Origin of the sequence: Kitasatospora sp. NPDC059648 (assembly GCF_042734825.1) — a bacterium.
Taxonomy (GTDB): domain Bacteria; phylum Actinomycetota; class Actinomycetes; order Streptomycetales; family Streptomycetaceae; genus Kitasatospora.
Map to the genome: position 1 here is coordinate 1 of NZ_JBHWDU010000046.1, position 57,671 is coordinate 57,671.

Genomic DNA, 57,671 nt, shown 5'->3' on the forward strand with positions numbered 1-57,671 from the left:
AGCCCGGGGACGGGGTCGATCACCTCGACGGTGTGGCCGAGCGAGAGGTACACCTCGCGCAGCCGCTCCCACTGGAGCAGCGCCAGTTCGCGGTCGACCGGCTTCTCGGGGTGCATCCAGGGGTTGATGGAGTACGTCACGTCGAAGTGCTGCGGCCGGCACATCAGAAGCCGGCGCGGGGTGGCCGTCCGGGTCTTCGGGCCGACCGGCTCGGGCTGACTACCGCCTACGGACACAGGGGGCTCCTCTGCGATGGTGGGTTTCGGGGAGGGCGGGGGTCAACCGCCCGGCGGTCAACTAGGCTCTGACGGATGCGTCCACTTGCCGAGAACGAGATTCGTGAATCCTTCGTCAACTGCTCGAAGGGAGAGGCGCGCAGGCTCAGCATCCCCCGCAACCTGTCCGAACTCCCCTGGGACGACCTGGACTTCCTGGGATGGCGGGATCCGGGCGCGCCCGACCGCGGCTACCTGGTCGCCGCCCGGGGCGAGGGCCTGGTGGGGATCACGCTGCGCGCGCCGAACGTCCGGCGCAGCCTGACCAAGACCAACGTCTGCTCGCTGTGCATCACCATCCACGGCGGCAGCGGGGTGGCGCTGCTCTCCGCCCGGCGGGCCGGTGCGGCCGGGCGCGAGGGCAACACCGTGGGCACCTACATCTGCGCGGACCTCGGCTGCTCGCTGTACGTGCGCGGCAAGCGCCGGTCGGCCTCGGTGAGCCGGCCGGAGGAGTCCCTGACGCTGGAGGAGCAGGTCTCCCGTACGGTCGCCAACCTGGACGCGTTCGTGGAGCAGGTGCTGCGGACGGCGTGATCCGCCGTCCGCGGCACCTCGGCGGCCGGTTCAGCCGGCCGCCGGGCCCTCCTTGAGCACCCGGGCCACGATGCCGACGGCGGCATCCACGTCCTCGGCGCTCACCCCGTTGTGGACGACCGCGCGGATCCGGCCGTGGCCGAACTCGGTGACCGCCAGGCCGTGCCGCTTCACCGAGGCCAGGAAGCTGCGCCAGGTGAAGCGCTCGTCGGTGACCCGGAAGATCACGATGTTGGTCTTGACGGTGTCGAGGTCCATCTCCACGCCGGGGACCAGCGCCAGTCCCTCGGCCAGCCGCCGGGCGTTGGCGTGGTCCTCGGCGAGCCGGTCCCGGGTGTCCAGGGCGACCAGGGCGGCGGCCGCCAGCAGTCCGGCCTGGCGCATCCCGCCGCCGAGCATCTTGCGCAGTCGGCGGACCTTCTCGACGAACTCCGTGCTGCCGGCCACCATCGAGCCGACCGGCGCGCCCAGCCCCTTGGAGAGGCAGAACTGCACCGAGTCGACGTGCGCGGTGATCTCCGCGACCTCGACCCCGGCGGCGATCGCCGCGTTGACCACCCGGGCGCCGTCCAGGTGCACCGCGACTCCGCGTTCGTCCGCGAAGCGGCGCACCTCGGCCAGGTAGTCGAGCGGCAGCACCACCCCACCGCACCGGTTGTGGGTGTTCTCCAGGCAGATCAGCGAGGGCAGCGCGAACTGCGGGTCGTCCGGGTCGGCGGGGAAGGCCGCGGCGAGGTCGGCCAGCGCGATCGTGCCGTCCGGCCGGTTCGGCACCGGCTCGTAGACGACCCCGCCGCAGACCGAGGCGCCGCCCGCCTCGTACAGCCAGATGTCGCTCTCGGCACCGACCACGGCCTTGGTGCCGCGCGGCGCGTGGGCCATGATCGAGGCCAGGTTGGCCATGGTGCCGCTGGGGAAGAAGCAGGCCGCCTCCTTGCCGGTCAGTTCGGCGGAGCGGCGTTCGAGCTCGTTGACCGTCGGGTCCTCGCCGTAGACGTCGTCGCCGAGCTCCGCCTCGGTCATCGCGGTCAGCATCTCGGGCGTCGGCAGTGTGAAGGTGTCACTGCGCATCTCGATCACGGCAGGAGGGTCCTCTCGTTGCGTGGTGCGTTGTTTCGCGGGTGCCCGGGTCACGGGCGGGGGACGAAGCGGTCAGCGCAGCCGGGCCGTCACCGGGAGGTGCTTGATCCCGGCGATGAAGTTGGAGGCCAGGTGCTCGACCGGGCCGGCCGGTTCGAACCGCTCCACCAGCTCGGTGACCTCGGTGAAGAACTCGGCCAGGGCGATCCGGGCGAGCGGGGCGCCGACGCAGTAGTGCGGCCCGAACCCGAAGGCGACGTGCCGGTTGGGGGTCCGGGCGACGTCGAAGCGGTACGGCTCGTCGAAGACCTTCTCGTCGCGGTTCGCCGATCCCAGCCAGGCGACCACCGCCTCGCCGGCCCGCACCGGCTCGCCGCCGAGGCGGGTGTCCTCGGTGGCGTAGCGCATGGCGTGGGTGGCCGGGGAGGCCCAGCGCAGGCCCTCCTCGACGGCGGACGCGACGGTGGCCCCGCCGTCGAGCACCTTCCGGTACTGCTCCGGGTGCTCCAGGAAGGCGTTCACCGTGGTCGCGATGACGTGCGGGGCGGTGACGTTGGCGCCGAGCAGCACGTTGTAGCAGTTGTAGATGACCTCGTCGAGCCGGATCGTCCGGTCCCCGACGGTGAGCTGCTGGAGCAGGCCGATCAGGTCCTCGCGCGGGGTGCGCGCGGCCGCCACGTCGGCGAAGTAGTCGAAGAGTTCGTGGTGGGCGGAGACCAGCTGGTGGCCGCCGGAGTCGTCCCGGGAGGACGGGTCGGCGGGAGCGATCGCGATCGTGGTGAGCCTGGTCAGTTCGGGCCAGTCGGCCTCGGGCAGGCCCATCAGGGCGCCGGTGAACGTCATCGGGAAGGCGGTCACCGCCGCCGCGAGGTCCCAGGCTTCACCGCCGGTCAGCGGTTCCAGCAGCAGCCGGGCCGTCCGGCGTATGGCCGGGCGGCGGGCGGCGAGTCCGCGTGCGGAGAGCGCCTGGGCGACGGGCCGGCGCAGGTAGCCGTGGACGGGCGGGTCGCTGGCGACCATCATCCGGTCGGCCGCCGGGTCCTGTTCGCCGAGGACGGACAGCATGTTGCCGCGCCGGGAGGTGTACAGCGCGTGGTCGCGCAGGACGGCGCTGGTCTCGGCGTGCGCGGTGACGGAGACGTAGGTGCGGCCGCTGGGCACGGCGAGCCTGGTCACCGGGGCCTTGTGCCGGTAGTGCCGCCAGACGGCGTGCGGGTCCCCGGTGGCGTAGAAGTGGGGGTCGCTCAGGTCGACGTGCTCGGGGTCGACCTGGTCGGCCTCGTGCTCCGGCGCGCCGCCGGGAACGGTGATCCTCACCGCGCGGCCTCGGTGACGGCCGGCTCCGGCCGCTGGGCCCTGATGTGTTCCGCCAGGCCGGCCACGGTGGGGTTGAGGTAGAAGGCCCGGGCCCGGATCACCGCCTCGAACTCGGCGGCGATCTCCCGGGTGATGCGGCTGGCGGTCAGCGAGTGCCCGCCGAGGTCGAAGAAGTCGTCGTCGACGCCGACCGGTTCGACGTCCAGGATCTCCTGCCAGAGCACCGTGAGCCGGCGCTCGACCTCGTCGCCGGGCCCGCGGTAGGGCACCTCGCTGTCCGGGCGGCTCCGGCCGCGCCGGGCGGCGAGGGCGGCCCGGTCGACCTTGCCGTTGGCCTTGAGCGGCAGCCGGTCGACCCAGACCAGGGCGGAGGGGATCATCGTGGCCGGGAGGTCCTCGGCCAGCCCCCGGCGCAGCTCGACCGAGGAGACGGCGTACGGGCCGCTGTAGAAGGCGACCAGCCGGCGGTCGCCGGGGCCGTGGTCCTGGAGGACGACGGCGGCGTCCTGGACGTCCGGGTGGCGGCGCAGTCGGGCCTCGATGTCGTCGGACTCGATCCGCACGCCGTTGACCTTGAGCTGGCCGTCGGCGCGCCCGACGAACTCGAAGAGGCCGTCGGCGGCCCGCAGGGCGAGGTCACCGGTGTCGTACATCCTGGCCCCGGGGGTGCTCGCGTACGGATCGGGGAGGAAGCGGTCGGCGGTCAGGCCGGGCAGACCGAGGTAGCCGTGGGCGAGGCCGGCGCCGTTGACGAAGAGCCGGCCGACAGTGCCGTCGGGCACCGGCTCCAACCGCTCGTCGAGGACGACCATGCCGGTGCCGTCGATCGGCCCGCCGATCGGGACGCCGCGGGCGCCGAGCGGCTCGCGGACGGGGTGGGTGCTGGTGAAGGTGGTGTTCTCGGTGGGGCCGTAGGCCGCCGACAACAGGGTGCCGGGCAGGGCGGCGGCGGCGCGGTCGACCAGTTCGGCGGAGAGCACCTCGCCGCCGGTGTACAGCGCGCGCAGGGCGGGCAGGTCGGTCAGTCCGGCCTCCACGGCCTGGTGGAACAGGGCCGTGGTGAGGAACAGCACGGTGGTGCCGGTGTCGCGGACGGTCTTGACGATCTCCGCCGGGCCGAGTCGGCCGGCCGGGGCGAGGGCCAGGCAGCCGCCGTTCAGCAGGGCGCCCCAGATCTCCAGGGTGGAGGCGTCGAAGGCGACGGGGGCGAGCTGGAGGAAGACGTCGTCGGCGCGGGCGCCCAGGAAGGCGGCGTCCAGCACCAGGCGCAGCACGGCCCGGTGCGGCACGCAGACGCCCTTGGGGCGGCCGGTGGAGCCGGAGGTGTAGGCGACGTAGGCGAGGTCCTCGGGGATCTGCTCGACCGGGGGCCCCGAGGCCTCGGCGACCGGGGCCTCCCGGACGTCCAGGTACGGGAACTCCCCTTCCACCCCGGCGCGTCGGGCCTCGTCGGTGACGACCAGCACGACCTCGGCGTCGCCCAGGACGGTGCGCAGTCGGGCCACCGGGTCTCCCGGGTCGACGGCGACGTACGCGGCGCCCGCCTTGAGGATGCCGAGCAGGGCGACGATCAGTCGGGGCGAGCGCTCCAGCAGGACGCCGACCCGGTCGCCTCGGCGCACGCCGCGCCCGCGCAGCCGGGCGGCGAGGGCGTCGGCCGCCGCCTCCAGTTCGCCGTAGCGGAGGTCGCCCGTCTCGCTGCGGACGGCGGTCGCCTCCGGGGAGGCCGCTGCGACGGCGGAGAAGCGGCTCGCAAGGGACCACCCCCGCCGGGGATCCGACTCGGTCGTGCTCGGTGATTCCAACATGGTGCGGTCGCGGATCCCTTCGCGCGAAACCTTGCCCTTGTCAGTTCTTGACGAGAAGTCAGTGAATGGAGTTCGGATTGCCGGTAACGAACTCTTTTGCCGAGCCGTCGACTTGGGGTACGGCTATGCCCACCTTCGAACGCTTCGGATGCTATTCAGCGTGACGATGCGCCGTCAAGAGTGAACCCGATCGATGTCCGACCGGAAGGCCAACTACTGAACCGCGATCGGGATTTCCTCCAATTGCTTGCACAGCCGGTGGGGCAGCTCCTACTGTCATGGAGTGATCAGGAGCCGCGGCAACGTGCTGCCCTGGCCACCGCCATCGGTCGACCGGACTGATCGTCGACCCAGACAGGCCATCCCCAAAAGGGAGAGAGCAGGGAAGTCCGTGGGTGAGCGGCAACGTTCCGGCGTGGTCGCCGGGACCGGCATCGTCGACGTGGCCGGAATCGGCTTCGGCCCCTCGAATCTGGCCCTCGCGGCCGCCATCGCGGAGATCGCCGGCGAGGCACCCGTGAGCGCGCGCTTCTTCGAGGCCCAGCCGCGCTTCGGCTGGCACCGGGGCATGCTGATCGAGGGCGCGACCATGCAGGTCTCGTACCTCAAGGACCTGGTGACCATGCGGAATCCGACCAGTCCGTACTCGTTCCTGTGCTACCTGCAGGCCAGGGGCCGGCTGGCGGACTTCATCAACACCAAGTCCTTCTACCCGCTGCGGGTGGAGTTCCACGACTACCTGGAGTGGGTCGCGGAGAGCTTCGCGGACCTCGTCTCCTACGGGTCGCGGGTGGTGTCGGTCGAGCCGGTCACCGGCGAGCAGGGGGTCGAGTTCCTCGACGTACGCTTCGTCGCCCCCGACGGCACCCGGCAGGTCCAGCGCGCCCGCAACCTGGTGATAGCTGCCGGCATCGAGCCGCGGCTGCCCGCCGACCTGCCCGCTTCGCCGCGGATCTGGCACACCGCCAAGTTCCTGCCGGAGGTGGAGCGGATCGCCCCGCAGGACCCGCGCTCCCTCGTGGTACTGGGCTCGGGCCAGAGCGCCGCGGAGGCCATCGAGCACCTGCACACGCGCTTCCCGCGGGCGCAGGTCCACTCGGTGCACGCCCGGTACGGCTTCAGCGTCGCCGACGACAGCCCGTTCGCGAACCAGGTGTTCAACCCCGAGGCGGTGGACCGTTTCCACACCGCGCCGGACGCCGTCCGGCGGCGCCTCATCGATTACCACGCGTCCACCAACTACTCGGTGGTGGACGCCGATCTGCTGCACTCGCTGTTCCAGCAGGCGTATCTGGAAAAGGTGGCCGGAAATCCCCGGCTGAATTTCCACAACGTCTCCAGGGTGCGCGAAGTGGCGGAAACTCCGGACGGCCTGCGGATCGACGTGGAATCGCTGTCCTCGGGCACCAGCACCGTCATCGAGGCGCAGGCGCTGGTGTGCGCGACCGGGTACACCCGCACCGATCCGGCCGTCTTCCTGGACGGTCTGCTGCCGCAGTGCCGGCTGGACGACGAGGGCCGGCTGCGGCTCGACCGCGAGCACCGGGTGGTGACCGACGAGAGCGTGCGGTGCGGGATCTACGTCCAGGGCTTCGGCGAGCACAGCCACGGGCTCTCCGAGACCCTGCTCTCCCTGTCCGCGGTCCGGGCCGGCGAGATCGGCGACATGCTCGTCAAGGCGCTGTCCGGCTGACCCGCGGCGCCGTTCACCCGCTGACCCGCTGACCCGCTGACATCGAGGAGGACGAGTGTTCACGCCGAAGCTCTACCAGGTGGACGGGGACGACTGGCCGCTGCGGATCATCGAGCGGCATCCGCTCGCGGTGCTCGTCAGCAACGGGGAGCCGGTGCCGCACGCCACCCACGTCCCGGTGATCGCGCCGCCGGACGCCGCTCCCGGGGACGCCCTGCCGGGCATGCGGCTATGGGCCCACCTGACCCGGGCCAACCCGCACTGGCAGCAGCTGGTCGCCGACGGCGGCGGGCCGGCCAAGCTCGTGTTCCACGGCCCGAACGGCTACGTCACCCCGACCCTGTACTCGGCCGACATGGTCGCGCCGACCTGGAACTACGTGGCGGTCCACCTGGAGGGCACGGTCGAACCGGCCGGAGAGGACGAGACCCTGACGATCGTCCACACCACGGCGCAGACGCTGGAGGACCGGTTCGGGGACAAGATGGCGCTCGCGCCCTCGCTGGAGTACCACCGGCAGATCGTCGGCGCGGTCGGCGGCCTCTTCTTCACGGTGACCAAGGTCGACGTGATGTTCAAGCTGAGCCAGGAGAAGGCCCCCGAGGTCCAGCAGCGGGTGCTCGACCGGTTCGCCGCCAGCGGCTCGGGACTGCACCGCGAGGTGGCGGACACCATGCGCGCCCTGCGGCTGGGCAGCGGCGCCGGGTGAACCGAGCCGGGCGGCAGTTCGAAGGGCCCGGGGCGGTTCCCACCGCCCCGGGCCCTTCGGCGTCCGCGCCGGGGCTGACGGCCCGGGGCCGTCAGCCCCGGTCCGCCGCACGGCAGGTCAGCCCCGGCAGGTCAGCCCTGGGCCGTCTCCATGGCCCGCCGCAGACTCAGCGGCCGCATGTCGGTCCACACCCGGGAGACGTGGTCCAGGCACTCCTGACGGGTGCCCTCGAAGCCCTCCGCCCGCCAGCCGGCCGGGACGTCCCGCTCGGCCGGCCAGACGGAGTACTGCTCCTCGTCGTTGAGGACCACCAGGTGCCGGCGGTCGTCGTCGAGCTCGCTCATGTGCATGTCCTTCCGGGGATCTCAGGTGCCTTCCGAGGGAACCTAGGCGGTGGCGTAGCCGGGCAGGGGGAACTTGGCCGCCAGTTCGGCGACCTGGGAGGAGACCGAGTAGCGGACGTCGTCGGGCAGCCGGTACGTGCGCGGGCCGAGCGGGGTGACGGCGGACAGCACGGTGTCGATCAGCTCGGCGCAGCGCGCCGCCTCGGCCCCGGACATCCCGCGGTGCGCCGCGCTGTTGGAGCCCAGCCGGACGCCGCCGCCGACCAGCGGGGGGGTGGTGTCGCCGGGCACCCGGTTCTTGTTGACCACGATCCCGCACTCCTCCAGCGCCTCCTCGGCCACCAGGCCGCTGAGGCCGCGGGCACGCAGGTCCACCAGGACGGTGTGGTTGTCCGTCCCGCCGGAGACGATCGGGTAGCCCCGCTCGGAGAGTTCGGCCGCCATGCCGCGGGAGAACGCGACGATCCGCTCGGTGGTGGCCGCGAAGGCCGGGGTGGCCACGATCGCCAGGGCGCGGGCCTTCGCCGCGATGCTGTTGAGCGCCGGGGCGCCCTGGTAGTACGGGAAGATCGCGCGCTGGAGGAAGGCGGTGAGGTCGCCGTTGCCCTTCGGCGCCGGCGCGTCGTGGTCCCGGCCGACCAGGATCAGGCCGCCGCGCGGGCCGAACAGCTGCTTGTGGGTGCAGGCGGTGGTGATGTGAGCGTGGTCGACCGGGCTCGGGTGCAGGCCGGTCGCGACCAGCCCGGCGACGTGCGAGATGTCGGCCATCAGGTAGGCGCCGACCTCGTCGGCGACGGCCCGGAAACGGGCGAAGTCGACGATCCGGCTGTAGGCCGTCGCCCCGCAGATGATCACCTTGGGGCGGTGCTCCCTGGCCAGCTCGGCGACCTGGTCGTAGTCGATCAGCCCGCCGGCGTCCAGCCCGTAGCCGACGGCGTCGAAGTACTGCCCGGCGTACGCCGCGGGGCTGCCGTGGGTCAGGTGGCCGCCCTCGGCCAGGTTCATCCCGAGCAGGGTGTCCCCCGGGTCGAGCAGGGCGGACAGCACCGCGTAGTTGGCGGTGGTCGCCGAGTGCGCCTGGACGTTGGCGTAGCGGGCCCCGAAGACGCTCCGGGCGCGCTCGATCGCCAGGCTCTCGATGTCGTCGATGACGCCGCAGCCGGCGTGGTAGCGGCGGCCGGGGTAGCCCTCGGCGGTCACGTTCACCGCGGTGGAGGCCTGAGCGGCCAGCACCGAGGGGTCGACCACGCTGGAGGAGGCGACCAGCGACAGGGTGGCGTTCTGCCGGGCCTGCTCGCGGGCCAGCACCCGGTGGAGCACCGGGTCGTCGGCGGCGAGCCGCTCGGCTCCCGCGGCCAGCAGGTCGCGCACCGGGTCCTCGGCGTCGTCGGCGTCCTCCGCGGCGGGGGCGGGGGCGGGTAATGCTGTCATGGGGGGACCGTCCTTCGTCAGAGCGGCCGGGCGAGTTCGCGCGCCAGCTCGGCCACGGTGGGAAAGTCGAACAGGGTCCAGACGTCGAGGTCCACTCCGAGCGCGGCCCGGATCCGGGTCGCCAGCTTCACGGCTGCCAGTGAGTGGCCGCCCAGTTCGAAGTAGTCCTCGTGCGGGCCGACCTCGGCGACGCCCAGCGACTGGGCGAACAGCGCGCGCAGGGTCGCCTCCAGCTCGGACCCGGCGTCCCCGGCGTCCCCGGCGGGGGCCCGGCCCGGATCGGCCGGCCGGGCGAGCTCGGCCAGGGCACGGCGGTCGAGCTTGCCGTTGGTCGAGGTGGGCAGTGCCGCGAGGGCCGTGAACTGCTTCGGCACCATGTAGGCGGGCAGCGCCCGGGCCAGTGCGGACCGGAGGGGTTCCGGGTCCAGGACCGCCGTGTCCGCCGGCACCACGAAGGCCGCCAGTCGTCGGGCGCCGTCCTCCCCCACCGGGAGCACCGCGGCCTGCCCGACGCCCGGCAGCCCGCGCAGCACGGTCTCGATCTCGCCCGGTTCGATCCGGAAGCCGCTGATCTTGACCTGGTCGTCGAGCCGCCCGAGGTACTCGATCTGCCCGTCGGTGCGGTACCGGGCGAGGTCGCCGGTGCGGTACAGCCGGGCCCCGGGGGCGAAGGGGTCGGCGACGAACCGTTCGCGGGTCAGTTCCGGCCGGCGGTGGTAGCCCAGTGCGACCTGGACGCCGCCGATGCACAGCTCCCCCGCCACGCCGACCGGCACCGGTTCGAGCCGCTCGTCGACGACGTACAGGGCGGTGTTGGCGATCGGGCGGCCGATCGGCACGTCGCGCCCGGCGAACCCGGGGCCGGCCTGCCAGTGCGAGACCTCGATGGACGCCTCGGTGGGGCCGTAGAGGTTGTGGAGTTCGCAGTCCAGCCGCTCGAAGAAGGCCCGGATCGTCGGCGGGGCGAGCGCCTCGCCGCTGGCGAACACCAGGCGCAGGCTCGCGCAGTGCGCGGCCAGCTCGTCCTCCTCCAGGAAGGCGTCGAGCATGGACGGCACGAAGTGGACGACGGTGACGCGCCGGTCCCGGATGGTCCGCTTGAGGTAGCGGGTGTCCCGGTGTCCGCCCGGACGGGCGACCACCAGGCAGGCACCGGAGACCAGCGGCCAGAGGAACTCCCAGGCGGAGACGTCGAATCCGAACGGCGTCTTCTGCAACACCCGGTCGTCCGGTCCGAGTTCGAAGCGCTGTCGGCGCCAGTGGACGGTGTTGAACACCCCGGCGTGGCGGTTCAGCACGCCCTTGGGGCGGCCGGTGGAGCCGGAGGTGTAGATCAGGTAGATCGGGGTGTCACCGGTGATCTCCGGGCGGCCCCCGGACTCCTCCCCCGGCTCCTCGACGGCCTGTCGGACGGTGACCGCGTCGGCTCCGTGGCCGGAGAGCGCCTCGACGTCCTCGGGGCGGCACAGCACGGTTCGGGCCCCGGAGTCCTCGACCATGTAGCGCACCCGGTCGGCGGGCAGTTCTGGGTCGAGCGGCACGTAGGCCAGCCCCGCCTTGAGCACCCCGAGGATCGCCACCACCAGGTCGAGCGAGCGCTCCAGGTGGATACCGACGAAGCCGGAGCCCTGAGCGGATCGCAGCCGGCGGCTCACCAGGCCCGCCCGCCGGTCGAGTTCGGCGTAGCTGAGCACGGCGCCCTCGAACTCCACGGCGGGCGCGGTCGGCGTCGCCCGCACCTGCTCCTCGAAGGCGGCCACCACGGTCGAGTCCGGGTAGGGCGTGCGCGTCCCGTTCCACTCGACGAGGATCCGCTCGCGCTCCTCCGCCGAGCCGAAGCGGGCGCGCCGGGCCGGTCCGTCGGGGTCGGTGACCAGCGCCTCCAGCAGCCGGCCGGCGTGCTCCAGGACGCGGTCGACGGTCGGCTCGTCGAGCAGGGCCGGATCGTAGGCGGCCTCCAGGACGGTGTCCTCGCCCGTGCCCTCGGGGCGCAGCCGGACGGTGAGCGGGGCCTCGGTTCCGGTCACTCCGGCTTCGGCCGCTTCGGTACGCCGACCGGCCAGTTGGCCGTCCACCTCCCGCCAGATCCGGCGCAGCCCGGCGTCCTCCGCGAGGCTGATCCGCACCTCCGCCCGCTCCAGCGCCAACCGGACGTCCTGCTGGCCCGCGTAGTGGTGCAGCAGCACCGCGAGCACGGCCGCGAGCCCGGCGTCCGGGCTGCCGGTCGGCTCCTCGGCGAGGCCCAGGAATCGCGCCAGGACCGGCGCCGGGACCGGGTGCGTACGCGAACTGCTCAGGCGGGCCGGCCGATTGGCGAGCCACCGATCGCACGGCAACCGCACCATGCCCACGGCCGCCGTCGTGACGAGGCCGCCGGCGATGTGTGTGCCGGTCATTCGCGACTCCTGGAAGTGAGCATGCACCGGACAGGTTCGAGATCAAGGGATACCGCAGACGCCGGGGTATGACAACCAACTGCCTTTTCCCCTGCAGTTTTCCGGCCCACCCCCGGGGAGGATCTTCCGCAGAGTGCGTACGGCTGACAGACTGGGCGGTGATCGCCCGCCGGCGCACTCGGTCCCGGCGCGGCCCGACCCCGGATTCCCGGGGAACGACGCCCTCCCGGTATTCCGACAGACGTCCCGGCACTTTTCACCGATGGGAGCACGATGCCCGGTTCCGTCGACGGGATCGACCCGGCCGAGCGGTACGAACTGTCCTCCGGTCAGGAGGCCTTGTGGATGTTCGAGCAGTTGGTTCCCGGCACCGCGGCCTACCACGTCCCGCTCGCCTTCCGGCTGCGCGGCCCGCTGCGGACGGATCTGCTGGACGCCGCGCTGACCCTGGTGGTGCGCCGCCAGGAGGTGCTGCGCACCGCGTTCCGCGAGGAGGACGGCGAGCCGTACCAACTGGTGCTCCCGCCCGCCGGGGCCGCGTTGCCGCTGTCCGAGGTCGCCGAGGGGGCCGAACTCGCCGACGCGCTGCACCGGGAGGCCCGCGAGCCCTTCGACCTGGCCGCCGGCCGGCCGTTCCGGCTGCGGCTGTTCCGGCTCGGGCCGCAGGACCACGTGCTCAGCCTGGTGATGCATCACATCGCCACTGACGGCTGGTCGTTGCGCCTGTTCACCGACGAACTGTCCGCCGGCTACGCCGCGCTGCTGGCCGGGAAGGACCCCGAGGCGGTGCTGCCCGCGCTCCCGGTGCCCTACCGGCGCTACACCCGGTGGCAGCGGGAGTGCCTCCGCGGCCCGGAGCTGGAGGCACTGCTCGGCCACTGGGAGGAGGAACTGCGCGGTGTCCCGGCCGTCGACCTGGCCGCCGGGCGGCAGCGCCCCCGGCGGCCGTCCTTCGCCGCCGACCGCCTCGTCGTCCGGCTCGACCCTGCCTTGCACCGCGGGCTCACCGACCTGGCCAGGGCCGCCAGGGGATCGCTGTTCTCGTGGCTCGGCGCGGCCTTCTCGCTCGCCCTGACCGAACGCACCGGACGCCCCGACACCGCCTTCGCCACCCTGTTCGCCGGCCGCGGCGAGCCGGAACTCGAACCGCTGATCGGCTACTTCGTCAACATGGTGGTGCTGCGCGCCGACCTCTCCGACGACCCGGCCTTCTGCGAGCTGGCCGCCCGGCTGAACGCCGCCACCGTACGGGCCATCGACCACGAGGTGCCGTTCGGCAGCGTGGTGCGCCGCCTCGCCCCGGCCCGCCGGCCCGGGCGCAACCCACTGGCCCAGGTCACCCTCCAGCTGCGCACCGGCGGCAGCGCCCCGGGCCGCCCGGAGCTGCCGGGAGTCCTCTGCGAGGACATCGACCTGTACCCCGGGCAGCACGCCTTCGACGCCACGGTGACCTTCGTCGAGGACGGCCCGGACTTCCTGCTCGGCATCGAGTACTCGACCGAGGCGTTCGACGCGCCGTGGGCCGCCGGCCTGGCCGACCAGCTGCAGGAGCTGCTCCGCACGGCCGTGGACCGCCCCGGCGCCCGCGTCTCCCGGCTGCTCGCCGCCGTCGCCCGCACCCCTCACGAACCCGACCAGGGAGCCTCCTGATGACCGAGCACGCCGATCCCGTCCTCCCGGTGCTGTGGAGCGACCGCACCGGGTCCGTCGAGTCCGCGCCGCTGAGCGGCCTGCGGGCGACCGCGCCCTCGGACCTCGCCGCCGGGCTGTGCGCGCTGGTGCTGCGCTACGGCGGGGTGCGGCCGGTCACCCTGTGGGGCCGCGCCGACGAGCACGAGGCGTGGACCGAGTGGCGGATCGAGCCCGCCGAACTGGCCGGAACCGGATCCTCCACACCCACCCTTCGGGCCTGCCGGGCCGCGTTCGCCCGGCGCTCGGTGGCGTTCGAGAAGGGGCTGGAGCTGTCGGTGGGCCCGCGGTCCTCGCCGGCCGTGTTCGCCCTCTCCCCCGCCGACGACGGCACCTGGACGCTGCGCCTGCGGGCCTCCGCCCGCCCCGACGACGAGCACGCGCCGGCCCGGACCGCCGCGCACCTCGCCGCCTACCTCGCCGCCCCCGACGAGCTGCGGATCGACCAGGTCGAGCACCTCACCGCCGCCGAGCGCGAGCTGGTCGCGGAGGTGAACCGCCCGCGGCCGCCACTCGCCGAGCCGGTCTGCCTGCACCGGCGGGTGGAGCGGCAGGTGGCCGCGGCCCCGGAGCGGGTCGCCGTGGTCCAGGGCCCGCTGAGCCTCACCTACGGCGAACTCGACGCCCGGGCCAACGCGCTGGCCGTCCGGATCGCCGGGCACGGGGTGGGGCCCGGCGGGCGGGTCGGCGTGGCGGCGACCCGCAGCGCCGAGCTGGTGGTGGCGGCGTACGCGGCGCTGAAGACCGGCGCGGCCTTCGTCCCGCTCGACCCGATGCTGCCCGCCCACCGCCGCGAGGTGCTGCACCGCCTGGGCCGGGTGGACGTGGTGGTCGCCGACGCCCTGGGCGCCGCCGACGGCGCGGACCCGACGACCGGTGTGCCGGTGATCCCGCTCGGCCCGGTCGAGGAGCTGCCGACCGCCGACCGGGAGGCGCTGCCCGAGGTCGACGTGACCGGCCGGGACCTCGCGTACGTGATCTTCACCTCGGGCTCCTCCGGCGAGCCGAAGGGCGCGCTGCTCGACCACGTCGGCCGGACCAGCATGATCCTCGACCTCAGCTCCCGCTACGGCCTCGGCCCCGGCGACCGGATCCTCGGCGTCTCCTCGCCGAGCTTCGACATGACGGTCTACGACGTGTTCGCCGCGCTGATGACCGGCGCCACCCTGGTGCTGCCGGAGCGCGGGAGGGAGAACGACGTCGAGCACTGGGTGGAGCTGGTCGAGCGGGCCGGGATCACCGTCTGGCACTCCGTCCCGTCCTCGCTGACGCAGTTCCTGCGCACCTGGGGCACCGGCCGCACCGGCGCGCTGCGGGCCTTCCTGCTGGGCGGGGACTGGATCCCGCTGGCTCAGCCGGAGGCGACCCGCAAGGCTTTCCCGCAGGCCCGCTTCATCGGCCTCGGGGGCGCCACCGAGGTCTCGGTGGACAGCACCTACTACGACGTGGCCGCCGTCGACCCCCGCTGGCGCTCGGTCCCGTACGGGCGGCCGATGACCAACCAGAGCGCCTACGTGCTGGACTCCTTCGGCACGCCCGCCGGGGTGGACCAGCTCGGCGAGCTGTTCCTCGGCGGCCTGGGCGTCGGCTGGGGCTACCAGGACCGCCCGGCCTTCACCGCCGAGCGCTTCCTGCCCGACCCGTTCTCGGCCGTCCCCGGCGCCCGGCTGTACCGCACCGGCGACCTGGCCCGGCTGCGGGCGGACGGCGAGCTGGAGCTGATCGGCCGGGTCGACCACCAGGTGAAGATCGGCGGCGTGCGGATCGAGCTCGGCGAGGTCCAGTCCTGTCTGCGCGAGCACCCGGCGGTGGCGGACGCCATCGTGGTGCCGGTGCGCGACTCGGCGGGCATCGCCCAGTCGCTGGCCGCCTACGTGTCGGCGGCCGAGGCGGCCGAGGGGGCCGAGGCCTCGGTCGACGTCCTCCGGGCGCACCTGCGCGAGCGGCTGCCGGAGGCCATGGTCCCGGCCCGGGTCTTCGTGCTCGCCGAGCTGCCGGTGAACCAGAACGGGAAGATCGCCCGGCCGGAGCTGGAACGGCTCGCCGCCGAGGCCGCCGCCGTCGCCGCCGCCACGACGGAGGACACCTCCGACCCGGCCGTCCGCACGGCCGTGGGCGAGACCTGGCACGAGGTGCTGGGCCTGGCCGAAGTCCCGGGCGCCGCGGCCTCCTTCATCGACCTCGGCGGCAACTCGCTGGCCGCGATCCAGGTCGTCGGCCGGCTGAACCGGCGCTTCGGCACCGCGCTGAAGGTGGCCGACCTGATCGCCGCCGACACCGTCGCCGAGGTCGCCGCCATCGTCACCGAGCGGCGCGGCACCAGCACCCGGCCGTCGCTGCTCTGACCCCGCACGTCCACGGAACGGGCCGGCCTCCGCGGTGGAGGCCGGCCCGTTCGGCGTGCGGCGGGTTCAGCGCTCGGCGAGCGTACGGGCCACCGCGTCCCGGTCCACCTTGCCGCTGTGGGTGCGCGGCAGCGCGGCCACCGTGGTGAAGGAGCGCGGGATGTACGGGTCCGGCAGGTTGCGGCGCAGCTCGGCCGCGGCCCGGGCGCCGTCCAACGGCTCCGCTCCGGCGTCGACCGTCACCGCGCAGTGCAGCGAGCGCGAGCCCTGCCCGTCGTCCAGGGCCACGCAGACCGCGGCGGAGACGGTCGGCAGCTCCAGCAGCCGCACCTCGATCTCCAGCAGGTTGACCCGGTAGCCGCGGATCTTCACGTCCTTGTCCCGGCGGGCCAGGAAGGTCACCACGCCGTCCTCCAACCGGACCAGGTCGCCGGTGCGGAAGGCGGCGGTGTGCCCCTGCGGGGTCGGGTCGACGGCGACGAAGCGCTTGGCGTTCAGCTCCGGCTGGTTGAGGTAGCCGGGCGACAACGGCGCACCGGCCACCAGCAGTTCGCCGACGTTCGGCTCGGCCGCGTCCAGCGGGTCGATCAGCAGTTCGCAGCCCGGCAGCGGCGCGCCGATCGGCGGCAGCGCGGGCCAGGAGCTGCTGGGGCCGGTCAGGGTGTGCGCCGTGACCATCGCGGACTCGCTCTGCCCGTAGTGGTTGTTCAGCCGGCACCGCGGCAGCCGGGCGAACAGCTCGCGGATGTCCGGCGTGCAGACCAGCTGCTCGCCGGCCGCGTTGACCTCGGCCAGCGCCAGGTGGTCCAGCGACTCCTCCTCGGCGGCCGCGACCGCGAGCATCTGCAGCGCGACGTACGGGAGGAAGAGCCGCTCGATCCGGTTCTCGCCCAGCCACTCCAGCAGCTCGAACGGGTCCTGGCGCAGCTCCTCCGGCACCACGACGAGCGTGCCGCCGCCGCACAGGGTGCCCAGCACCTCCTGGAAGGAGACGTCGAAGTTGAGCGGGGCGAACTGGGCGGTGCGCACGTCCGGCCGGACCGAATGGTTGCGCTGCCAGTCGGCCATGGTGTCCAGGCAGCTGTGCGGGACGGCCACGCCCTTGGGCAGGCCGGTGGAGCCGGAGGTGTAGATGACGTACGTCCACAGCTCGGGCCGGCAGGCCACCGGATCGACCGTGCCCCTCGTCGGCAGGCCGGAGATCGGCAGACTGGGCACCGGCACCTCGAACTCCGGCTCCTCGTCCGCGTACAGCAGCAGGACGGCGCCGCTGTCCTTGAGCATGTGGGCGAGCCGGGCGGCCGGGTACTCGCTGTCCAGCGGGAGGTAGGTGGCGCCCGCCCACATCGTGCCGAGCAGCGCGGCCACGACCGAGGCGCTGCGCCGCCCGGTGACCGCGACCCGGTCCCCCGGGCCGATCCCGGCCGCGGTCAGGCCCTCGGCGATGCCCTGGACCCAGGACAGCAGCTCGCTGTACGTGACGCCGCGACCGCCGTCGACGACTGCGGTCAGGGGCCCCCGCGCGACGGCCTGGTCGTGGAACGCGGCCAGCAGGCACGGCGGTCGGGACTCGCCGCCCCAGAGCGAGAGCGGAGCGGGACTCATGGCGGTGCCTCCAGGGGTGGGATCAGAACTGGTCGTCGTCATCGGGGCCGTCGGTTCCGAAGGGCTCGTCGTCCTCGTCGTCCTCGAAGAGCTCGTCGATGCCGAGCATCCCGGCGACGACGGCGAAGTAGCGGCCGGTCAGCTCGGGGGACTCGCCGATCTCGCGGAGCATCCGCAGCCGCGCCGGGGTGACGGTGAGCCTGGCGAGCTCCAACGTGCTCTGGTACGGCTCGGCCAGCTCCTCGTCGCGGCGCCGGGTGAACCGGGCCAGGGCGGCCGGGTCGTCCGGTCCGCCCGTCAGCTCCTCGGCCAGGTAGGAGGCCTGGAGCAGGGCGTTGGTGATGCCGCGGGCGCTGATGGTGTCCAGGTGGTGGCCGGCGTCGCCGACCAGCACCCAGCCGGGGCCGTGCCCGCGGCGGAAGTAGTTCTGCTGGTCGCCGGTGCCGACGATCTGCTCGACCTGCTCGGCCTCCGCGAGCTGCTCGTACAGCTCGGGCGCGGTGCCGCGCACCGCCGCCAGGTGGTGGCGGAACGGGTCCTGCTTGATCTCGGCGAACCGGTCCTGCGGGAAGTAGGTGGAGACCAGGGTCACGTCGTCGTGGGTGGGGATCCGGACGATCCAGTTGCCCGGACTCTCGTGGAAGCCGAAGCCGGTGCTGATCCCGGCCCAGCCGGTGTAGTACACGCAGCTGGCCCGCGGGTCGCCCGACTCCACCGGCGCCTCGACCAGTTGGGCCACCCGCGAGCGCATCCCGTCGGCCCCGACCACCAGTCGGGCGTGCTCGGTGCGCACGCCGCCCGCGGTGCGGAAGCGCACGCCGGTGACCCGGCCCTCGGAGTGGACCAGCTCCTGGAGGCTGGCCCGGTCCACGAACTCGACGCCCGCCTTGACGGCCGCCTCGACCAGCAGCCGGTCCAGCACCAGACGGCGCGGCGCGAAGGCGGCCGGGGCGCCCGGCATCACCGGGGCCGGGCCGGCCAGCCGGACGCCGCCGACGTCGTAGCTGATGGTGTCCAGCACCGGGCAGCCGGAGTCCAGCAGCGCCGGGAGCAGCCCCCACTCGGAGAGCTTGGCCACGCCGGGCTGGTGGATGTAGAGGGTGGACATGGTGTCCGAGGGGAACGCGGCCCGGTCGATCAGCAGCACCCGGTGACCGCGCCGGGCCAGCAGCAGGGCGGTGGCGGCGCCCGCGACCCGGGCGCCCACCACCACGGCGTCCCAGCCGCGGCTCACCGCTCGGCCTCGGCGAGCTTCTGCGCGACGAGTTCCTCCAGCGTCCTGGCCGTCGCCCGTACGGTCGGCTCCGAGTACAGCGTGACCAGCGGGAACTCGACACCGAGCCGCTGGCGCACCCGCGCGGTGAACCGGGTGGCGACCAGCGAGTGCCCGCCCAGCATGAAGAAGCCGTCCTCCGCGCCGATCCGCTCGACACCGAGCAGTTCCCGCCACACCCCGGCGACGAACTGCTCGGACGGCGTCCGCGGCGCCTCGCCCCCGGCGGCCTGCGAACCGGCCGGCGGCTCGGGCACTTTCAGCGCCCGCCGGTCGACCTTGCCGTTGGCGTTGAGCGGGAAGGAGTCCTCGACCACCAGCTGGGCCGGGACCATGTAGTGCGGCAGCCACTCCTTGGCGTGCTCCCGGACGGCGTCGAAGCCCGGGGGGTCGGCCGGGTCGACGGCGGTGACGAAGGCCACCAGCCGCTGGACCGGGCCCTCCGCGGCGACCACCACCACGGCGTCCCTCACCTGCGGGTGGCGGAGCAGCACCGTCTCGATCTCGCCGAGTTCCACCCGCATGCCGCGGATCTTCACCTGGTGGTCGCTGCGCCCGACGAAGCGGAAACCGCCGTCGGGGTGCAGGAAGCCCTGGTCGCCGGTGCGGTAGAGGCGCTCGCCGGGGCGGAACGGGTCGGGCAGGAAGGCACCGGCCGTACGGGCCGGGTCGTTGAGGTAGCCGCGGGCCAGCCCGAGGCCGCCGATGTACAGGTCGCCGACCACGCCGACCGGCACCGGCCGCAGCTCGCGGTCCAGCACGTGCACGGTGTTGTTGTCGAACGGACGGCCCAGGCTCACCGGTCCGGCGGCGGTCCCGTCGGCCGGGCCGCAGGTGTGGCAGGTCGAGTCGATCGACACCTCGGTGGCGCCCCAGGTGTTGTGCAGCGCCCCCGGCATCAGCCGGTGGAAGCGCTCGACCGTCGCCGGGGTCAGCGCCTCACCGCTGGAGGTGGTGTTCCGCAGCCGCGGCGGCACCCGCTCGGGTGCCTGCTCCACCAGGTCGAGCACCGCGCCCAGCATGCTCGGGACGACCTGGAGGTAGACCGACTCGTAGCGGGTGGCGGCCTCCAGCACCGCCACCGGGTCCCGGTGGCGGCCGGGTTCGAGCACGGCCACCCGGCCGCCGACCGACAGCGGCCAGAAGATCTCCAGGGCGGAGTCGTCGAAGGTCAGGGTGGTCTTGTGCAGGACGGTCTCGCCCCGGGCGAGCCGGTGCCTGCGCTGCATCCAGACCATCCGGTTCACCCAGCCGCGGTGGCGGCTCGCCACGCCCTTGGGCATGCCGGTGGAGCCGGAGGTGTAGTAGACGGAGACCAGGTTCTCGGGGTGCGGGCGGGCGCCGGGGCCGTCGGACGGGGCCGTCCCGTCCGGGGTCGCCGGATCCGGGGCCGCGGGATCCAGGGTCCTGGCGCCGACCGAGGCCGCGCCGATCTCCTCCCCCAGCGCCCGGTCCACCAGCAGCACCGGCGCGCCCGCGTCGGCCAGGATCTGCCGGATCCGGGCCGGCGGGCTGGCCGGATCCAGCGGCAGGTAGGCGCCACCGGCCTTGAGGATGCCGAGCAGCCCCACCACCATGTCCACCGAGCGCTCCAGGCAGATGCCCACCGCCCGCTCGGGGCCGACCCCGCGCGCCCGCAGCCGCCGGGCCAACGCCTCGGCCCGGTCGTCGAGTTCGCGGTAGCTGAGCCGGGCGGATTCCGAGACCACGGCGACGTCGTCCGGGGTGCGCTCGACCTGCGCCTCGAACAGCTCGTGCAGACAGGCGTCCGCGGGAAACTCGGCCGTCGTTCCGTTCACCTCGCGGTCCAGGCGAATTTCCTCGGCGGAACGCGCTTCGAGCCGCGCCAGCGGGGCTTGCGGATCGGCCAACGCCCCCTCCAGCAGGGCGCGGTAATTCGCGCCCAGGCGGGCGATGGTCGCCTCGTCGAAGAGGTCGCTGTCATAGGCGATGATTCCGGCCACGGAACCGTCCTCGGCTCGTGCGAGGTCGAACTCCAGGTCCGTCTGGACGAATCCGGTCGGGACGTTCCAGCGGCTCGTCCGCAGGCCGTCCAGCGGAAGCGCCGGAGCGCTCTCCTGGTGGTATCCGAATACCGCCTGCACCAGCGGCGAGTGACCGAGCGAACCCTGACTGTCCGTCATCTTGACGATTTCGTCGAAAGGCACCGCCTGGTTGCGGAATCCGCCGATGAACGTCGCCCGGCAGCGCCGGAGATACTCCGAGAAGCTCTCGCCGCGCCGGATCCGGCTGCGCAGCGGAAGGATGTTGACGAAGAAGCCGACGGTGCGGTCGAGGGCCTCGTCGTCCCGGTTGGACACCGGTGCGCCCACCACCACGTCCTGCTCGCCGGTGTAGGTGTGCATCAGCAGGGTGAAAGCGGCCAGCAGCACCACGTAGTCCGTGGTCCGGTGGCGGGCCGCGGTCTGCCGCACCCGCTCGGCCAGCTCGGCGTCCAGCGCGAAGTCCATCAGTTCGCCGTGGAAGCGCTGGCGGGCCGGCCGGGGCCGGTCCAGTGGGAGTCGCAGCAGGTCCGGGGCGCCGTACAGGTGCTCGGACCAGTAGGCGAGTTGACGCTGGGCCAGGCCGTCGGCCAGCCGCCCGGCCAGCGCGACGCCGTACTCGGCGTACCCGTCGCCGGCGTTCTCGGCGGCGGCCGGTCGCCCGGCCAGCGCGTCCGCGTAGCCCCGGCCGATCTCCTCGGCGATCACCGCGTTGGACCAGCCGTCGGTGATGATGTGGTGGAGGTTCAGCAGCAGCGTCCACTCCTCGTCCGCCGACCGGAACAGCCGGAAGTCGAAGACCCCGGGGCGTTCCAGGTCGAACGGCGCGGCGGCGGCCTCGCGCACCCGGGCCCGGAGGGAATCGGGATCCCCCCTCAGGTCGTGCACGGGAAGGCTGAACTCCAGGCGGTCGGACACCACTTGTACGGGCTGGTCGTCCACCACCGAAAAACCGGTCCGCAGTGCGGCATGACGGGATATCAGTGCACGGATTGACTGTTCCAGCGCCGGGACATCGAGTTCTCCCCGGATCTCGTGCGCGACGGGCCCGTTGTAGAGCGGGAGCCGCGGATGCAGACTGTGCAGGAGCCACAGCCTGCGCTGCTGCGGCGAGATGGGAACGACACGGTCGGGCATGGGTTGGTCCCCCGCTCTCATCACTCCAAGACGCGGCGAGACTACCCTACTCGATGCGATCATGACAGAGGTCAAATCCCTTGCGGGCACGGCAAGATCTCACCCCTTGCCGAGCCATTTCCCGCCTGTATGCTGACGTTCCTGGGGGACGCCGATCCGTGTCTCCACACCCAGGAGGAAAGGGCGTCTACGAGCCGTGGACAGCGAGTTCCCCGCCCAATCGGACGCCGCGGACGAGGATCCGTTCCCGGCGTCGAAGGTCCAGGAGCAACTCTTCCTCGCGCAGCAGACCGTCGGTGACGCACCGACCTTTCACATCCCGTGCTTCTGGGAAGTCCGGGGAACGGTCGACATCCCGGCGCTGCGCAATGCGTTCGGCGCCGTGCTCTCCCGGCACGAGGCGCTGCGCACCACTTTCCGCATTCACGAACAGGGCCTCCTCCAGGTCGTCCATCCGGAACCGCGGTGGGAATGGCGCCTCGCCACCTGCCGGGACGACGAGGAACGCGAACGGCGGATGGCGGAGCACGCCCGCGCCCCCTTCGACCTCGCGAACGGGCCGCTGGTGCGGGCCGGGCTGCTGCACTGCGCCGACGACCGCCACGTGGTCATGTTCTGCGCCCACCACGCGGTCTTCGACGGCTGGTCGGCGAAGCTGGTGCTCGACGAACTGGCGGCCCACTACCGGGCGTTCACCACCGGCACGGATCCCGCCCTGCCCGAGGTGGACTACCAGTACGGTGACTACTCGCTCTGGCACGAGGAGTGGCTGGCGGGCCCGGCCGGCGAACGGGCCCGGCGCGAGTGGGCCGAACTGCTCGCCGGGGACCTCCCGGTGCTGGAGCTGCCCGGGGACCTCCCACCGCCCGCCCCGGACTCCACCGCCGCCCCCGGCGGCACCGCCGACGTCCCGCTGCCTGCCGTGGCCGTCGAACAACTGGCGGCGCTGGCGGCCGAGTTACGCACCACCCCGTTCACCGTCCTGCTGGCGGCCTACGACCTGCTGCTCGCCGATCGCACCGGCCTGCGCGACCTCGTCGTCGGCACCCCGGCGGTCAACCGCAGCCGGACCGAGTTCCAGGCGACGGTCGGCTGCTTCGTCAACATGGTCGCCGTCCGCACCGATCTCACCGGGCCGCGGACCTTCCGGGAGCTGGTCGGGCGGGTGCGCAGCGCCGTCCTGCGGGCCCAGGACCTCCAGGCCGTACCGTTCGAGACGGTGGTGAAGGACGTCCGGCCGGCCCGGCACCCGGGGCACCCGCCGATCTTCCAGGTCGCCTTCACCGTCGGCGAGGACTTCTTCCAGCCCGTCCGGGCGGACGAGTTGGAGTTCACCCCGGTCGAGGTCCCGTCGGTCACCGCCAAGTACCAGCTGTCCGTGCAGGTCAACCGGACCGCGGCCGGACCGGTCGCCGAGTTCGAGTACCGCGCCGACCGGTTCTCCCCCGAGTGGATCGCCGACTTCGCCGCGCGCTACGCCCGGATGCTGGAACTGGCCGCCGAACGGCCGGACCGGCCGCTGACGGACTTCCTCGGCTCCGACGCGCCGCGGGCGCGCCGGGAGGCCGCCGGCCCCGCCGCCGCGGCCGGGCAGCCGCGTCCGGACGACGAGTCCACCGGCCCCACCGATCCCGCCGACTCCGCGCCGCGCGACGAGACCGAGCGGGTGCTCACCGAGGTGTGGGCCGAGGTGCTGGGGCGCCCCGCCGTCGGCATAGACGACAACTTCTTCGAGCTCGGCGGCGACTCCATCAGCAGCGTGCAGATCGTCGCCCGGGCCGGTGCCCGCGGCCTGGCCTTCCGGGTCCGCGACCTGCTGCGCAACCAGACCGTCCGCGAGCTCGCCCCGCTGGTGCGCACCACCGGGCCCGCCGCCGGCCCCGCGCCCACCGGGCCGTTCGAGCTGGTGCACCCCGAGGACCGGCCGCGGCTGCCCGCCGACGCCGTCGCCGCCTACCCGCTGACCGCCCTGCAGGCCGGCATGCTCTACCGCAGCGGCCAGCGGGCGCACACCGCGATGTACCACGACGTGCTGCTGACCCGGCTGCGGGTCGAGTTCTCGCCCGAGGCCTGGCGCACCGCCGTCGCCCGGTTGCTGGAGCGCCACGAGCTGTTGCGCACCTCCTTCGCCCCGGGCGGCTACCGCGAACCGCTCCAGATCGTCCACCGGCGGATCGCCGAGGCGCCGGTGACCTTCGAGGACCTGCGCGGCCTGCCGGAGCAGGAGCAGCGGGCGCTGATCGACCAGCGCACCGACTGGGAGGGCCGCGACCTCTTCGACTGGGAGCGGCCGCCGCTGATCCGCTACCACCTCGCCCGCCTCGCCGAGGACGAGGTCCAGCTGTGGACGGTGGTCCACCACGCCGTGATCGACGGCTGGAGCGAGCGGATCCTGTTCGGCGAGCTGCTCTCCCTCTACCTCGCCGCCCTCGGGCGCGGCGGCCCCGCCGCCCTGCCGCCGGCGCCCGGCGCCCGCTACCGCTCCTTCGTCGCCCTGGAGCGCGCCGCCGTGCGGGACCGGGAGCAGCTCGCCTTCTGGCGGGCGCAGCTGGACGGCGTCGCGCTCGGGTCCGTACCGGCCGCCCCGGGCACCGGGGTGCCGGACATGGCCGTGGTGCCGCGCGAGCTGCCGGCCGAACTGTCCGCCGGGCTGGTCGCGTTGGCGGCCCGGTTGCGGGTCCCGGTGCGGATCGTGCTGCTCACCGTGCACCTGCGGGTGATCGCGCTGCTGACCGGCTCCGAGGACGTGGTCTCGGGCGCGGTCTACAACGGCCGGATCGCCGAGCCGGACGGGGACCGGGTGGTCGGCCTGTTCCTGAACACCCTGCCGGTGCGCTCCCGGACGGCGGTCGACAGCTGGTCCGAGCTGATCCGGCAGGTCGCCGCTACGGACCTCGCCGTCCAGCCGCACCGGCGCTTCCCGATGGCCGAGCTGCGCGGCCGGGTGGCCGGTGCGGCCGCCTTCGAGACCTTCTTCAACTACACCCACTTCCGCAACGAGTCGGCCGTCCCGACCGGTGGCGTGGAGGTGCTGGAGGAGAGCAGTCACACCCCCACCGACTTCCTGCTGGGCTCGGAGTTCTCCCGCGACACCGCGACCGGCCTGATCGGCCTCGGACTGCGCTACGACGCCGACCGGATCGCCGCCGCCGACGCCGACCGCTACTTCGGCTACCACTTGGCCGTGATCCGGGCCATGCTGGCCGATCCCGCGGCCGCGCCCACCGCCGCCCCGCTGCTGGAGCGGGCGGAGTTGGCCGAGCTGCAGGAGTGGAACCGGACGGAACGGGAGTACCCCGGCCCTCGGCTGCTGCACCGGGCGATCGAGCGGCAGGCCGCCGCCGCCCCGCAGGCGCCCGCCGTGCTGTTCCGCGACCGCGTCCTGAGCTACGCCGAACTGGACGGCCGGGCCAACGCCTTGGCGCACCGGCTGGTCGCGCTCGGCGTGCGGCCCGGCGACCACGTCGGGATCGTGCAGCACCGCTCGGCGGAGCTGGTGGTGTCGCTGTTCGCCGTGCTCAAGGCGGGCGGCGCGTACGTCCCGCTGGATCCGGCGGACCCGGCGGAGCGCACGGCCGGTCTGCTCGCCGGGTCCGGCTGCCGGGTGGTGCTGACCGCCGCCGGTACGGAGGACTTCCGCCCGGCGGGCGTGCGGGTCGAGTTCGTGCCGGACGACCCGGCGCGCAGCGAGCGGGGCCCCGAGGTCGGGACCGGCCCGGGCGACCCGGCGTACGTCATCCACACCTCCGGCTCCACCGGCCGCCCCAAGGCCGTGGTGGTGTCCCACCGGGCGATCGCCAACCGGCTGGACTGGATGACGGAGGAGTTCCGGCTGACCGCCGAGGACCGGGTGCTGCAGAAGACGCCGTACACCTTCGACGTCTCGGTGTGGGAGTTCTTCTGGCCGCTGCGCGAGGGCGCCCGGCTGGTCGTCGCCGAACCCGGCGGGCACTGGGACCCCGGCTACCTGGAACAGGTGCTGGCCGGGCGGTCCATCACCGTGGCGCACTTCGTCCCCTCGATGCTGCGGGCCTTCCTGGACGCCGCCGACGTGTCCGCCGCCACCTCGCTGCGGCAGGTGGTGTGCAGCGGCGAGGCGCTGCCGGCCGACCTCCAGCGGGACTTCCTGGACCGCTCCAAGGCCTCGCTGGCGAACCTGTACGGCCCCACCGAGGCCGCCGTGGACGTGACGTACTGGCACTGCACTCCCGAGGGCGCCCGGGGCGCCGACACCGTGCCGATCGGCCGTCCGATCGCCAACACCCGGATCCACCTGCTGGACCCGTCCGGCCACCCCGTCCCGGTCGGCACCGCGGGCGAGCTGTTCATCGGCGGCGTCTGCCTCGCCGACGGCTACCACGGCCGTCCGGAGCTGACCGCCGAGCGCTTCCGCGAGCACACCCTGCCGGACGGCACCACCGAGCGCCTCTACCGCACCGGGGACCTCGCCCGCCGGCGCCCGGACGGCGCGATCGAGTACCTGGGCCGGACCGACGCCCAGGTGAAGATCCGCGGCATGCGGGTCGAGCCGGGCGAGATCGAGGCCGTCCTGTCCGCGCACCCGGACTGCGGCTCGGCCGCCGTGACCTTCGACGGCGAGCGGCTGATCGGGTACTTCACCGTCCGGCCGGGCGGCGCGCTGCCGGTCGAGGAACTGCGTCGGCACGCCGAGGGGCTGCTCCCCCGGCACATGGTGCCCGCCGTCTGGCAGCCGCTCCCCGAGCTGCCGCTGACCGGCAGTGGCAAGGTGGACCGCAAGCGGCTCCCGGCGCCCGCCGACGCCGTGCGCTCCACCGCGCCCACGCGGCCGCTGACCGTGGCCGAGCGCCTGGTCGCCGCCGCCTGGACGGACGTACTGGACACCGCGGACTTCGGCCTCGACGAGGGCTTCTTCCGGGTCGGCGGGCACTCGCTGGCCGCCGTCCGGCTGATCGGGCGGCTGCGCCGGGACTTCGAGCACCGGCTGAGCGTGGCCGAGCTGTTCGCCCATGACACGGTCGAGCGCCTCGCCGCCCTGCTGGAGGCGCCCCCGCCGGAGGCCCCCGACGGCTGGGACGTACTGCCCCTGCGCCCCTCGGGCGCCGCGCGGCTGTGGCTGTTCCCGCCGGTCGGCGGCAGCGCCCTGGGCTACCTGGCCCTGACCGCCGCGCTCGACCCGCGGCTGGCCGTGTACGGGCTGGACTGCGCCGAGCCGGTCGGCGCCACCGTCGAGGAGATGGCCGCGGCCGCCGTGGCCCGGATCGGGCGGGACCACCCGAGCGGCCCGGTCCACCTGGCCGGCTGGTCCTTCGGCGCGGTGCTGGCCTTCGAGGCCGCGGGGCTGCTGACGGCGGCCGGCCGGGAGGTGACCCTCGCCATGGTCGACGCTGCCTTCCCCGACCCCGAACAGCTCGCCGGGCTGGACGACACCCGTACCACCGAGGCGCTCCTGCGGGACGCCCTGGCGCTCACCGGTGCCCCGCCCGCCGAGTCGGGCAGCGGGGCCTGGGCCGCGCGCCACCGCGTCTTCGCCGCCAACCTGCACGCCCACCACGCCTACCGGCCGCGCCGCCACCCCGGCGACGCGGTCTACCTGGAGAGCCGGGACGGCCGGGAGCTGGGCAGCGCCGAGGCCTGGCGGGCGGTGGTGTCCGGCGACTTCCGGGTCCACCGCTTCGACACCGACCACTACGGCCTGGTCCGGCAGCCGCACGTCCGGGCCGTCGGCGGCGTCCTCGGCGCCGCCGCGCTCGGCGGCTGACCCGGCCGCCGCGGCCCCGCCGTCCGACCACCCCGACACCGACCACCCCGACACCGCAACGGTGGGAACAAGGAGTTCACGGCGCCATGCAGACCGACGCGGGCAAATGGCTGTTCCGCCGACCATCCGAGGACGCCCCGGCACGGATCTTCCTCTTCCCGTACTCGGGCACGGGCGCGTCGATGTACCGCGCCTGGCCCGAGCGGATCGGCGAGGTCGAGGTGTGCCTGGTGCAGCTGCCCGCGCGGGAGAACCGCCTGCGCGAGCCGCACCCGGTCACCTACCAGAACCTCGCCGCGGCGGCCGCGGCGGCCCTGGCGCCGCTGGTGGACCGGCCGACCGGCTTCTTCGGCCACTGCGGCGGCGCCCTCTCCGCCTTCGCCACCGCGCTGGAACTGGAGCGGGTGCACGGCAGGGAGCTGACCGCGCTCTTCATGTCCTCCCAACTCGCCCCGGACGAGGACCCGTTCGGCCGTTGGCTGTGGCTGGAGCGGGAGGACCTCGCGGTCGAGCTGAACATCCTCGCCGAGGCGGCCGGGACCAGGATGGACCCGGACTTCCTCGACGTCGCGCTGGACGTGCTGGAGGAGGACCTCGCGGCCCAGCGCCGCTACCGGCTCGACGCCCCCGAGCCGCTGGCCTGCGCCGTGCACGCGGTCGGCTGGAAGGACGACGTGGAGATCCGCCCCGAGCAACTGGGCGGCTGGACGCGGTACGTCCCGCCCCGCCGCCACCACGAGCACCTGCTGGACGGCGGGCACCACGCCTTCCTCGCCGCCCCGCAGCCGCTGCTCGACCTGATGGGCCGTGCCATGACCCGGGAAGGAGCGGCGTCGTGAAGCTCACCGGACTGTGGGACCACGCGGACTTCCGCAGACTCTGGGCCGGCCAGACCCTGTCCATGCTGGGCACCAACATGGTCGCGGTGGCCGTCCCCCTGATCGCCTCGGTCAGCCTGGGCGCCTCGGTGTTCCAGATGGGCCTGCTGCTCGCCACCGAGTTCCTGCCCTACCTCCTGATCAGCCTGTTCGTCGGGGTCTGGCTGGACCGGCGGCCGAAGAAGATGATCATCGTGGCGGCGGACGCCGTCCGCTCGCTGATCCTGCTCTCCGTCCCGCTGCTGTCCTGGGCGCACCTGCTGAGCGTGCCCATCCTGCTCGGGGTGGTGTTCGGCACCGGCGCCTGCAGCACCGTCTCCGACATCGGCAACGCCTCGATCCTGCCCGCCCTGGTCGAGCGCGAGGACCTCGTCGAGGGCAACAGCAAGCTGGAGATGAGCAGTTCCGTCTCCAACATCGGCGGCCGGACCTTCGGCGGCCTGCTGGTCCAGCTGCTCACCGGCCCCGTCGTCATCATGGTCAACGTCTTCGCCTTCGGGCTGGCGGCCGCCTGCACGCTGCGCATCCGCAAGCGCGAGCCGGTGCCCGAGCGGCCCGCCGACGCCCAGCCGTCCTCGATGTGGAAGGAGATCGGCGAGGGCCTGGGCTTCATCTTCGGCGACCCGACGCTGCGCACCCTGGTGCTGGTCACCTTCCTGGTGAACTTCTCCGCCATCGCGATCGACCCGGTGTTCCTGGTCTTCATCACCCGCACCCTGGACCTGCCCGGCATCCTGGTCGGCGCGCTGCTGGCCGGGACGGGCGTCGGCTCGCTGGTGGGCGCCCTGATCGCGGCCCGGCTGGGCAGGGTGCTGCCCTTCGGTCGGATGGTGGTCTGGACCACCGTGGCGATGACCGCCGTCGAACTCGTCATCCCCGCGGCGACGGTGATGCCCAAGGGCGTCGCCTTCGTCATGCTGATGTTCGTCCAGGTCGCCTACGCCGTGCTGGTGATCGCCAGCGCCGTCAACATCCGGAGCTACCGGTCCGCGATCACCCCGGACGACATGCAGGGCCGGATGAACGCCTCCACCCGGATGATCGTGATGGCCGGCACCCCGTTCGGCGCCATGGCCGGCGGCGCGCTCGGCTCCTGGCTGGGCACCCAGCTGGCGATCGTGGTCTGCGCCGGCGGCATCGGGCTCGCCGCGCTGCTGCTCGCCCTCTCGCCGGTGCGGACGGTGACCGGCATCCCCACCGGACTCCCCGCCCCCGCCGCGGTCTGACGCTCCGCCTGATCCCTCCCCCACGACCAGGAAGGCCACGAACGTTCGTGAACGACACCGATGCGGTCGGCCGTGCCACGCTGGATGCCCTCTTCGCCCGCGCCCTGGCGGAGGAGGCCACCGCCTCGACCGCCGCCGCCCCCGCGTCCGCCGCCGTGCCCGCCGCCCGCTCGGGCGACGGACGGGCGCCCGCGTCGCTGGCGCAGAAGCGGCTCTGGTTCCTGGAGCAGTTGAACGGCCCCAACAGCACCTACAACGTCCCGTTCCGGCTCCGGCTGGCGGGCGAGCTCGACGCCGAGGCCCTGCGGCTCGCGGTCGGCGACCTGGTGGCCCGGCACGAGGGTCTGCGCACCACCTTCGCCGGGGACGAGGACGAGGTCTTCCAGCTGCTGCTCGAACCGGACCAACTGCCCTGGGAACACGTGGACCTGAGCGTCCTCGGCGAGGACGCGGTGACCCGGCTGATCGAGCAGGAGAGCCGGATCCCGTTCCCGCTGGCCGGCCGTCCGCTGTTCCGCGCCAAGCTGATCCGGGCCGGGGCATCGGTGCACCACCTCGCCGTCACCATGCACCACGCGATCACCGACGGCTGGTCGGAGGGCCTGTTCTTCCGGGAACTGGGCGCCTGCTACACCGCCCGGGTCGGCGGCGCGCCCACCGGCCTGGCCCCGCTCACGACGCGCTACGCCGACTACTCGGCCTGGGAGGCCGAGCCCGCCACGGTGGAGCTGTACCGCGGCCAGCTCGCCTTCTGGCGCGAGCGGTTGGCCCGGCTGCCGCAGGAGGCCGGGATCCCGGCCGACCTGCCGCGGCCGGTCCTGCTCAGCGGCGAGGGCGCCAGCGTCACCGTGCCCGTCCCGACGGACCTCCAGCGGCGGCTGGCCGCCTGGGGCTCGGGGCACGAGGCCTCGCTGTTCGCCACCGCGGTGACGGTGCTCGCCGCCCTGCTGCACCGGTACAACGGCGAGGAGCGGGTGGTCGTCGGCGTGCCGGTGGCCAACCGGCCGCGCGCCGAGTGGGAGCCGGTCATCGGCTACTTCGCCAACACCCTGGCCGTGCCGGTCGACCTGGCCGGCGATCCGACGCTGCGCCAGCTGCTCGGCCAGGTGAGGACGGTGGCGGCGGAGGCGCTGTCGCACCAGAACGTTCCGTTCGACCGGGTGGTGGAGGCCCTCGGCGTGGTCCGGGACCCGTCCCGCAACCCGGTGTTCCAGGTGATGTGCAGCGTCAACCAGGTCGTTCCGCCGCCGGAGCTGCCCGGGCTGGCGGTCGAGATCGTGGAGATGCGCAACGACTCCGCCAAGTTCGACCTGGAGCTCGCGGTCAGCTACACGGCGGACGAGGTCGGCTTGACCTTCGACTACGCCACCGACCTGTTCGAGCGGGAGACCGTCGAGCGGCTCGCCGCCGACTACCTGGCACTGCTGGAGGCCTTCCTGGCCGAGGGCACGGCGAGCGTCGGCGGCGTCCCGCTGGGTGTGCACGGGCCGGCCGAGGTCGACGGTGCCGAGGCGGAGGTCCGCGACCGGTACGGCAACCGGGCGCCCACCGGGGTGTACGGCGACCTGCTCCTGGCGGGCGCACCCAGCGGCCGCCGGGCCCGGGTGCTGGCCGACGGCACCGTCGAGTACGCCGCCGACCCGCGGATCCCGCTGCCCCGCCCCGCCTCGGGACCCACCGACGGCTCCGACGCCCCCGCGACCGGGACCGAACGGGCCCTCGCGGCGATCTGGTCCCGGCTGCTGGGCACCGAGACGGTCGGCCGGCACACCGACTTCCTGCGCGACGGCGGGGACTCGCTGCTGGCCACCCGGCTGGTCGCCCGCATCCGGCGGCAGTGGTCGGTCAAGCTCTCCGTCCGCCACATCCTCAAGACCCCGGTGCTCGCAGACCTGGCCAAGCTGCTGGACGAGGCCGCCGCGACCCCCGCCGAGGCGCCCGCCCGCAGCGCGATCCCGGCCGCCTCCGGCCCCCGGCCCGAGGTGCTCCCGCTGTCCATGGCCCAGCGCGGAATCTGGATCGTCAACCGGCTCGGGCAGCAACAGGCCTTCTACCACATGCCGTTGGCGGTGCGGATCGACGGCGAGCTGGACCTCGCCGCGCTCACCGCGGCCGCGGCCGACCTCGGCCGGCGGCACGAGATCCTGCGCACGGTCTTCCCCGCCGACGCCGGCGTGCCCCGCCAGTCGGTGCAGCCGCCCGAGGCCGTCGCCCAGGTCGTCCGGGCGAGCGCCGTCCACCCCAACGGCCTCCAGCAGGCGCTGCGGGACGCGCTGGAGACCCCGTTCGACCTGACCGTCGAAGTCCCGCTGCGGCTCCACGTGTTCAGCACCGGCCCGCGCTCGCACGTCCTGCTGGTGGACGTCCACCACATCGCCTGCGACGGCCTCTCGCTGGCCCCGCTCTGCCGCGACCTGGCCACCGCCTACGCCGCCCGGGCCGCCGGCCAGGCTCCGGCCTGGCACGAACTCCCGATCCAGTACGCGGACTTCGCGCTCTGGCAGGCGCAGCAGCTGGGCCGCGCCGAGGATCCGGGCAGCCCGTTCGGGCGCAGCCTGGAGTTCTGGTCCAAGGCGCTGGCCGGGCTGCCCGAGGAACTCGCACTGCCGGGGGCCCGGCCGCGCCCCGCGACGCCGACCTTCCGCGGCCTGCCGACCCGGGTGGAGGCCGGCCCCGAGCTGTACCGGCGGATCACCACCGCGGCCCACGAGCACGGCGCCAGCGTCTTCATCGTGCTGCAGGCCGCGATCGCCGCGATGCTCACCCGGCTCGGCGCCGGCACGGACATCCCACTGGGCACCCCCACCGCGGGCCGTTCCGACCAGGCGCTGGACGACCTGATCGGCTGCTTCATCAACACCGCCGTGCTGCGCGCCGACACCTCCGGCGACCCGAGCTTCCGCACCCTGATCGCCCGGGTGCGGGAGACCAACCTCGCCGCGCACGACCACATGGAGCTGCCCTTCGACGAGATCGTCACCGCCCTCAACCCGCCCCGCCAGCACGGCCGCAACCCGTTGTTCCAGGTGATGGCGAGCCTCAACGGCGAACCCGAGCCGGTGCCGTCGCTCGGCGGCCTGCCCACCCAGCCCTTCGACCTGGGCACGCCCGCGACCCCCTTCGACCTGACCTTCGAGCTGACCGAGGACCGGGCCCGGGCGACCCTCAGCGGCGTCCTGACGGTCAGCGCCGACCTGTTCGACGAGGCGGCCGGGCAGGCCCTGGCCCAGCGGCTGCTGCTCGCGCTGGCCGTCGCGACCGAACAACCCGACCTGCCGGTCTCCCGCTGGGAGCTGCTGCTGCCGGGCGAGCGCGAGGCCGTCCTCGGCACGTGGAGCACCGGTGCGGCCGCTCCCGAACCGGCCACCCTGGCCCAGCAGTTCGAGCGGGCGGTGGCGGCGGCGCCGGCCGCGCCGGCCCTGGAGGCGGGCGACATCACCCTCAGCTACGCCGAACTCGACGAGCAGGCCAACCGGCTGGCCGCCGAACTGGTCGCCCGCGGGATCGGCCCGGAGCGCACGGTCGCACTCGCCCTGCCGCGCAGCGGAGAACTGGTGCTCGCGGTGCTGGCGGTCGCCAAGGCCGGCGGCGCCTTCCTGCCGCTGGACGTCCAGTTCCCGGTCGAGCGGCTGTCGTTCATCCTGTCCGACGCGCGGGCCGCGCTGGTGCTGACCGACTCGGCCGGCGCCTCCGCCCTGCCCGTCGGCGCCCCGGCCACGCTGCTGCTGGACGACCCGGACCTGCTGGACGCGCTCGCGGACCAGTCCGGCGAGCGCCCGGCCACCGCGCCGGTCGACCCGGCCAACGCCGCCTACCTGCTGTACACGTCCGGCTCGACCGGGCAGCCCAAGGGCGTCGTGGTCACCCACACCGGGCTGGCCCCGCTCTGCGAGCGGCTGCAGGAGGTGGTGATGGCGGGAGGTGACGGGGAGCGGCCCGGGAGTGCCGGCGAGCAGCCCCGGGTGCTCCAGCAGGTGTCCCCCACCTTCGACATGTACGTCATGGAACTCCTGATGGCCTTCCGCTCCCGGGGCGTCCTGGTGGTGGCGCCCGCGCACCCGGTGCTGGGCGAGGAGCTGGCCGTCCTGCTCGAACACCGGCGGATCAGCCACGCGGTGCTGACCCCGACCGCCCTGGCCGCGCTGCCCGCCCGCGCGTTCCCCCGGCTGCGGGCGGTGGTCAGCGGCGGCGAGGCGCTCGGCACCGACCTGGCGGCCCAGTGGGGGCGCGGGCGGCGGCTGCACAACGCCTACGGCCCGACCGAGACGACCGTGCTCGGGACCCTGTCCGGCCCGCTGGACGGGGCGACGAGCCCGCCGCTCGGCGAGCCGATCACCGGCTCCCGGCTGTTCGTGCTGGACGAGGCCCTGCGGCCCGTCCCGCCCGGCGTCACCGGCGAGCTGTACCTCTCCGGGCCGAGTCTGGCCCGTGGCTACCTGGGCCGCCCCGACCTGACCGCGGACCGCTTCCTGCCCTGCCCGTACGGCGCGCCCGGTGAGCGGATGTACCGCACCGGCGACCTGGCCCGGTGGACGGCCGACGGCGAGCTGCGGTACCTGGGCCGGGGCGACGGGCAGGTGAAGATCCGCGGGGTGCGGATCGAGCTCGGCGAGATCGAGGCCGTCCTCGCCGCACACCGCAAGGTCGCCGCCTCGGCGGTGGTGGTGGACGGTTCGGCCGGGGCCGGGCCGCGCCTGGTGGCCTTCGTCACCCCGGTGGACCCGGCCGGTCCGGCCGCCCGGCCGACCCCGGCCGAGCTGCGGGCGCACTGCGCCCGCTCGCTGCCCCGGGCCATGACGCCCGCGCGGTTCGTGGTGCTCGGCGCGATGCCGACCCTGCCGTCGGGGAAGACCGACCGCAAGGCGCTGCGGGTCCCGCCGGAGGAGGGCGCCGAGGGCTTCCGCACCCCGCCGGGCACCGCCACCGAGCGGGCGCTGACCGGGATCTGGCAGCGGCTGTTCGGGACGGAGCGGATCGGGATCGACGACGACTTCTTCGTCCTCGGCGGCCACTCACTGGCGGCGGTCCGGATGCTCGCCGAGATCCACCAGGGCCTGGGCGTCGAACTGCCGTTGAGCGCCTGCTTCGAACACCCGACCATCGCGGCGCTGGCGGCCCTGATCGACCGGACGCCCCGGTCGGACGCGCCGGAGGCCGCCGTGGTGCGACGGCGCCGCCCCGCACAGGGGGCCTGAGAACGGCGGGGAGCGCCGGCGGCCCGCCGGCGCTCCCTCTTCCGTACCCGGCTACTGCTGCTCGGGCTCGACCACGACGGCGAGTTCGGCCAGTGCGGCGTCCAGGGCCGCGCCCACCTCCTCGGGGCCGTCCCCGACCGCGATCACGTGGCCCAGCCGGTCGTACGCCTCCCGGACCGGCCGCACCGAGCGGCCCACCGCGGCCGTCACCGTGACCCGGTCCACCCCGGCGACCGCGGCCGCCCGCTCGACGCCCTCGACGGCGGCCAGCCGGCCCGCCCCGGCGGCGGTCAGGAAGCGGATCCCGGCGGAGCGCTCCCGCTCCGGGGCCAGGTTCAGCGGCAGTCCGGCGGCGGCGCGGATCTGCTGGTCCAGCAGGTCGATGCCGGTCGCGGGCCGGATCAGCTCCGGGATCATGCCGCCGGCCAGCCGGGCGTTGATCTCGATGACGGCCGGCCCGTCGGCGGTCAATCGCAGTTCGACGTGCGCCGGGCCGCGGTTCAGCCCGACGGCCTCCAGGCTGCGCCGGGCGGTGTCGGCCATTGCGGCGGCCGTCCCGGCGGGGAGCACGGCTGGGAACAGGTGCCCGGTCTCCACGAAGTACGGCAGCTCGCTGACGGTGCGCTGGGTGATGCCGACGCAGACCGCCTCGCCGTCCGCCCAGAACATCTCCGCGCTGAACTCCGGCCCGGTCAGGAACTCCTCCACCAGCACCGTCCCGGCACTGGCCTGGCCGCGCACGTTGCGGGTGACGGCCAGCAGCTTGCGGACCTGCCCGGTGGCGGTGGCCACGTCCTCGCACCACAGCACCTCGTGCGAGCCGGACTCGTCGACCGGCTTGACCACGCAGGGCAGGCCGACCGCCGCGACCGCGGCCTCGACCTCGGCGGGGTCGCGGACCTCGGCGAACCGGGGCTGGCGCACCCCGTGCGCGAGCAGGGTGCGGCGGGTCGCCGACTTGTCCCGGCAGGCCGCCAGCGCCGACGCCGGGTTCGCCGCCACCCCGAGCCCCTCGGCCAGCGCGGCCGCCTGGACCAGGTAGTACTCGCTGGTGGTGGTCACACCCGCCACCTCGCGGCCGCCGGCCGCCTCCTCGGCGGCCTTGCGCAGCGCCTGCGGGTCGTCGGTGTCGCAGACCACGACCCGGCAGCCGGTCTCCGCCAGCCCCTGGTAGCGGGCCGGGTCCACCACGAACAGCACCGGCTCCAGGCCGAGCCGCACCGCGGTGGTGAGGGCGAGCATGCCGGTGCCGGTGGTGTTGGACTCCACGAACAGCAGCAGCGGGCGCTCCCGGCGGGAGATCTCGGCGTACGACCAGCTGTGCACCGGCTCGCCGTAGCGAACGGGCGCCGGCTCGGTCGCCACCGCGGGCCGGACGGCGTCGGCGGTGACGGCGGTTGTGGAGGCGTCGGCGGCGTACACGGTGTCGACGTAGCGGTCGCCGCGGTCCGGCATGATGCCGACCAGCCGGGTGCCGGGCGCGGCGTTCGCCGCCAGATGGGTCAGCACCCGGTAGACCGAGCCGGAGGTGTTCCCGGCGAAGATCTTCTGCTCCCGGGCCAGTGCCCTGGTCGCGGCGAAGGCCTCGTCGTCGGAGAGCCAGTGCACCTCGTCGATCAGCCGGTAGTCGACGTTGTCCGGGTAGAGGCTGTTGCCGAGGCCGGACTGCCGGCGGGTCGGTACGTCGGGCTGACCGAACAGCACGCTGCCGACCGCGTCGACGCCGACCACCTTCAGCTCGGGGAAGCGTTCCAGCAGGGCCCGGGACGTCCCGCACAGCGAACCGCCGCTGCCCACCGAGCCCACCACCACGTCCACCGTCCCGAGGTCGGCGACGAGTTCCTCGGCCAGGCCCCGGTAGGCCGCCGGGTTCTGCGGGTTGGAGTACTGCTGCGGCCAGAAGGCGCCCGGCAGACCGGCCATCAGCTCGGCCAGCAGGTCCAGCCGGGCCGACTGCCAGCCCTGGTCGCCCATCGCCGACACCACGTGCACCTCGCAGCCCAGGGTGCGCAGCTTGGCGAGGGTGATCGGGTCGATCCGCGGATCGGTGACGATGTGCACCGGGTGGCCCAGGTGGGTGCCCACCAGCGCCAGGCCGAGCGCCATCGTCCCCGAGGAGCTCTCCACGATCGGCGCGCCCGGCTTCAGCGCCCCGGAGCGGCGGGCCTCGGTGACGACCTGCCGGGCCACCCGGTCCTTCATCGCGAAGTTGTTCGCCAGCTCCAGCTTCGCGTAGACCTCGACGCCCTCCGGCGCGGGCACCCGTAACCGGACCAGGGGCGTGTGACCGATGGCCTCGACGATCGATTCATGCCGCATGAGCTAGCTCCATGTCCTGAAGGTTGAGGGCCCGGACCGTGGTGGTGGTGCCGGGCAGGGTCGAACAGGCCGCCACGGCGGCGGCCAGGCGGGGCCCGTGGTCGGCGTCGTTCTCGTCCAGCAGGAGGCCCAGCAGGGTGCCGCTGTGCGCGCACACCACCCCCTGCGCACCGACCCGTTCGGCGATCGCGAGCATCGCGTCGAGGTTGCGCTTGGGCGCCAGGCGTTGGTTCAGCACCGCGCTGCGGGTCGTCACCGCCCCCACCCGGGCGAGGTCGCCGGCCCGCACCGCCGCGGCGAGCTCCGCCAGCAGGTCCGCGTACTCGGCGCAGTGCGCCGGGGAGAACACCTTGGGCACCCGGTTGAACGCCACCGTGTCCAGGAGCCCGCCCTCGTCCACCGCGACCACGGTCGCCGCCGGGAGGCCGCCGAGGCGCTCGCGCAGCCGCACCTCGCGGTGTTCGAAGGCCACCACCCCGGGGTGCATCACCCCGTCGGTCGGCTCGATCGGGCGCAGCCAGCGCTCCACCGCGGCCGGTGAGGTGTCCAGGCCCACCGCGGCGCCGACCGCCCGTACGGTGGCGACCAGGTCGGCCGAGGAGCTGGCCATCCCCTTGCCGACCGGCAGGTCGCCGTCCAGCAGCAGCACCCCGCCGGCCGGCCGGTCGCAGGAGGCGAGCATCGCGTCGGCCACCCGGCGGGTCTTGGTCTTGTGCGAGGGGAAGACGCGCAGCGGGCCGTCCGGGTCGAGGCGGAAGCGGGCCCGGGCCCAGCGGTCGACCGGCAGCGTGACCAGGAACTCCGGGCCGCCGGGCAGCGCGCCCTGGAGGAGTTCGCCGAAGGTGCCGAACGCGCGGGCCGAGCCGGTCCGCAGGTCGATCCCGCGGCGGGGGGCGGCGAGAGAGGGACGGCGCGGGGGCTCGGGCCGGGACGGGGGCTCGGGCTGGCGCGGGGTCACGGGCTGGGGCGGGGTCACGGGCTGGGGCTGCGGCGGGGTCAAGGCCGTTCCGCCGGGGTGTCCGCCGCCGCCGACGGCGCGAGCAGCGCCGCGACCCGGTCCGCCGCCGCCCGTACGGCGGCGTCCCGCTCCGCCCACCGCGCGGTCAACCGCTCGTGCTCGCCGAGGAGTTCGACGAGGGTCGCGCGGACCTGGTCGGGGTGGGTCGAGCCGACCGAGGTCTTGGCGCGCAGGCCCGCCTCGACGCTCAGCGACGCGGCCAACAGTGCCTCGGGACCGGCCAGTCGGTGCCCGGCCTGCTCCGCGATCGCCGAGAGCAGCGCGGCGTCCCCGTCCGCCGGGGCCAGGCCCTTGTCCAGCGCGGCCCTGATGTAGCGGCCCGCGATGATCTGCGCGGTGCGCCAGGGCACGCCCTCGTCCAGGGTCAGCCGGTTGGCGAGGGTGAAGCCGCCGAGGAACTCGCCCTCGCAGGCCGCGCGCATCCGGTCGGTGCGGAACTCCAGACCGGTGACCACGGCGTGCGCGAGCCGCAGCGTCGAGCGCAGCGCCTCGGTCTGCACCCGCAGGTGCGCGCCTGCCTCCTTGGAGACCTCCACCGTGTTGGTGTACGGGGTGTTGCGCTGCGCCGCCGCCAGTTCGGCCGCGCTGCCCGCCACCAGCGCGCAGCGGCCGCGGATCCGCTCCAGCACGGGGAAGTTCTTCTTCTGCGGCATCGCGGCGGAGATCCCGGAGAGCTCGTCCGGGAGGTCCAGGAAGCCGTGGGCGCTGCCGCCCCAGGCCATCAGGTCGGTGGTGAAGCGGCTGAGCGCGACGGCGAAGTTCGCCGCCTCGGCCGCGATCGCCAGCGCCCAGCCGCGCGAGGCGACGGCCACCAGGGCGTGCGGCTGGGGCCGGGCGAAGCCGAGCAACTCGGCCATCCGGGTGCGGTCCCAGGCGAGTTCCTGGCCGGCCATGCTGCCGGCGCCCAGCGGCGAGGCGTCGATCTCGTCGTACGCGGCCAGCAGTCGGCGCACCGCGGTGAGCGTCTCGCTGGACAGCGCGGCCAGGTAGAAGCCGGGGCTGACGACCTGGGCGGCCTGGGCGTGGGTGTAGCCGGGCATCGGCACCTCGACCGCGCCCGCCGCCAGCTCGCGGACCGCCGCGTCGAAGGCGAGCAGGTCGGCGGCCAGCGCCCGCACCTGCTCGCGGGCGGACAGCAGCTGGGCGCACACCTGGAGGTCGTTGCGGCTGCGGTCCACGTGCCAGGCCGCGAACGGCGCGACCGGGCCGGCCGCCACGTGCCGCTCCAGGGCGAAGGAGATGTCCGACATGTTCTCCCGGGGGTTCGCCCGGACGGTCTCCGGGGACACCCCGTCCAGCCGGTCCGCGATCGCGGCGGTCCCCGCGTCGTCGACCAGCTCCATCCGCCGGTACTCCAGCAGCAGCACCTTCTCGATCGCCACGTAGTGCCGCAGCAGGTGCTCGGCCTCGTAAGCGAACTGCGGCGCCAGCACCTCCTCGTGCCACACCTCACTCGGTATGCCGACGATCCGACCGGTCACCGTCATGTCGTGCTCCTCAGAAGAACCGATGGGGCGGCCCGGCCCCCGCGGGGGGCGTCCGGCTCGGACGGTCGGCGGGCGCCGGCGGGAGAACCGGCGGACCGCTCGTCGTGGGCCGGTCGGGGCGGCCGGGTTCCGGCGGCTCCGGGCAGCAGGGACAACAGCATGGACAGCGGCGTGGCCGGCTCGGCGAGGGCGGCGCCGAGCAGTGCCAGGTAGTCGTCGAGCAGGCCGCGGGCGGTGGCGGGAGCGAACAGCTCGCTGTCGTACACCAGGCGGGCGGCGCGGTCGGCGACTTCGAGCAGCAGGTCGTCCTCGGCGAAGCCGCACGGGGGGCCGGGTTCCGCGCCCCCGGTCAGGGCGAAGGCGAGCCGGTGGAGCGGCGGTTCGGCCGGTCGGCGCAACGGCAGCTCCCGGTGCTCCCGGTGCTCCTGATGCGCCCGGTGCTCCCGGGCGGCCGGCGCGACGCTCCGGACCCGGTCGACCAGTTCGGCGAAGGCCGGGTCGCCGGAGGTGTCCAGGCGCAGCACCGCCGTGCCGGCCAGGGCGCCGACCAGCGAACGGGTCTCCGGCCGGTTGCGCCCGGAGACGGGTACGCCGATCGCGTGGTCCGTCCGGCCGGAGCGGTCGTGCAGCAACGCCGCGTAGGCGGCCAGCAGCAGCACGACGGGCGCCGCGTCGAGCCGGTCGGCGCCCGTCCGCAGCGCGGCCTGCAGGCCGGGCGGGAGGCCGGAGCGCACTTCGGCGGCCGCGAAGGCCGGTACGGGCGGACGCGGCCGGTCCAGCGGGATGCCGTGCCCGGGCGGCAGGCCGTCCAGCCGGCCGCGCCGGAACTCCCCGTGGGGTTGCCGGCGTTCGCCGGTGGCGCAGGTGGTGTCGGTGACGGTGGCCGTGGCGGTGACGGTGGCTGTGTCGACGGCGGTGGCTGCGTCGACGGCGGTGGCCGTGGCGTCGGCGTGTCGGCGCTCCGCGTGGTCGGCGAGGTCCAGCGGCAGCTCCGGCAGCACCGGGGCCCGGCCCTGCTCCGAGGCGGCGCACAGCTCGACGAGTTCGGCATTGAGCAGGAACAACGAGTCCTGGTCGCAGACCAGTTGGTGGGCGACCAGCACCACCGCCCAGTCCGCCTCACCGAGCCGGGCCGCGACCGCCCGCCACAGCGGCGCCCGGCCCGGGTCGAGGGGCTGGGCCGCCGCCCGGTCGGCGAGCTCGGCCAGCCGCTCGGTCCGCTTGCCGTCGTCCGGCCCCCGGAGGTCGGCGAACTCCACCGGGAGGTCGATCCGCGGGTGCACCACCTGCCGCAGCTCACCGTCCAGCACCCGCAGCGAGGTGCGCAGGGCGGTGTGCCGGTCGGCCAGTTCGCCGAGGGCACCGCGCAGCTGCGGCTCGTCGATCGCCGCGCCGATCCGGAAGGTGTCGGCCACGTGCTGGAGCAGCAGGCCCCGGGAGCGGCGGCCGGTCAGCCAGACCAGTACCTGGCCGTGGGCCGCACGGGCGACGCGCTCCCCGCCCGCGCCGGGCACGGCCGACCCGGTGGTTCCATCCGCCATCGCAGTTCCTGACCTCGTCGTCCCAACCTGTCGCGTACCGGGGCCGCCCGTCCCGAGGATCCCGTCCCGTGGATCCCGCCTGGATCCCCTCGGGCCCCGGGCGCGTCATACCACCGGGCTCCCGAGCCCGGTGCGAATCGCCCGGCTGATGGCGTCCAGGTTGTCGTCGAGGAAGAAGTGGCCGCCCGGGACCACGTGCTGGGTGAACGGCCCGGTCGTGTGCGCGGCCCAGCCGGCCGCGTCCTCGGGCCGGGCCGAGGCGTCCTCGGTGCCGGCGAAGGCGGTGATCGGCACCGGCACCGGCGGTTCGCCCCCGCAGTCGTACGCGTCCAGCCAGCCGAAGTCGGCCCGGCAGACCGGCAGGACGAGCTCCAGCAGCTCCGGCTCGTCCAGCACGGAGGCGGGCAGGCCTCCGCCGCGGACCAGCCGCTGCAGCATCTCGTCGTCGGGCAGTGCCGACAGGCCGTCGAAGATGTCGCCGCCACGCGGCTGGTCGGGCCGCGGGCACCCCGACACGAAGAGGTGGACGGGCAGTTCGGCCCCGTCCCGGCGCAGGCGGCGGACCACCTCGAACGCGAGGAGGGCACCCATCGAGTGGCCGAAGAGCGCGTACGGCCGGTCGGCGGAAGCCGCCACGGCCTCCGCGATCAGCTCCACCTCCACGGCCGCCGGCTCACCGATGCGGCGCTCCCGGCCCGGCAGGGCCAGTGCGGCGACCTCGACGTCGGGGCCGAGCGCGGCGGGCCAGCGGGTGTAGATGGCCGTAGCACCACCGGCGTAGGGGAAGCAGACGAGCCTGACCGGCGCCTCCGGGCGCAATTCTCGGGAAACGAACCATTTGTCGGGGAGTATCTGGCCGTTCACGGGCGCCATCCAGGAAGTCCGGCTTTTGGCCCGAGGTCGTCCGGAAAGTCCATGGTCTCCGAAGCGGCCTTTCTGGAAAAGATGCCAGAACTCATTCGACCCGTCACTGGATCGCCGCTCTGCGGAGGCCGGTTGTGCCGCCTGGTCGGTTCTGCCATCGAGGATGATGAATAGTGTGCCGATCAACCGCTGATGACTGTACCCCAGCTGAGTGAGCACGCTCAATAGTTGGCGATAGTCGGCCAACGGCGCGGCAGCGCCCCCCTCCTGAATGGGCCGATTCGACAACCGGCCCACCCCGGCGGGGAATCGGGGGGCGCAACTCACCGGGAAGTCGCATTGGCTTATCCGGCCACGCCCCGCACGGCGCGACCGGACGGATGCGGCCCACCCGTGCGGGCCGGGGCGGCCGGGGCCGGTCCGGCCACGACCCGAACGAACCGGCGCCGCCCGGCAGACCTCGACGTCGCTCCGCTCGCACGCGTCACTTGACTCGGCGAAGATCCTGACCTGGCCAGAGCTTGCGGCCTCAGGACACCAGGGGCCCCTCCGCGACCTCGGTCAGCGTCACGGTGCACAGCCCGCCCCGCTGGGCCTGCACGTCCGTGACTTCCAGCTGGGTGCCGGGCAGCAGGATGTACTCCTCCTCACCCGTGAACGCCGAGAACCGCTGGATGCCCGTTGCGCGCAGCGGCCGCACCTCGAACAGCGTCCGCTTGCCCCGGCTGCCGAGGAAGGCCCTCGCCACGCCGAGTTCGGAGGTGCAGGAGGACACGCCCCACCACGTGACCGTCCGCCCGAGCGGGTACTGCTTGCGCAGGTCCAGCGACACCCCGCGCCAGAGCGGCTCGGTGCGGACCGGCAGCTGCGACACCGCCGCGAACAGCAGGCGCAGGTACGGCAGGTACGGAACGAGCCGGCTGCGGTCCGGTGACCGCAGCACCGCGTTGATCTCCCGGTAGAACGCGGACTCGCAAGTGTAGAGGTACAACGCGGCGATGGCGTCGGCGGACAGGCCGGAGGCCGACCCCTCGTCCGCCCGCCGCCTGCCGAAGTCGTGCGACAGCGCGACGTGCCGGTCCAGCCCGCGCAGCAGCCCGGCGACCGGAGCAACGGCCTCCCGGAAGTCCATCAGCGGAGTGTCGAACACCCCGCTGATCGCGGGGAGTTCCAGGCCCTCGTCCTTGACGCTCGCCAGCCGGTCCAGGTAGAGCTGGTGCAGCTCCATGGTGGAGGCGATGAACGCGCCCATCCGCTCGGCGACCCCGCCGTCCGCGCCGTCGCCCTGCGCCGCGGCGGCGTTCCAGCCCTTGCTGGGCAGCCAGTCGATCTCGTCCGCGCCGAGCGAGGCGAGGGCGGCGTTCACCGTGGCGAAGTGGTCGTTGTCGCAGAAGATGTCGCCCTGGGCCGCCGGGTTGGCGTGGTCGATGTGGCGGACCCGGACCTCGGGGTACTTCTTCTCCAGCCGCTGCACCACGGTCTTCAGGCTGCGCGCGTGCGCGCCCCACCAGGCGAAGACGACACCCCGGTCCTCCTCCCCGGCCTGCTGCTTGGCCCGGAGGATCTCCTCGACGATCCGCTCGGCCACCGGCCGCCAGAACCCGGTGTGCTCGTCCGGGCCCATCGAGCCGTCGGCGCTGGCGGTGAGCGCCGCGTTCAGCAGCAGCACGCCCTGGGTCAGCATCGCCTGGAACCACTCCGGCGGCTGGACCGTCTCCTCCTTCTTCAGCAGCGCCCGGATGTCCGCGATCGGCGTCTTCTTGGGTATGCCGTACTTCCACATCGCCGCCGCCTTGATGATGCAGCGGATGCTGATCACCCGGCCGAACTGGCTGTCCTTCCAGTCGTGGAAGGCGTTGTCGAACATCGCGATGCCGGTCGCGCTCTCCGGCCGCGGATAGGGGTTCTGGCCGAAGACCACAACCTTCCACTGGTGCGGTGCGTGCGGCTTGAGCGCCTGGAAGGTCAGCTCGCGGACGGGTACGACCTCCGGACTGCGGCCCGGGCCGATGAACGAGGCCGCGCCGGGCCGCGCCTCGATGACGGGCTTCAGCACCGGCAGCCACGGCTCGCCACCGCCCTGGAAGAGCTCCGCGAGGGCCAGCGGGTCGTTCGGGTCGGGCTGGACGGGGGTGGGGGAATCGGCAGCGCTCATGACGGAACTCCGGCTGGATCGGAACACGGAAAAGTCGTACGACCGCCCGTCAGTTCCCCGACGGGCAGCACATTCCTAACAGCCGGGACCGACAGTCCAGGGTGGCCGGCCGACGGCGGGACGGATTGTCGGTGGCGCGCGCTAACTTCCTGATCGGCGGCCGGACACAGCTCGCCGAACACCAGGGCTCGACGAACGACAGGGCTCGACGAAGACAGGAGTGGCAGCATGACGACGGACCGCGCGCAGTCCCCGCTCAAGGTGGTGCTGACGGACCTCAACGCGACGGTGGTCGAGTCGTGGCGGGCGGCCTTCGCCGACGTCCCCGACGTCGAGATCCGGCACGGCTCGATCCTCGCCGAGGAGGTCGACGCCTGGGTCAGCCCGACCAACTCCCGCGGCCGGATGGACGGCGGGACGGACGCGGCGGTCAAGCGGCACCTGGGGGCGGGCATCCAGCTGAAGGTGCAGCGGGCGATACGCAGCCGGTACGCGGGCACGCTGCCGGTGGGCAGCGCCGTCTGCGTGCCGTCCGGGGCGGTCAGCCCGAAGTTCCTGATATCCGCGCCCACGATGGAGGCGTCCGCGCAGAACGTGAGCGAGACCCTGAACGTGGCCCTCGCCTGCGCGGCCGCCTTCCAGGCCGTCCACCGGCAGAACCGGCTGGCGCCGGGCAGCATCCGGTCGGTGGCGCTGGTCGGCATGGGCGCCCGGACCGGGCGGGTGCCGGCCCGGGTGTGCGCCAACCTGATGTGGACGGGCTACACGCTCTTCAACGACCACCACTTCGAGGACGACGACGACCTGCGCGCCACCGTCCTGGCCCAGTTGGAGGACCTCGAACAGGCCGCGCCCACCACGCGGGTGCGCATCGCGGCGCCGACGGGCCGCGGCCGGTCGCGGAAGTAGTCACGCGCGGGGCGGTAAATCGATTCCGAACGATGTTCCACCTGGTCTAGGTTGGGGCCCGTACCCGGATGATCACATCCGGTCCGGCACGCCCGACCGGCAGGAGAGAGCGCCATGGCAGACACAGTGCGGGAACTGAGCGGGGCGAAGGTGCTCGTGTGCGACCCCGCCGGGCCCGCGATCACCACCGTGCAGGACGCGCTGGATCTCATCGGCGCGACGTACGACGGCGCCGAGCTGGTCGCCGTGCCCGCCGACCGGCTGGACGACACGTTCTTCGTCCTGAGTACCGGGTTCGCCGGCGAGGTGATGCAGAAGTTCGTCAACTACCAGGTCCGGCTGGTCATCCTCGGGGACATCTCCCGCCACCTGGAGGCCAGTTCGGCACTGCGCTCGCTCGTCGTCGAGTCGAACCGGGGCTCCCACGTCTGGTTCCTCGCGGACACCGATGCCCTCGCGGCCCGGCTGGAGCCCGCTGCCTGACCTTGCCACGCACTCGCCGTGCACCCCCGCGCCGCGCCGGCCTCCGGCGCGGCGCGCGGCGTTTCCGGCGCGGCGCGCGGCGTTTCCGGCGCGGCGCGCGGGCGCTCAGCCGTACTCGGCGATCAGCCGGGCGGCGGCGAGCAGCGCGCGCTCCGCGTGGGCACGGCGCTCGGCCTGGGTACGGCGGGACGACGCCTCCTGCGGGGGTGCCCCGGGAGTGGTGGCCGTTCCATCATGCGAGGGCATGGCACCACGCTAGGGTCGAAGTCGCTTGTCGGCTAACAAGCACGTGTGTGCGACGAGGCACTCCCCGGCCCCGCCGCCCCGGCAGAAGGGACACCTCGATGACCGCCACCATGCTCGCGGGCCGCCTCGACGTCACCAAGGGCGCGTTCGCCGTCGAGGAGGTGCCCGTCCCGGCGCCCGGTCCGGGCGAGGTGCTGATCAAGGTCGAGGCCGCCGGCGTGTGCCTCTCCGACGTCCACCTGATCGACGGCACGCTCAAGCCGTTCCTCCTCAAGGGCGACAAGGTCACCCTCGGCCACGAGGTGGCGGGCACCGTCCACACCCTCGGCGCGGGCGTGACCGGCGCCGCCGTCGGCGACCGGGTCCTGCTGCAGGCCGGCGAGAGCCGCGACGGCAGGGTGTTCACCCGCGGCGTGGACTACGACGGCGGCTGGGCCGAGTACGCGCTCGCCACCGCCACGACGCTGGTGCCGATCCCGGACGGGCTCCCCTTCGAGCAGGCCTGCTTCCTCCCCGACGCGGTCTCCACCCCCTGGGCCGCCATCACCACGACGGGAGCGGTCCGCCCGGCCGAGGCCGTCGGCGTCTGGGGCGTCGGCGGGCTCGGCGCCCACGGCGTCCAGCTGCTGCGCGCGATCGGCGCCTTCCCGATCGTCGCCGTGGACCCGCTCCCGGCCGCCCGGGAACGCGCCCGCGCCTTCGGTGCCGACGCAGCCCTGGACCCGGCCGACCCGCAGTTCTCCGCACACCTGCGCGCGGCCACCGGCGGCCGGCCGCTCGCCGCCGCCTTCGACTTCGCGGGCGTCGCCCCGGTGCGCGAGCAGGCCATGGCCGCCCTCGGCGAGCGCGGCCGTCTGGTGCTCGTCGGCCTCACCGACAAGCCGCTGACCGTCACCGACGGCACCCGGCTCAGCTATCTGCGCCAGCAGATCCTCGGCCACTACGGCTCCGACGGCCAGGACGTCATCGACCTGGTCAACCTGGTCCGCGGCGGCCGCCTGGACTTCGCCCGCTCGGTCAGCGGCACCTTCCCGCTGGCCGAGGCCGCCCGCGCCGTCGAGGCTCTGGAGCGCAAGGAGGGCAACCCGATCCGCCTGGTCCTCAAGCCCTGACCCGGCCGGTGTCCGGAGCACGGGCGGGTGCTCGGCTCCGGGGCCCGACCGACCCGGCCGCCGTGACCCCGCGCCGCCGCCCTCCCCGGGCGAACCCCCGGTCCTCGTCGGCTCGGCCGCCACCTCCCCCGTGCCGGACCGGTTGGCGAAGCGTCGAGGGAACGTCCGCCCAACGTCCTTCCCGCCCCCACCCGGTACGGGCAGACTGCGATGCGAACGAGCAATCGGGAACGTCGAGCGGCCCCATGGAGGGGCCGCCGTCCCGCTCACAGGGGGGCACTCCCATGGTCAGACTCCGCGCGACCCGGCGCACCGTCGCCCTCGCCGCCGGCGCCTTCGCGCTCGCCACCAGCGCCACCGGCGCGACCGGCGGCACCGCGTCCGCATCCGGCGCCAACTGGCAGGGCTGGTCCGGGAACTGTTTCGGGTACACCCTCTTCAACGCCAACCAGGTGACCGGTTACGTCGTGCCGCACAACGGCGCCACGTGCATGGTCACCATCTACCAGAGCGAGGACGGCGGCAATCACTGGACCAGCAGCTGGTCCACCGCGTGGTCGACCTCGCCCGCCAACACGCCCACGTGGTGGCACGGCTACGCCTCGAACGGCGCCATCCTCACGGACCAGGTCTGTGTCGACGACGAGACGACCGTCAGCTCCTGCAGCGGGAACTACAACTAGGCCGATCCTTCGGATCGTCCCGCTCGCGAGGAGGGCAGCCGGCCGGCTCCGACCCCCGCGACCTCGAACGTGCCCCGCATCGCGCCCTGCCGTCGATCCAGGTCCGGACCGGCGGCCGGGCGGACAGAGCGCACCACCGTCAGGGCCCGCACCTGCGCAGACCACTGGCCCGCTACTCCACCGGCGACACGTACAGCACCGGGCCCGCCGGCCCCGCGGCCGCCCCCTTCGACTCCAGGTACAGCCGCGCCCGGAACACCCCGGACAGACTCGCCGTCACCGTCGTACCCGCCCACAGGCACAGCGCCGCGGCGGCCGACATTAACGTGCCGAGCCCCCGGTCGGTCGCCACGAGCCCGAGGACGAACAGCACCACGGAAGGCAGGAACGTCAGCAGGAACGGCAGGGCCAACCAGGTCGAGCCACGCATGAGATCCGCGCGGTCCCGCCGGTACACCTCCCGCGAGCGCCGCACCGCCTCGCGTACCCCGACCCCGTCGAGCACCAGCGCCGGCACCACCAGGTAGTTCCCGAGCGCCCACGCCATGCCGACCAGCAACAGCGCCCCGAGCACCTGCACCAGGCCGATCGGCGCCCACCCGGCGATCACCCGCACCCGCCCCGCAACCCGCCCGCAGCTGGCCCTGATCCCCACCGGCCGCCCCCGCAGGGCGTCGGCAGCGGCGACGAGCAAGGCCGAAGTGCCGAACACCGCAAGGAACGACAGCACCACCAGCCCCGCCACGCCCAGCGCGAGGCTCCCGCCGAGCAACACCTCCGCCCGCACCACCAGCGCGGCGCCCCCGCCCACCACCGCCACCGTGATCCCGGGAAGCAGCAGCAGCTTCTTCCGCCGCCACACCACCCCCACCAACGCCCGCACGGCTCCGCTCCCGCTCAACGCCCACCCCGGTCGTCGTCCTGACCCCGCCGCTACTCCAGCAGGCTGCCCATGTGCCCGTCGTCGATCCGTATCGGCCAGAAGTGGCTCTCGCTCTCGAACGCCTCCGGGTCGAGGGCGCGCATCACCGCCTCGGCCGCGCCGTCGAGGAGTTCGGACGGCGTGAACACCGACCACGGGCCGTGCCTCCGCGGGCGCTCCGTCCCGCGGCGCACGGCCCGCAGGCGCTCGAAGGTCCACAGCACGTACAGCAGGGCGGACAGGTCCCGGTGCAGGTAGGCGGCCGGCTCGCCGTCGTCCCAGGAATCGGGGAGTTCGACCCGCCCCGTGGCCCCGTCCAGCACGACCACGAAGCCGTACATCCAGCCGCCGACGACCAGGAACCCGCCCTGCTGCGGGCGGGTCGACAGCTCGTCCTCGTCCTCGCCCTCCTCCCCGCCCTCGAAGTTCTCCGGGTACTCCTCCGCCAGGGTGCGCAGCGCCCCCTCGGCGTCGACTCGAAGCACGCACCGGCCGGAGACGGGCAGGCCGACCTCGCGCAGCAGCCGGCGGGTCGGACCGTGGCTGATGGCCGCGGGCAGCTCTGCCTCCTCGAACCGCCGGACGCCGCCCTCGCCCTTCAGCGTCGCGAGGTCCTCGACCAGGGCCGCGGGGACCGCGTACGCCAGCTCGCCCGGCCCACCCGCCCGGGCGCCCCAGCCGAGGGCACGGACCGTCAGCGCCGTCTCCCAGTGCGCGGGCCGGTCGTCCGTCCGGCGGAACAGCTCCGGGTCCGCCTCGCGCAGCAGCTGCCGCACCAGCTGCTGCACCTCGGTGACGGCCGCCGGGCCGTACGGCCGCACCTCGCCCTCCGCCAGGCCGTGCTCACCGGTGGCGGCCGCGCTCACCGCCTCGATCTCCGCCGCCAGCGCGATCAGGCACTGCGGGCTGCTGGCCAGCAGATCCCGCTGGAGCACGTCGTCATCGTCCGGCCGGGCGAGGAAGACCTCACCGCTCGCACCGTCCAGCAGCACGGTGACCGGCCCCTCGAAGGCCCCGTACCGTGCCTCGCCCAGCACGTAGAGCCCCTCGGTGCCCCGAACTCCCTGCCGCTCGTACCAGGAGTTCGCGGACTGCAGCGGCTCGTCCCCCGAGGCCTCCAGGTCCAGGTACGCGTACGACCAGCACAGCTCCCCGGCCGCGAGCAGCTCCCGGCTCGGCCCGTGCGTGACCCCCTCGGGCACCACCCGAAGCCGCCCGGCCTCCACACCAGTCCCCGTCACCGCACGCCCCCTGACCCGCCGCCCCACGACGGACGATCTTCCACCGACGCGAGCGACCATAGCCGACCGTACTGACAACCGGCCCCGGTCCCCCGGTCCACGAACCGTCAGTTCCCGGCGGCCGTGCACCGAAATGGCATGCACGCCACTAGCCAACCGTCCAGTAGCGCCCCTACCGTCGACTCCCCGTGGCTTCGACGGAGGAGCTCGCCTTGCGCCCACGCACACGCCCCCACCGCCTCCGGTCCGCCGCCGTCGCCCTCGCGTCGGCCCTGTTCGTCACCGCCGCCCTGGCCGCACCGGCCACCGCCGCCCCCTCCCCCCGCGCAACGGCCGCGCCCGACTACTGCGGCGGCCGCTGCACCGACATCCTCCCGCCCGGCGAGAACGGCAACGCCACACTCGCCGAGATCCTGCTGAACCGGATGTTCGGCAGCCGTCCCGCGCACACCGACGACCAGCTCGGGCCGTACGCCGCGCTCGCCTCCGGGTACCCCGGGCTCACCGAGGCCGGGTTGCGGAACTTCTTCAACGACGCGTCCTTCGGGGTGCCCGCCGACCAGGTGGCCAGTACCGCCGCTCCGCGTCCCGACGTGACGATCGTGCGCGACAAGGCCACCGGCGTGCCGCACATCACCGGCACCACCCGGTACGGGACCGAGTTCGGCGCGGGCTACGCCGCCGCGCAGGACCGGCTCTGGGTGATGGACCTGTTCCGGCACGTCGGCCGCGGCGAGCTGTCCGGCTTCGCGGGCGGCGCGGCCGCCAACCGGCAGCTGGAGCAGAGCTTCTGGCAGGCCGCGCCGTACACCGAGGCCGAGTTGCAGCAGCAGATCGACGCGCTCGCCGCCCGCGGCGGCCGGGCCACCCAGGCGCTCGCCGACGCCAACGCCTACCTGGACGGCATCAACCAGTACGTCACGGAGGCCTACAACGGCCGTACCTTCCCCGGCGAGTACGACCTGACCGGGCACATCGACCCGATCACCAACGCCGGTTCGATCGCGCCCTTCAAGCTCACCGACCTGGTCGCCCTGGCCTCCGTGGTCGGCGCGCTGTTCGGCTCCGGCGGCGGCGGTGAACTCGCGTCCGCCCAGGTCAAGTCGGCCGCCGAGGCCCGCTACGGCAAGGACACCGGGGACGCGGTGTGGCGGTCGCTGCGCGAGGCCGACGACCCGGAGGCCGTACGGACCCTGCACGACGGGCAGAGCTTCCCGTACGCGACCGTGCCCGACGACCCGCAGGGCCAGGCACTGCCCGACCCCGGCTCGCTGGTGCCCGAGCGGATGATCTACGACGCCACCGGCTCGGCGAACACCGCGACCACGAAGGCGAACGGCGTCCTGCCCGGCAACCTGCTGACCGCCAAGCACGGCATGTCCAACGCCCTGCTGGTGTCCGGCGCGCACACCGACGACGGCCACCCCGTCGCCGTGTTCGGCCCGCAGACCGGGTACTTCGCGCCGCAGTTGCTGATGCTGGAGGAGCTCCAGGGCCCGGGGATCAGCGCCCGCGGCGCGGCCTTCGCGGGTCTCAGCTTCTACGTGCAGCTCGGCCGCGGCCAGGACTACGCCTGGAGCGCCACCTCGGCCGGCCAGGACATCACCGACACCTACGCCGTCCCGCTCTGCACCACGGACGGCTCGCCGGTCACCACCGCCGCCAACTCCTACCGCTGGCACGGCAGTTGCCTGCCGTTCGACCGACTGGAACGGAAGGACGCGTGGAGTCCGACCACCGCCGACTCCACGCCGGCCGGCTCGTACACCCTGGTGATGTACCGCTCCGACTACGGGCTGGTGACGGCCCGCGGCACCGTCGGCGGCGCCCCCGTCGCCTTCACCTCGCTGCGCTCCACCTACCGGCACGAGGCCGATTCCATCATCGGCTTCCAGGAGCTGAACGACCCCGGCGCGGTGCACGACGCAACGAGCTTCCAGCGGGCGGCGCAGGACATCAACTACACCTTCAACTGGTTCTACGCCGACTCCCGCGACATCGCGTACTACAACTCCGGCAGCAACCCGGTCCGCGCCGCCGGCGTGGACCCGGGGCTGCCCGTGCTCGCCCGACCCGCGTACGAGTGGGCCGGCTTCGACCCCGCCACCAACACCGCCCGGTACACCCCGCCGGCCGAGCACCCGCAGTCCGTGAACCAGGACTACTACGTCTCCTGGAACAACAAGCAGGCGGACGGCTACACCGCCGCGGGCTTCGGCAACGGCTCGGTGCACCGCGCCAACCTGCTCGACGACCGGGTCAAGGCGCTGCTGCGGGGCGGCGGCAAGGTCGGCAGGGTCTCGCTCACCCAGGCCATGGAGAGCGCCGCGCTGGCCGATCTGCGGGCCGAGGACGTGCTGCCCGACCTGATCCGGGTGCTGCGCAGTGCACCGGTCACCGACCCGGCGGCCGCCACCGCCCTCCAGCAGCTGGAGGCCTGGCTCGCCGACGGCGCCCAGCGGAAGGAGACCTCACCCGGCAGCCACGGCTACGCGGACGCGACCGCGATCCGGGTGCTGGACGCCTGGTGGCCGCTGCTCGCCGACGGCGTGATGCGGCCCGGCCTCGGCGACCAGCTGTTCACCGCCCTGACCGGCGCGCTGCAGATCAACGAGTCGCCGTCGGGCGGTCAGACCGGCGCCTCCGCCGGCGGCCCGGTCAGCGCCAACGAGTCGATCCCGCACAAGGGTTCGGCCTTCCAGTACGGCTGGTGGAGCTATCTGGACAAGGACCTGCGGTCCGTCCTCGGCGACCCGGTCGCCGGACCGCTGGGCCGCCCCTTCTGCGGCGGCGGCGACCTCACGGCCTGCCGGAACGTCCTGCTCACCACCCTGAGCCAGGCCGCCGCCCGCACCTCCGCCCAGGTCTACCCGGGCGACGCGGACTGCGCGGCGGGCGACCAGTGGTGCGCCGACACCGTCATCCAGCGCCCGCTGGGCGGGGTGACGGACTCCAAGACCACCTGGCAGAACCGTCCGACCTACCAGCAGGTGGTGCAGTTCTCCGGCCACCGCTGAGCGGCGCGGCTCGCCGGTGCCCCCTCGCGGGGGCACCGGCGGGCCGTCACTGCGCTCGCCCGACGACGTCCTTCTCGTCACCCGCGAGGTTTCGCGCCTCACGGCGCAACCGGTCGCCGGCCCGGAAGTACGTCCTACGAGTGTCCGGAGTCGTCATTCGTTCACAGATCGCACCGGCCAGGTCAGCCGCGCTCTCCACCAAGGCCGCAAGGGCCCCCACCAGCCGAGCTTCGTCGGCGGGCGGAACAGGCTCCCTCCCCCTGTCCCGCGCCTTCGGCAGCGCGTTCTCCCGCAGCTGCCGCCGCGCCTCCTCGACCGCGTCGACCATCTCCCGCATTCCGCTGTCCATCGCGCCTCCACTCCCGTCCGACCCCCAGGTGTTCCGGCCAGCCTTCCCACCCTGCCGCCCCCGCCACACCCGACGGACGGCACGATACGGCGAGCCCCGGCGCGACCCGGGTTCGACATCTCCGCCGTCCGCCGGAACGGCCGGAACCAGGAGCGGAGCAGCGCTTCCGCCACCAGCCGGAACCGAGGATTCGGAAATCGACCCTGTAGCACCTGAAACCCCCTTAGGCTGCTTACATGGCAACAGACGACTCCCTCGCGACCGGACAGCGCTCGCTCGGCGACCCCGCCCTCGACTTCCCCCTCTGGCCCCCGTTGACCTCGGGCTGCCCGCGCACCAGCACCGAGGACGTCTCCTACCCCGTCGAGGTCGACTACGCCTACGACAAGGTGGACCCGGCCGCCCTGTTCGCCCCCGTGCGGGCCCGCGGCGGCCTGGAGCGCTGGGCTCCGCTGCTGCCGCCGCTGCACGCGCCCGGCCTCGGCGAGGGCGCCACCCCGCTGGTCGAGATCGAGTCGGGCGTGTACGTCAAGGACGAGTCCCGCAACCCCACCTGGAGCCACAAGGACCGGCTGAACCGCTGCACCACCGGTGCCGCCGTCGGCGCCGGCGCCCCGGGCATCGCGGTGGCGTCCTCGGGCAACCACGGCGCCTCGGCCGCCGCCTACGCCGCCCGCGCCGGGCTCCCCTGCGTGGTGTTCACCGGCCCGGACACGCCGCCCGCCGTGGACGCCTTCCTCAACGCCTACGGCGCCGTCGTCCTGCCCGTGCCGTGGGAGGCCCGCTGGCCGCTGCTTCGCCAGGTGGTGGAGCGGCTCGGGCTGCACCCGGTCAGCAACCTGACCACCACCCACACCGGCCACGCGTACGGCCCCGAGGGCTACAAGACCGTGGCGTACGAGATCTTCCAGGACGTCGGCGTGCCGAGCGCGGTGTTCGTCCCGACCGGGTACGGGGAACTGCTCTTCGGCGTCTGGAAGGGATTCGAGGAGCTGCGCCGACTGGGCCTGGCCGACCGGGTGCCACGGGTGTACGCCTGCGAGTCCGCGGCCTCCGGCGCGCTGCGCCGGGCGTTCGCCGAGGGCGCGCCGGCCGCGCACGTGACGGTCGGCGCGAGCGAGGCGTACTCGATCGCCTCGCCGGTCAGCGGCTACCGGGGCGTGCTGGCGGTGCGCGAGAGCGGCGGCCGCCCGCTGACCGTGGACGACCGTCAACTCGCTGACGCCCAGGCCGAGCTGGCCCGCGCCGGGCTGTGGGCCGAACTGTCCGCGGCGGCCGGTCTGGCCGGGCTGCGCAGCCTGGGCGCCCACGCGCCGGACGACGGCCCGGTGGTGTGCGTCTCCACCTCCAGCGGTTTCAAGGACAAGGGGATGGGCTCCCACCGGACCGCCCCGGCCGTCCCGACCTGGGAAGAGGTCGAGCGTCGGCTGCGCGCGGCGGGGATCACCGGCTGACCGAGGGCGGGAGGACGGGAACCGCTTCCGGCAGCCTGCTGTTCGTCGCGCCGTTCGCTGACGCAGGGTCGGTGTTCGCTCACGCACCGCAGACTGGCTCCGCCCCAACTCCCCCGCGTCGAAGGGCCGTCACCGTGATCAGCTCCTCCCGTCGTCTGTTGCCGCTGGCCGTCGCCGTCGCGGCGGTGCCCGTGCTCGCGCTCCCGGCGGTGCCGTCCGCCGCGGCCTCGTACGGCACCCCGACGATCACCCTCTCGGCGGGCTACCTGTCCGGCGCGGTCGGCGCCGTCGGCGACCCGACGGTCGGGATCACGGTCGCCCAGAGCGGCGCCCCCGCCTCGGCGTTGACCGTCGCCGCCTCGGCCAGCACCCGCAGCAGCGTGGCGCGCCCCGGCGACGTCACGGTGACCGGCAGCGGCGGCAGCCGCACCCTGGCGGTCGCCGCCCAGGGCGTCGGCTACACCGACCTGACCGTCAAGGTCACCGGCCTGGGCGGCAGGACCGCCACCCGCACGCTGCACTACGCCGCCTCCGCCGCCGTCCGGGACGCCGCCGCGAGCCGCTGCCTGACCGGCGCCAGCGACGCCTCGGCGGCGGTGGACGCGGGCGGCGGCTACATCGTGGTCGGCGACGACGAGACCAACACGCTGCGGCTGTACAACCGCGACAACTCCGGTGCCCCGGTGCGGACCTGGGACTTCAGCAGCGCGCTGGGCGTCGACCGGGAGATCGACATCGAGGCCGCCGCCCGGGTCGGCGACACGATCTACTGGACCGGCTCGCTCGGCAACAACAAGGACGGCAAGGTCAAGCCCGACCGGCAGACCCAGTTCGCCACCAGGGTGACCGGCTCCGGCGCCGACACCCAGCTCTCGCTGGTGGGTTCGTACCACGGCCTGCGCGACGACCTGATCGCCTGGGACTCCGCCCACGGCGACCGCTACGGCTTCGCGGCCGGCGCCGCGGACGGGCAGGCGCCCAAGCAGATCGACGGATTCAACGTCGAGGGCCTGGAGTTCGCCCCGGGGAGCAGCACCACCGCCTACATCGGGTTCCGCGCGCCGCTCGCCCCGGCCGTCCCCGGCGGCCGGGCGCTGCTGGTTCCGGTCACCAACTTCCCGGCACTGCTGGACGGTTCGGCCGCGCACGCGACCATCGGCGAGCCGGTCGAGCTGGACCTCGGGGGGCTGTCCGTCCGCGACCTGCGCCGCAACGCGCTCGGTCAGTACCTGATCGTCGCCGGTTCCTGGGCGGCCGAGGACAACTCCGCCCCGTACGCGCTCTACCGCTGGGACGGCCGGCCGGCCTCCGCCCCCGTCAAGCTGACCGACCTGCCGACCAGCGACGCCGGCGCCTGGGAGGCCGTCCCGGACGTGCCGGACCTGGACGCCCCCGGCGCCCGCGCCCAGCTGATCACCGACAACGGCTCCGCCGACCTCTACGGCGACGGCACCGACGCCAAGGACCTCACCCACCCGGAGTGGAAGAAGTCGCGCAGCACCTGGTTCACGCTGGGCTGACCCCGAACCGGCCCCTCGGCTCCACCAGGCCGAGGGGCCCGCACCCACGGCCACGGGCTCACGCCGCCGTCCGCGCCCACCGCCCGACCACCCCGGCGCTCACAGCTCGACCAGCACCTTCCCCCGGTTCGCCGACCGGTCGGTGTAGAGGCTGCGGTAGGCCGCCGGGATGCTGTCGAACCCCCGGTGGACGGTCTGCCGGTAGCGCAGGTCCCCGCTGCGCACCAGGGCGCCGAGGTCCCGCCGCAGTGCGGACCAGTTCTCCTCGGTGAACCACTCCAACGCGAAGATCCCGCGGATCAGGGTGCGCGGGAACATGATCATCGGCAGTAGCCGGGGGCCCGCCCACTCGCCGCCCACCTGGCTCCCCCACTGCCAGCAGACCGCCACCCGGCTGTCCACCGCGAGCATCCCGAAGACCGCGTCGGTGAGCGTGCCGCCCAGACTGTCGAAGTAGCGGTCCACGCCGTCCGGGACGAGGTCGGCCAGCTCCTTCGCCAGCCGTTCCGGGTCGTCGCCGTCGCGGTAGTTCAGCACCGCGTCGAAGCCCAGCTCCGCCAGCCACTCGGCCTTGGCCGGGGTCGCCGTCGTACCGATGACCCTGGCACCCCGGAGCTTGGCGAGCTGGCCGACCACCGAGCCGACCGCCCCACTGGCCCCGCTGACCAGCACCGTCTGGCCGGGGCGGACGTCCAGGAACTTCTCCACCGTCCCCCAGGCCGTCATCCCCGGGCCGCCCAGCAGGCCGAGCGCCGTGGTGACCGGCAGCGCCTCGTCGTAGTCCGCGCGGTCCAGCCGCCGGTAGGCCGGGAAGACCATCGGGAAGGTGCCGGTCTGCCAGAGCCGGGATCCGCCGTTGCCGATCACGTGGCTGCGCCAGCCGCCGAAACCCTGCACCAGGTCGCCGACCGCGAACCGCGCGGCGGGACCGGCCTGCACCACCTCCATGATCGAGTCGGCGCCCATGTGGTCGCCGACCGGGGTGTCCAGCGCGATCCCCTGGAGGTACGGGTCCACCGACACCCACCGGGTGCGCAGCAGCATCTCGTCCTCGGCAAGCCGGACCGGCACCTCCTCCACGACCTTGCGGTACATCCGGTCCACGTCCGGAACGCCGTCCGCGTGCTCGCGGACGATCCACTTCTCGATCCGAACCACATCACTCACGAGGTGACTCCAAACTGCCGGTCGTCGGGGCCGACCGGTTCGGTGATCAGGGTGGGCGGCGGGGCGGAGTCGTCCACCTCGGCGGTGAACGCCCGGCCGTCGTCGCGGCAGACGAACTGGACGACGTGCCGGCCGGCGGCGGCCGCGCGGATCAGTCCGCCGGTGGTCGCCCAGACGCCGGAGAGGTAGAAGTTGGCCAGGCCCGGCAGCCCCGGGCCGTTGCGCTTGATCTCCTCCTCCAGGGTCTCGCCGCCCTCCACGAAGGGCTGCCAACCGAGCACCGTGCCGTCGTAGTTGCCGGTGTAGCGGACCTGGGTGAGCGGGGTGGAGACGTCCCGGACGGCCACCGCCTCCCGCAGGCCGGGGTGGTGGCCGTCCAGGAACTCGATCACTGCGTCGCGCACCCGGCGCTTCTCCCGCTGGTACTCCCGGCCCCGGCCGACCGGCAGGGTGTGCAGCTCCTCCCCGCGCCGCAGCCGGGGCGCCTGTTCGGGGCCGGTGCT

Annotated in this window: 37 protein-coding genes and 1 pseudogene (1 of these 38 running past the window's edge); 16 read left to right on the forward strand and 22 right to left on the reverse strand. The window is 73.9% G+C overall.

The genetic code is table 11. The features are described 5' to 3' along the window. Positions 1-164: pseudogene (locus ACFV1W_RS24575) on the reverse strand (amidinotransferase); the annotation flags it as partial. A gap of 147 nt (positions 165-311) precedes the next feature. Here ACFV1W_RS24575 and ACFV1W_RS24580 point away from each other — a divergent pair. Then, entirely contained in the window at positions 312-812 is a 501-nt protein-coding gene (locus ACFV1W_RS24580) for an FBP domain-containing protein (RefSeq protein WP_380419384.1), read from the forward strand. Positions 813-842: 30 nt separating this feature from the next. Here the strand turns inward: ACFV1W_RS24580 and ACFV1W_RS24585 are convergent, their stop codons facing one another. The 3 genes from ACFV1W_RS24585 to ACFV1W_RS24595 form a co-directional block, all read right to left on the reverse strand. Further along, on the reverse strand, positions 843-1,883 hold the full coding sequence (locus ACFV1W_RS24585; RefSeq protein WP_380419419.1) for a GntG family PLP-dependent aldolase: 1,041 nt from the start codon (positions 1,881-1,883) through the stop codon (positions 843-845). An 81-nt stretch (positions 1,884-1,964) separates the two neighbouring features. Beyond that, positions 1,965-3,209, reverse strand: coding sequence for a cytochrome P450 (locus ACFV1W_RS24590; RefSeq protein ID WP_380419385.1), 1,245 nt, complete (start codon positions 3,207-3,209; stop codon positions 1,965-1,967). Then, positions 3,206-5,017, reverse strand: coding sequence for an amino acid adenylation domain-containing protein (locus ACFV1W_RS24595; protein ID WP_380419386.1), 1,812 nt, complete (start codon positions 5,015-5,017; stop codon positions 3,206-3,208). Before ACFV1W_RS24595 ends, ACFV1W_RS24590 begins: the two co-directional genes overlap by 4 nt. 415 nt (positions 5,018-5,432) lie before the next feature. Here ACFV1W_RS24595 and ACFV1W_RS24600 point away from each other — a divergent pair, with 415 nt between their 5' ends. Continuing rightward, positions 5,433-6,710, forward strand: a complete 1,278-nt coding sequence (locus ACFV1W_RS24600; RefSeq protein ID WP_380419387.1) for a lysine N(6)-hydroxylase/L-ornithine N(5)-oxygenase family protein — start codon at positions 5,433-5,435, stop codon at positions 6,708-6,710. A 55-nt stretch (positions 6,711-6,765) separates the two neighbouring features. Further along, entirely contained in the window at positions 6,766-7,419 is a 654-nt protein-coding gene (locus tag ACFV1W_RS24605; RefSeq protein WP_380419388.1) for an FMN-binding negative transcriptional regulator, read from the forward strand. Between the two features lie 131 nt (positions 7,420-7,550). Here ACFV1W_RS24605 and ACFV1W_RS24610 read toward each other — a convergent pair whose 3' ends face one another. The 3 genes from ACFV1W_RS24610 to ACFV1W_RS24620 are packed head-to-tail and all read right to left on the reverse strand — an operon-like array spanning position 7,551 to position 11,590. After that, entirely contained in the window at positions 7,551-7,763 is a 213-nt protein-coding gene (locus ACFV1W_RS24610; protein ID WP_380419389.1) for an MbtH family protein, read from the reverse strand. Positions 7,764-7,805: 42 nt separating this feature from the next. Then, the gene (gene glyA / locus ACFV1W_RS24615) at positions 7,806-9,194 is read right to left on the reverse strand and encodes a serine hydroxymethyltransferase (RefSeq protein ID WP_380419390.1); all 1,389 of its coding nucleotides are present in this window, start codon (positions 9,192-9,194) and stop codon (positions 7,806-7,808) included. Between the two features lie 17 nt (positions 9,195-9,211). Beyond that, positions 9,212-11,590 (reverse strand): amino acid adenylation domain-containing protein, encoded by a 2,379-nt coding sequence (locus ACFV1W_RS24620; protein WP_380419391.1) that lies wholly within the window; start codon positions 11,588-11,590, stop codon positions 9,212-9,214. Between the two features lie 273 nt (positions 11,591-11,863). Here ACFV1W_RS24620 and ACFV1W_RS24625 point away from each other — a divergent pair, with 273 nt between their 5' ends. After that, positions 11,864-13,240 (forward strand): condensation domain-containing protein, encoded by a 1,377-nt coding sequence (locus ACFV1W_RS24625; protein ID WP_380419392.1) that lies wholly within the window; start codon positions 11,864-11,866, stop codon positions 13,238-13,240. Beyond that, on the forward strand, positions 13,240-15,624 hold the full coding sequence (locus tag ACFV1W_RS24630) for an amino acid adenylation domain-containing protein (protein ID WP_380419393.1): 2,385 nt from the start codon (positions 13,240-13,242) through the stop codon (positions 15,622-15,624). The genes ACFV1W_RS24625 and ACFV1W_RS24630 overlap by 1 nt, the downstream gene beginning before the upstream one ends. 66 nt (positions 15,625-15,690) lie before the next feature. Here the strand turns inward: ACFV1W_RS24630 and ACFV1W_RS24635 are convergent, their stop codons facing one another. From ACFV1W_RS24635 to ACFV1W_RS24645, 3 genes are read right to left on the reverse strand one after another with little or no spacing between them, the layout of a single operon-like run. Then, a complete protein-coding gene (locus ACFV1W_RS24635; protein ID WP_380419394.1) occupies positions 15,691-17,229 on the reverse strand; it encodes an AMP-binding protein in 1,539 nt (512 codons plus the stop codon). Between the two features lie 22 nt (positions 17,230-17,251). Then, positions 17,252-18,463 (reverse strand): NAD(P)/FAD-dependent oxidoreductase, encoded by a 1,212-nt coding sequence (locus ACFV1W_RS24640; protein WP_380419395.1) that lies wholly within the window; start codon positions 18,461-18,463, stop codon positions 17,252-17,254. Then, positions 18,460-21,642: an amino acid adenylation domain-containing protein gene (locus ACFV1W_RS24645; RefSeq protein WP_380419396.1), complete on the reverse strand. Its 3,183-nt coding sequence runs from the start codon at positions 21,640-21,642 to the stop codon at positions 18,460-18,462. The genes ACFV1W_RS24640 and ACFV1W_RS24645 overlap by 4 nt, the downstream gene beginning before the upstream one ends. A 196-nt stretch (positions 21,643-21,838) precedes the next feature. On the opposite strand from ACFV1W_RS24645, the gene ACFV1W_RS24650 reads away from it, so the two are divergent. The 4 genes from ACFV1W_RS24650 (at position 21,839) to ACFV1W_RS24665 (ending at position 34,681) form a co-directional block, all read left to right on the forward strand. Next, the gene (locus ACFV1W_RS24650; RefSeq protein ID WP_380419397.1) at positions 21,839-27,382 is read left to right on the forward strand and encodes an amino acid adenylation domain-containing protein; all 5,544 of its coding nucleotides are present in this window, start codon (positions 21,839-21,841) and stop codon (positions 27,380-27,382) included. An 86-nt stretch (positions 27,383-27,468) separates the two neighbouring features. Then, positions 27,469-28,221 (forward strand): thioesterase II family protein, encoded by a 753-nt coding sequence (locus ACFV1W_RS24655; RefSeq protein WP_380419398.1) that lies wholly within the window; start codon positions 27,469-27,471, stop codon positions 28,219-28,221. After that, positions 28,218-29,486, forward strand: a complete 1,269-nt coding sequence (locus ACFV1W_RS24660) for an MFS transporter (RefSeq protein ID WP_380419399.1) — start codon at positions 28,218-28,220, stop codon at positions 29,484-29,486. The genes ACFV1W_RS24655 and ACFV1W_RS24660 overlap by 4 nt, the downstream gene beginning before the upstream one ends. 47 nt (positions 29,487-29,533) lie before the next feature. Further along, the gene (locus tag ACFV1W_RS24665) at positions 29,534-34,681 is read left to right on the forward strand and encodes an amino acid adenylation domain-containing protein (RefSeq protein ID WP_380419400.1); all 5,148 of its coding nucleotides are present in this window, start codon (positions 29,534-29,536) and stop codon (positions 34,679-34,681) included. 51 nt (positions 34,682-34,732) lie between these two features. Here the strand turns inward: ACFV1W_RS24665 and ACFV1W_RS24670 are convergent, their stop codons facing one another. The 6 genes from ACFV1W_RS24670 to ACFV1W_RS24695 form a co-directional block, all read right to left on the reverse strand. Beyond that, positions 34,733-37,000 carry a pyridoxal-phosphate dependent enzyme gene (locus ACFV1W_RS24670; protein ID WP_380419401.1) on the reverse strand — a complete coding sequence of 756 codons (2,268 nt, stop codon included), beginning with the start codon at positions 36,998-37,000 and terminating at the stop codon, positions 34,733-34,735. Then, a complete protein-coding gene (locus ACFV1W_RS24675) occupies positions 36,990-37,976 on the reverse strand; it encodes a kinase (RefSeq protein WP_380419402.1) in 987 nt (328 codons plus the stop codon). Before ACFV1W_RS24675 ends, ACFV1W_RS24670 begins: the two co-directional genes overlap by 11 nt. A gap of 20 nt (positions 37,977-37,996) precedes the next feature. Further along, positions 37,997-39,505 carry a lyase family protein gene (locus tag ACFV1W_RS24680; protein WP_380419403.1) on the reverse strand — a complete coding sequence of 503 codons (1,509 nt, stop codon included), beginning with the start codon at positions 39,503-39,505 and terminating at the stop codon, positions 37,997-37,999. Beyond that, a complete protein-coding gene (locus tag ACFV1W_RS24685; protein WP_380419404.1) occupies positions 39,502-41,046 on the reverse strand; it encodes a condensation domain-containing protein in 1,545 nt (514 codons plus the stop codon). Before ACFV1W_RS24685 ends, ACFV1W_RS24680 begins: the two co-directional genes overlap by 4 nt. A gap of 105 nt (positions 41,047-41,151) precedes the next feature. Beyond that, positions 41,152-41,910 (reverse strand): thioesterase II family protein, encoded by a 759-nt coding sequence (locus ACFV1W_RS24690; RefSeq protein ID WP_380419405.1) that lies wholly within the window; start codon positions 41,908-41,910, stop codon positions 41,152-41,154. Positions 41,911-42,439: 529 nt separating this feature from the next. Then, the gene (locus ACFV1W_RS24695) at positions 42,440-44,065 is read right to left on the reverse strand and encodes an ADP-ribosyltransferase domain-containing protein (protein ID WP_380419406.1); all 1,626 of its coding nucleotides are present in this window, start codon (positions 44,063-44,065) and stop codon (positions 42,440-42,442) included. A 228-nt stretch (positions 44,066-44,293) separates the two neighbouring features. Between ACFV1W_RS24695 and ACFV1W_RS24700 the strand changes: the two genes are divergently transcribed. Continuing rightward, entirely contained in the window at positions 44,294-44,974 is a 681-nt protein-coding gene (locus ACFV1W_RS24700; RefSeq protein ID WP_380419407.1) for a macro domain-containing protein, read from the forward strand. A 114-nt stretch (positions 44,975-45,088) separates the two neighbouring features. Further along, positions 45,089-45,457 (forward strand): DUF4180 domain-containing protein, encoded by a 369-nt coding sequence (locus tag ACFV1W_RS24705; RefSeq protein ID WP_380419408.1) that lies wholly within the window; start codon positions 45,089-45,091, stop codon positions 45,455-45,457. A gap of 105 nt (positions 45,458-45,562) precedes the next feature. Here the strand turns inward: ACFV1W_RS24705 and ACFV1W_RS24710 are convergent, their stop codons facing one another. Then, complete coding sequence (locus ACFV1W_RS24710; protein WP_380419409.1) at positions 45,563-45,703, reverse strand: hypothetical protein; 141 nt, start codon at positions 45,701-45,703, stop codon at positions 45,563-45,565. Between the two features lie 98 nt (positions 45,704-45,801). Here ACFV1W_RS24710 and ACFV1W_RS24715 point away from each other — a divergent pair, with 98 nt between their 5' ends. Further along, positions 45,802-46,815, forward strand: a complete 1,014-nt coding sequence (locus ACFV1W_RS24715) for a zinc-binding dehydrogenase (protein ID WP_380419410.1) — start codon at positions 45,802-45,804, stop codon at positions 46,813-46,815. Between the two features lie 284 nt (positions 46,816-47,099). Beyond that, a complete protein-coding gene (locus tag ACFV1W_RS24720) occupies positions 47,100-47,498 on the forward strand; it encodes a hypothetical protein (RefSeq protein WP_380419411.1) in 399 nt (132 codons plus the stop codon). Between the two features lie 172 nt (positions 47,499-47,670). Here ACFV1W_RS24720 and ACFV1W_RS24725 read toward each other — a convergent pair whose 3' ends face one another. Further along, positions 47,671-48,369: a hypothetical protein gene (locus tag ACFV1W_RS24725; RefSeq protein ID WP_380419420.1), complete on the reverse strand. Its 699-nt coding sequence runs from the start codon at positions 48,367-48,369 to the stop codon at positions 47,671-47,673. Between the two features lie 62 nt (positions 48,370-48,431). After that, complete coding sequence (locus ACFV1W_RS24730) at positions 48,432-49,661, reverse strand: SUKH-4 family immunity protein (protein ID WP_380419412.1); 1,230 nt, start codon at positions 49,659-49,661, stop codon at positions 48,432-48,434. Between the two features lie 212 nt (positions 49,662-49,873). Here ACFV1W_RS24730 and ACFV1W_RS24735 point away from each other — a divergent pair, with 212 nt between their 5' ends. Next, entirely contained in the window at positions 49,874-52,678 is a 2,805-nt protein-coding gene (locus ACFV1W_RS24735; protein ID WP_380419413.1) for a penicillin acylase family protein, read from the forward strand. A gap of 46 nt (positions 52,679-52,724) precedes the next feature. Here ACFV1W_RS24735 and ACFV1W_RS24740 read toward each other — a convergent pair whose 3' ends face one another. Continuing rightward, a complete protein-coding gene (locus ACFV1W_RS24740; RefSeq protein WP_380419414.1) occupies positions 52,725-53,027 on the reverse strand; it encodes a hypothetical protein in 303 nt (100 codons plus the stop codon). A gap of 236 nt (positions 53,028-53,263) precedes the next feature. Between ACFV1W_RS24740 and ACFV1W_RS24745 the strand changes: the two genes are divergently transcribed. Together ACFV1W_RS24745 and ACFV1W_RS24750 are read left to right on the forward strand one after the other, a co-directional pair. Further along, positions 53,264-54,481 carry a pyridoxal-phosphate dependent enzyme gene (locus tag ACFV1W_RS24745; RefSeq protein WP_380419415.1) on the forward strand — a complete coding sequence of 406 codons (1,218 nt, stop codon included), beginning with the start codon at positions 53,264-53,266 and terminating at the stop codon, positions 54,479-54,481. A 164-nt stretch (positions 54,482-54,645) separates the two neighbouring features. Next, a complete protein-coding gene (locus ACFV1W_RS24750; protein ID WP_380419421.1) occupies positions 54,646-56,001 on the forward strand; it encodes a hypothetical protein in 1,356 nt (451 codons plus the stop codon). A 99-nt stretch (positions 56,002-56,100) separates the two neighbouring features. Here the strand turns inward: ACFV1W_RS24750 and ACFV1W_RS24755 are convergent, their stop codons facing one another. Together ACFV1W_RS24755 and ACFV1W_RS24760 are read right to left on the reverse strand one after the other, a co-directional pair. Continuing rightward, a complete protein-coding gene (locus ACFV1W_RS24755) occupies positions 56,101-57,168 on the reverse strand; it encodes a zinc-binding dehydrogenase (protein WP_380419416.1) in 1,068 nt (355 codons plus the stop codon). Then, positions 57,165-57,671, reverse strand: the 3' end of a protein-coding gene (locus tag ACFV1W_RS24760) for a phytoene desaturase family protein (protein ID WP_380419422.1). It continues 1,158 nt past the right edge of the window; the window shows 507 of its 1,665 coding nt (coding positions 1,159-1,665); its start codon lies off the right edge, out of view; the stop codon is at positions 57,165-57,167. The genes ACFV1W_RS24755 and ACFV1W_RS24760 overlap by 4 nt, the downstream gene beginning before the upstream one ends.

Bases quoted from the DNA above. Each gene is read 5' to 3' on its own strand.
- ACFV1W_RS24580 (WP_380419384.1), top strand. From the start codon at position 312: ATGCGTCCACTTGCCGAGAACGAGATTCGTGAATCCTTCGTCAACTGC.
- ACFV1W_RS24585 (WP_380419419.1), bottom strand. From the start codon at position 1,883: ATGCGCAGTGACACCTTCACACTGCCGACGCCCGAGATGCTGACCGCG.
- ACFV1W_RS24595 (WP_380419386.1), bottom strand. From the start codon at position 5,017: ATGTTGGAATCACCGAGCACGACCGAGTCGGATCCCCGGCGGGGGTGG.
- ACFV1W_RS24610 (WP_380419389.1), bottom strand. From the start codon at position 7,763: ATGAGCGAGCTCGACGACGACCGCCGGCACCTGGTGGTCCTCAACGAC.
- glyA (WP_380419390.1), bottom strand. From the start codon at position 9,194: ATGACAGCATTACCCGCCCCCGCCCCCGCCGCGGAGGACGCCGACGAC.
- ACFV1W_RS24620 (WP_380419391.1), bottom strand. From the start codon at position 11,590: ATGACCGGCACACACATCGCCGGCGGCCTCGTCACGACGGCGGCCGTG.
- ACFV1W_RS24625 (WP_380419392.1), top strand. From the start codon at position 11,864: ATGCCCGGTTCCGTCGACGGGATCGACCCGGCCGAGCGGTACGAACTG.
- ACFV1W_RS24630 (WP_380419393.1), top strand. From the start codon at position 13,240: ATGACCGAGCACGCCGATCCCGTCCTCCCGGTGCTGTGGAGCGACCGC.
- ACFV1W_RS24635 (WP_380419394.1), bottom strand. From the start codon at position 17,229: ATGAGTCCCGCTCCGCTCTCGCTCTGGGGCGGCGAGTCCCGACCGCCG.
- ACFV1W_RS24645 (WP_380419396.1), bottom strand. From the start codon at position 21,642: ATGCCCGACCGTGTCGTTCCCATCTCGCCGCAGCAGCGCAGGCTGTGG.
- ACFV1W_RS24655 (WP_380419398.1), top strand. From the start codon at position 27,469: ATGCAGACCGACGCGGGCAAATGGCTGTTCCGCCGACCATCCGAGGAC.
- ACFV1W_RS24670 (WP_380419401.1), bottom strand. From the start codon at position 37,000: ATGCGGCATGAATCGATCGTCGAGGCCATCGGTCACACGCCCCTGGTC.
- ACFV1W_RS24680 (WP_380419403.1), bottom strand. From the start codon at position 39,505: ATGACGGTGACCGGTCGGATCGTCGGCATACCGAGTGAGGTGTGGCAC.
- ACFV1W_RS24685 (WP_380419404.1), bottom strand. From the start codon at position 41,046: ATGGCGGATGGAACCACCGGGTCGGCCGTGCCCGGCGCGGGCGGGGAG.
- ACFV1W_RS24695 (WP_380419406.1), bottom strand. From the start codon at position 44,065: ATGAGCGCTGCCGATTCCCCCACCCCCGTCCAGCCCGACCCGAACGAC.
- ACFV1W_RS24700 (WP_380419407.1), top strand. From the start codon at position 44,294: ATGACGACGGACCGCGCGCAGTCCCCGCTCAAGGTGGTGCTGACGGAC.
- ACFV1W_RS24705 (WP_380419408.1), top strand. From the start codon at position 45,089: ATGGCAGACACAGTGCGGGAACTGAGCGGGGCGAAGGTGCTCGTGTGC.
- ACFV1W_RS24710 (WP_380419409.1), bottom strand. From the start codon at position 45,703: ATGCCCTCGCATGATGGAACGGCCACCACTCCCGGGGCACCCCCGCAG.
- ACFV1W_RS24715 (WP_380419410.1), top strand. From the start codon at position 45,802: ATGACCGCCACCATGCTCGCGGGCCGCCTCGACGTCACCAAGGGCGCG.
- ACFV1W_RS24720 (WP_380419411.1), top strand. From the start codon at position 47,100: ATGGTCAGACTCCGCGCGACCCGGCGCACCGTCGCCCTCGCCGCCGGC.
- ACFV1W_RS24740 (WP_380419414.1), bottom strand. From the start codon at position 53,027: ATGGACAGCGGAATGCGGGAGATGGTCGACGCGGTCGAGGAGGCGCGG.
- ACFV1W_RS24745 (WP_380419415.1), top strand. From the start codon at position 53,264: ATGGCAACAGACGACTCCCTCGCGACCGGACAGCGCTCGCTCGGCGAC.